Annotated in this window: 49 protein-coding genes; 23 read left to right on the top strand and 26 right to left on the bottom strand. The window is 51.2% G+C overall.

Annotated features, from left to right (window positions below; all coding sequences use genetic code 11):
• The first annotated feature begins 141 nt into the window (after window positions 1-141).
• From ACO0LL_RS27490 to ACO0LL_RS27475, 4 genes are all read left to right on the top strand, one after another.
• On the top strand, window positions 142-471 hold the full coding sequence (locus ACO0LL_RS27490) for a DHCW motif cupin fold protein (RefSeq protein ID WP_422954003.1): 330 nt from the start codon (window positions 142-144) through the stop codon (window positions 469-471).
• Between the two features lie 105 nt (window positions 472-576).
• Window positions 577-1,884 carry an amidohydrolase family protein gene (locus ACO0LL_RS27485; protein ID WP_422954002.1) on the top strand — a complete coding sequence of 436 codons (1,308 nt, stop codon included), beginning with the start codon at window positions 577-579 and terminating at the stop codon, window positions 1,882-1,884.
• Between the two features lie 115 nt (window positions 1,885-1,999).
• Window positions 2,000-2,377, top strand: coding sequence for a hypothetical protein (locus ACO0LL_RS27480; protein WP_422954001.1), 378 nt, complete (start codon window positions 2,000-2,002; stop codon window positions 2,375-2,377).
• Window positions 2,378-2,591: 214 nt separating this feature from the next.
• Entirely contained in the window at window positions 2,592-3,347 is a 756-nt protein-coding gene (locus ACO0LL_RS27475; RefSeq protein WP_422954000.1) for a hypothetical protein, read from the top strand.
• A 150-nt stretch (window positions 3,348-3,497) separates the two neighbouring features.
• On the opposite strand, the gene ACO0LL_RS27470 is transcribed toward ACO0LL_RS27475, so the two are convergent.
• From ACO0LL_RS27470 to ACO0LL_RS27460, 3 genes are all read right to left on the bottom strand, one after another.
• Window positions 3,498-4,238, bottom strand: a complete 741-nt coding sequence (locus ACO0LL_RS27470; RefSeq protein WP_422953999.1) for an alpha/beta hydrolase — start codon at window positions 4,236-4,238, stop codon at window positions 3,498-3,500.
• 161 nt (window positions 4,239-4,399) lie between these two features.
• Window positions 4,400-5,947, bottom strand: a complete 1,548-nt coding sequence (lnt, locus tag ACO0LL_RS27465) for an apolipoprotein N-acyltransferase (RefSeq protein ID WP_422953998.1) — start codon at window positions 5,945-5,947, stop codon at window positions 4,400-4,402.
• 16 nt (window positions 5,948-5,963) lie between these two features.
• The gene (locus ACO0LL_RS27460; RefSeq protein WP_422953997.1) at window positions 5,964-6,842 is read right to left on the bottom strand and encodes an HlyC/CorC family transporter; all 879 of its coding nucleotides are present in this window, start codon (window positions 6,840-6,842) and stop codon (window positions 5,964-5,966) included.
• 43 nt (window positions 6,843-6,885) lie between these two features.
• Here ACO0LL_RS27460 and ACO0LL_RS27455 point away from each other — a divergent pair, with 43 nt between their 5' ends.
• From ACO0LL_RS27455 to ACO0LL_RS27430, 6 genes are all read left to right on the top strand, one after another.
• Window positions 6,886-7,101 (top strand): hypothetical protein, encoded by a 216-nt coding sequence (locus ACO0LL_RS27455; RefSeq protein WP_422953996.1) that lies wholly within the window; start codon window positions 6,886-6,888, stop codon window positions 7,099-7,101.
• A 226-nt stretch (window positions 7,102-7,327) separates the two neighbouring features.
• On the top strand, window positions 7,328-9,010 hold the full coding sequence (locus tag ACO0LL_RS27450) for a hypothetical protein (RefSeq protein WP_422953995.1): 1,683 nt from the start codon (window positions 7,328-7,330) through the stop codon (window positions 9,008-9,010).
• Window positions 9,007-10,338, top strand: a complete 1,332-nt coding sequence (locus tag ACO0LL_RS27445; protein ID WP_422953994.1) for a radical SAM protein — start codon at window positions 9,007-9,009, stop codon at window positions 10,336-10,338. Before ACO0LL_RS27450 ends, ACO0LL_RS27445 begins: the two co-directional genes overlap by 4 nt.
• Before the next feature lie 31 nt (window positions 10,339-10,369).
• A complete protein-coding gene (locus tag ACO0LL_RS27440) occupies window positions 10,370-12,088 on the top strand; it encodes a ferritin-like domain-containing protein (RefSeq protein WP_422953993.1) in 1,719 nt (572 codons plus the stop codon).
• Entirely contained in the window at window positions 12,085-13,155 is a 1,071-nt protein-coding gene (locus ACO0LL_RS27435; RefSeq protein ID WP_422953992.1) for an FAD-dependent oxidoreductase, read from the top strand. The genes ACO0LL_RS27440 and ACO0LL_RS27435 overlap by 4 nt, the downstream gene beginning before the upstream one ends.
• A gap of 129 nt (window positions 13,156-13,284) precedes the next feature.
• A complete protein-coding gene (locus ACO0LL_RS27430; RefSeq protein WP_422953991.1) occupies window positions 13,285-13,641 on the top strand; it encodes a DUF1304 domain-containing protein in 357 nt (118 codons plus the stop codon).
• A 1-nt stretch (window position 13,642) separates the two neighbouring features.
• Here the strand turns inward: ACO0LL_RS27430 and ACO0LL_RS27425 are convergent, their stop codons facing one another.
• From ACO0LL_RS27425 to ACO0LL_RS27405, 5 genes are all read right to left on the bottom strand, one after another.
• Window positions 13,643-14,539 carry an ion channel gene (locus tag ACO0LL_RS27425; RefSeq protein ID WP_422953990.1) on the bottom strand — a complete coding sequence of 299 codons (897 nt, stop codon included), beginning with the start codon at window positions 14,537-14,539 and terminating at the stop codon, window positions 13,643-13,645.
• 408 nt (window positions 14,540-14,947) lie between these two features.
• Window positions 14,948-15,430 carry an rRNA maturation RNase YbeY gene (gene ybeY, locus ACO0LL_RS27420; protein WP_422953989.1) on the bottom strand — a complete coding sequence of 161 codons (483 nt, stop codon included), beginning with the start codon at window positions 15,428-15,430 and terminating at the stop codon, window positions 14,948-14,950.
• The gene (locus ACO0LL_RS27415) at window positions 15,414-16,526 is read right to left on the bottom strand and encodes a PhoH family protein (protein ID WP_422954004.1); all 1,113 of its coding nucleotides are present in this window, start codon (window positions 16,524-16,526) and stop codon (window positions 15,414-15,416) included. Before ACO0LL_RS27415 ends, ybeY begins: the two co-directional genes overlap by 17 nt.
• Window positions 16,523-17,863: a tRNA (N6-isopentenyl adenosine(37)-C2)-methylthiotransferase MiaB gene (miaB, locus tag ACO0LL_RS27410; protein ID WP_422953988.1), complete on the bottom strand. Its 1,341-nt coding sequence runs from the start codon at window positions 17,861-17,863 to the stop codon at window positions 16,523-16,525. The genes ACO0LL_RS27415 and miaB overlap by 4 nt, the downstream gene beginning before the upstream one ends.
• Before the next feature lie 80 nt (window positions 17,864-17,943).
• Window positions 17,944-18,327: a hypothetical protein gene (locus ACO0LL_RS27405; RefSeq protein ID WP_422953987.1), complete on the bottom strand. Its 384-nt coding sequence runs from the start codon at window positions 18,325-18,327 to the stop codon at window positions 17,944-17,946.
• A gap of 202 nt (window positions 18,328-18,529) precedes the next feature.
• Here ACO0LL_RS27405 and ACO0LL_RS27400 point away from each other — a divergent pair, with 202 nt between their 5' ends.
• The 4 genes from ACO0LL_RS27400 to ACO0LL_RS27385 all read left to right on the top strand — a co-directional run bounded on the left by ACO0LL_RS27400 (window position 18,530) and on the right by ACO0LL_RS27385 (window position 20,897).
• Entirely contained in the window at window positions 18,530-19,039 is a 510-nt protein-coding gene (locus ACO0LL_RS27400; RefSeq protein ID WP_162042452.1) for a flavin reductase family protein, read from the top strand.
• Window positions 19,040-19,047: 8 nt separating this feature from the next.
• On the top strand, window positions 19,048-19,311 hold the full coding sequence (locus ACO0LL_RS27395) for a SemiSWEET transporter (protein WP_422953986.1): 264 nt from the start codon (window positions 19,048-19,050) through the stop codon (window positions 19,309-19,311).
• A 54-nt stretch (window positions 19,312-19,365) separates the two neighbouring features.
• A complete protein-coding gene (locus ACO0LL_RS27390; protein ID WP_422953985.1) occupies window positions 19,366-20,445 on the top strand; it encodes a hypothetical protein in 1,080 nt (359 codons plus the stop codon).
• Window positions 20,446-20,531: 86 nt separating this feature from the next.
• Window positions 20,532-20,897, top strand: a complete 366-nt coding sequence (locus tag ACO0LL_RS27385; protein WP_422953984.1) for a DUF4124 domain-containing protein — start codon at window positions 20,532-20,534, stop codon at window positions 20,895-20,897.
• Window positions 20,898-21,000: 103 nt separating this feature from the next.
• On the opposite strand, the gene ACO0LL_RS27380 is transcribed toward ACO0LL_RS27385, so the two are convergent.
• The 8 genes from ACO0LL_RS27380 to ACO0LL_RS27345 form a co-directional block, all read right to left on the bottom strand.
• Window positions 21,001-21,318 carry a hypothetical protein gene (locus ACO0LL_RS27380; protein WP_422953983.1) on the bottom strand — a complete coding sequence of 106 codons (318 nt, stop codon included), beginning with the start codon at window positions 21,316-21,318 and terminating at the stop codon, window positions 21,001-21,003.
• Entirely contained in the window at window positions 21,308-21,970 is a 663-nt protein-coding gene (locus ACO0LL_RS27375; RefSeq protein WP_422953982.1) for a hypothetical protein, read from the bottom strand. The genes ACO0LL_RS27380 and ACO0LL_RS27375 overlap by 11 nt, the downstream gene beginning before the upstream one ends.
• Before the next feature lie 482 nt (window positions 21,971-22,452).
• The gene (locus ACO0LL_RS27370; RefSeq protein ID WP_422953981.1) at window positions 22,453-22,950 is read right to left on the bottom strand and encodes a hypothetical protein; all 498 of its coding nucleotides are present in this window, start codon (window positions 22,948-22,950) and stop codon (window positions 22,453-22,455) included.
• Window positions 22,951-22,954: 4 nt separating this feature from the next.
• On the bottom strand, window positions 22,955-23,365 hold the full coding sequence (locus ACO0LL_RS27365) for a DUF4259 domain-containing protein (protein ID WP_422953980.1): 411 nt from the start codon (window positions 23,363-23,365) through the stop codon (window positions 22,955-22,957).
• An 89-nt stretch (window positions 23,366-23,454) separates the two neighbouring features.
• Window positions 23,455-23,943 (bottom strand): hypothetical protein, encoded by a 489-nt coding sequence (locus ACO0LL_RS27360; RefSeq protein WP_422953979.1) that lies wholly within the window; start codon window positions 23,941-23,943, stop codon window positions 23,455-23,457.
• Window positions 23,944-24,103: 160 nt separating this feature from the next.
• Window positions 24,104-24,229, bottom strand: coding sequence for a toxin-antitoxin system, toxin component (locus ACO0LL_RS27355; protein WP_422953978.1), 126 nt, complete (start codon window positions 24,227-24,229; stop codon window positions 24,104-24,106).
• Window positions 24,220-24,546: an SRPBCC domain-containing protein gene (locus ACO0LL_RS27350; protein ID WP_422953977.1), complete on the bottom strand. Its 327-nt coding sequence runs from the start codon at window positions 24,544-24,546 to the stop codon at window positions 24,220-24,222. The genes ACO0LL_RS27355 and ACO0LL_RS27350 overlap by 10 nt, the downstream gene beginning before the upstream one ends.
• 2 nt (window positions 24,547-24,548) lie before the next feature.
• Window positions 24,549-24,866, bottom strand: coding sequence for an ArsR/SmtB family transcription factor (locus ACO0LL_RS27345; RefSeq protein WP_422953976.1), 318 nt, complete (start codon window positions 24,864-24,866; stop codon window positions 24,549-24,551).
• Window positions 24,867-25,325: 459 nt separating this feature from the next.
• Here ACO0LL_RS27345 and ACO0LL_RS27340 point away from each other — a divergent pair, with 459 nt between their 5' ends.
• On the top strand, window positions 25,326-28,055 hold the full coding sequence (locus ACO0LL_RS27340) for a TonB-dependent receptor (protein WP_422953975.1): 2,730 nt from the start codon (window positions 25,326-25,328) through the stop codon (window positions 28,053-28,055).
• A 70-nt stretch (window positions 28,056-28,125) separates the two neighbouring features.
• On the opposite strand, the gene ACO0LL_RS27335 is transcribed toward ACO0LL_RS27340, so the two are convergent.
• From ACO0LL_RS27335 to ACO0LL_RS27325, 3 genes are all read right to left on the bottom strand, one after another.
• The gene (locus tag ACO0LL_RS27335; RefSeq protein WP_422953974.1) at window positions 28,126-28,938 is read right to left on the bottom strand and encodes a transglycosylase SLT domain-containing protein; all 813 of its coding nucleotides are present in this window, start codon (window positions 28,936-28,938) and stop codon (window positions 28,126-28,128) included.
• Between the two features lies 1 nt (window position 28,939).
• Window positions 28,940-29,533 (bottom strand): hypothetical protein, encoded by a 594-nt coding sequence (locus ACO0LL_RS27330; protein WP_422953973.1) that lies wholly within the window; start codon window positions 29,531-29,533, stop codon window positions 28,940-28,942.
• Window positions 29,534-29,824: 291 nt separating this feature from the next.
• Window positions 29,825-30,715 carry a LysR family transcriptional regulator gene (locus tag ACO0LL_RS27325; protein ID WP_422953972.1) on the bottom strand — a complete coding sequence of 297 codons (891 nt, stop codon included), beginning with the start codon at window positions 30,713-30,715 and terminating at the stop codon, window positions 29,825-29,827.
• A gap of 138 nt (window positions 30,716-30,853) precedes the next feature.
• On the opposite strand from ACO0LL_RS27325, the gene ACO0LL_RS27320 reads away from it, so the two are divergent.
• Both ACO0LL_RS27320 and ACO0LL_RS27315 read left to right on the top strand, forming a co-directional pair.
• The gene (locus tag ACO0LL_RS27320; protein ID WP_422953971.1) at window positions 30,854-32,311 is read left to right on the top strand and encodes an MFS transporter; all 1,458 of its coding nucleotides are present in this window, start codon (window positions 30,854-30,856) and stop codon (window positions 32,309-32,311) included.
• A 216-nt stretch (window positions 32,312-32,527) separates the two neighbouring features.
• The gene (locus ACO0LL_RS27315; RefSeq protein WP_422953970.1) at window positions 32,528-34,693 is read left to right on the top strand and encodes a metallophosphoesterase; all 2,166 of its coding nucleotides are present in this window, start codon (window positions 32,528-32,530) and stop codon (window positions 34,691-34,693) included.
• Window positions 34,694-34,760: 67 nt separating this feature from the next.
• On the opposite strand, the gene ACO0LL_RS27310 is transcribed toward ACO0LL_RS27315, so the two are convergent.
• From ACO0LL_RS27310 to ACO0LL_RS27300, 3 genes are all read right to left on the bottom strand, one after another.
• Window positions 34,761-35,015 carry a hypothetical protein gene (locus ACO0LL_RS27310; RefSeq protein ID WP_422953969.1) on the bottom strand — a complete coding sequence of 85 codons (255 nt, stop codon included), beginning with the start codon at window positions 35,013-35,015 and terminating at the stop codon, window positions 34,761-34,763.
• A gap of 48 nt (window positions 35,016-35,063) precedes the next feature.
• The gene (locus ACO0LL_RS27305; RefSeq protein ID WP_422953968.1) at window positions 35,064-35,345 is read right to left on the bottom strand and encodes a colicin immunity domain-containing protein; all 282 of its coding nucleotides are present in this window, start codon (window positions 35,343-35,345) and stop codon (window positions 35,064-35,066) included.
• A gap of 82 nt (window positions 35,346-35,427) precedes the next feature.
• Complete coding sequence (locus tag ACO0LL_RS27300; protein WP_422953967.1) at window positions 35,428-36,093, bottom strand: hypothetical protein; 666 nt, start codon at window positions 36,091-36,093, stop codon at window positions 35,428-35,430.
• Between the two features lie 310 nt (window positions 36,094-36,403).
• Between ACO0LL_RS27300 and ACO0LL_RS27295 the strand changes: the two genes are divergently transcribed.
• The 5 genes from ACO0LL_RS27295 to ACO0LL_RS27275 all read left to right on the top strand — a co-directional run bounded on the left by ACO0LL_RS27295 (window position 36,404) and on the right by ACO0LL_RS27275 (window position 41,242).
• Complete coding sequence (locus ACO0LL_RS27295) at window positions 36,404-36,844, top strand: hypothetical protein (RefSeq protein ID WP_422953966.1); 441 nt, start codon at window positions 36,404-36,406, stop codon at window positions 36,842-36,844.
• A gap of 322 nt (window positions 36,845-37,166) precedes the next feature.
• The gene (locus ACO0LL_RS27290) at window positions 37,167-37,724 is read left to right on the top strand and encodes a DUF4365 domain-containing protein (RefSeq protein WP_422953965.1); all 558 of its coding nucleotides are present in this window, start codon (window positions 37,167-37,169) and stop codon (window positions 37,722-37,724) included.
• Window positions 37,721-38,872, top strand: a complete 1,152-nt coding sequence (locus ACO0LL_RS27285; protein ID WP_422953964.1) for a hypothetical protein — start codon at window positions 37,721-37,723, stop codon at window positions 38,870-38,872. The genes ACO0LL_RS27290 and ACO0LL_RS27285 overlap by 4 nt, the downstream gene beginning before the upstream one ends.
• Before the next feature lie 201 nt (window positions 38,873-39,073).
• Window positions 39,074-40,534 carry a dGTP triphosphohydrolase gene (gene dgt / locus ACO0LL_RS27280; RefSeq protein WP_422953963.1) on the top strand — a complete coding sequence of 487 codons (1,461 nt, stop codon included), beginning with the start codon at window positions 39,074-39,076 and terminating at the stop codon, window positions 40,532-40,534.
• Between the two features lie 3 nt (window positions 40,535-40,537).
• Window positions 40,538-41,242 (top strand): hypothetical protein, encoded by a 705-nt coding sequence (locus ACO0LL_RS27275; RefSeq protein ID WP_422953962.1) that lies wholly within the window; start codon window positions 40,538-40,540, stop codon window positions 41,240-41,242.
• A gap of 231 nt (window positions 41,243-41,473) precedes the next feature.
• Here the strand turns inward: ACO0LL_RS27275 and ACO0LL_RS27270 are convergent, their stop codons facing one another.
• Window positions 41,474-44,881 (bottom strand): NPCBM/NEW2 domain-containing protein, encoded by a 3,408-nt coding sequence (locus ACO0LL_RS27270; protein WP_422953961.1) that lies wholly within the window; start codon window positions 44,879-44,881, stop codon window positions 41,474-41,476.
• Between the two features lie 355 nt (window positions 44,882-45,236).
• On the opposite strand from ACO0LL_RS27270, the gene ACO0LL_RS27265 reads away from it, so the two are divergent.
• A complete protein-coding gene (locus ACO0LL_RS27265; protein WP_422953960.1) occupies window positions 45,237-46,097 on the top strand; it encodes a rhodanese-like domain-containing protein in 861 nt (286 codons plus the stop codon).
• Between the two features lie 102 nt (window positions 46,098-46,199).
• Here the strand turns inward: ACO0LL_RS27265 and ACO0LL_RS27260 are convergent, their stop codons facing one another.
• From ACO0LL_RS27260 to ACO0LL_RS27250, 3 genes are all read right to left on the bottom strand, one after another.
• Window positions 46,200-47,054: a C13 family peptidase gene (locus ACO0LL_RS27260; RefSeq protein ID WP_422953959.1), complete on the bottom strand. Its 855-nt coding sequence runs from the start codon at window positions 47,052-47,054 to the stop codon at window positions 46,200-46,202.
• Between the two features lie 93 nt (window positions 47,055-47,147).
• On the bottom strand, window positions 47,148-48,053 hold the full coding sequence (locus ACO0LL_RS27255; protein ID WP_422953958.1) for an NADAR family protein: 906 nt from the start codon (window positions 48,051-48,053) through the stop codon (window positions 47,148-47,150).
• Window positions 48,054-48,102: 49 nt separating this feature from the next.
• Window positions 48,103-48,615 (bottom strand): hypothetical protein, encoded by a 513-nt coding sequence (locus tag ACO0LL_RS27250; protein ID WP_422953957.1) that lies wholly within the window; start codon window positions 48,613-48,615, stop codon window positions 48,103-48,105.
• Window positions 48,616-49,001: the final 386 nt, after the last annotated feature.

Genomic DNA, 49,001 nt, shown 5'->3' with positions numbered 1-49,001 from the left:
AAACTTTGATACTCTTTCATCTTGAAACTCCTTCTTTTGGTAGAGATAGAAGTTTCAAACCGACCGCCGTATAGGTCAAACCTTGAGGAGTCCCCCGGCAGAGCCGGGGGATTACCTTATTTATTTACTTCTTATCCATACATGAAAATTACTGACATCCCTTTTGGCACGACAGACTGGTCTTCCATAGAAAAAACCGAACATCCCGGCATCACTGGCAAGGCCTATTGGCGTACCTGCAAGTTTGGCGATATCCGTGTACGCATGGTCGAATACACAGCCGGTTACCTGGCTGACCACTGGTGCAGCAAGGGACATATCCTGCTCTGCCTCGAAGGCGAAATGCAAACCGAACTAGACGATGGCCGTGTGCTGACCCTGAAGGCAGGCATGAGTTACCAGGTGGCTGACGGCGCAGAGGCACATCGCTCATCGACGGCAAGCGGGGCAAAGCTGTTCATCGTCGATTAAGCTCAGGGGTCTTGCGATGCGCTATCCAGCCTGCCCTGCATGTTCCGCATGGTATAGTCGCCAGCAGGATAAATTCCATCTATAAAAACACCATAGGGAACAATAATGAATAAAAACCTCGCCTCCACCTTGTTCAGCAGCATGCTGTGCAGCCTCATGCTGGCCAGCAGCCCGGTAGTACAGGCAGCAACAGCAGAGCAGGCCAAAGAGATCGTCGCCATCAAGGCAGGCCGCCTGCTTGATGTTGAGAGCGGCAAGGTCTTGCGTGACCAGCTCATCGTCATCGAAGGCGAGCGCATTATTGCCATCAGCCCTATCGCGGGCACACCTGTTCCTGCTTCTGCCAAACTCATCGACCTGTCCAAATCTACCGTCTTGCCTGGTCTCATCGATGCCCATACCCACCTGACCAGCAACCCGCACCTGCATGGCTACAGCTCTTTGGGGACATCGACAATACGCTCCGCCCTGTATGGCGTACGGGCAGCACGCGATACCCTGCGCGCCGGCTTCACCACCGTGCGCGACGTAGGCTCTGAAGGTTTTTCTGACGTTGCCCTGCGCGATGCCATCAATGACGGCGACTTTCCCGGCCCGCGCATCATGGCGGCTGGCTATGCGATAGGCATCAAGGGTGGCCATTGCGACAACAACCTGCTGCCGCCCGACTACAATGACACCGGCAAGGGCGTGGCCGATGGCCCCTGGGCAGCACGCACCAAGGTGCGTGAAATGGCCAAGTATGGTGCCGATGTCATCAAAATCTGCGCCACCGGCGGCGTATTATCCAAAGGCGACTCCCCCGGAGCCCAACAATACACGCTCGAAGAAATGCAGGCCATCGTGCAGGAAGCCCACAAGCTGGGCCGCAAGGTCGCCGCCCATGCCCATGGTGCCAGCGGTATTGCTGACGCCATCCGCGCAGGGGTTGATTCTGTCGAGCACAGCAGCCTGATTGATGAAGAAGGCATCAAACTCGCCAAAGAACATGGCACATGGCTGGTCATGGACATTTATAATGACGACTATATTCTTGGTGAAGGCGAAAAAGCAGGCTTTTTGCCAGAATCCCTCGCCAAGGAAAAAGAGATAGGCCAAAAGCAGCGCGATAACTTCCGCGCTGCCCTGCAAGGCGGTGCCCGCATGGCATTTGGTTCAGACGCTGGTGTCTATCCGCATGGTGACAATGGCAAGCAATTTTATTACATGGTCAAGTACGGCATGACACCCATGCAGGCCATACAGGCAGCCACCATCAATGCAGCAGATTTGCTGGGCCTGAAAGAAAAAGTCGGCAGCATCAAGGTTGGCAAGTTTGCCGACATCATCGCTGTTGATGCAGACCCGCTGGCAGATGTGACTAGCCTGACGAAAGTAAATTTCGTCATGAAGAGCGGCAAAGTTTACAAGTAATTTTTTTAAGTCAAGACCTCTCAACACCGAGGCACAGAGGTGCAGAAAAGATCAGAAGAAAAACACAAACTGTGATTCTTCATTTTAATTTGCATCTCTTTTTTAGAAAGCAGCAATGAATCAAAAACTCAGCATAGATGAATACGACGCACTGGAGCAATTAAGCAAGCTGCCGCGCAACACCAAACCAAATGCCTGCATCAGCCGCAACGCCAAGCGCCTGTGCGGCATCAAGTTCATGACTTACCGCAAAGACGGCACGCTGGAGCTGACCGATGCAGGCAGGCAAACCCTGTTCATCAAACAATGCATAGACGGCCTGCGCGCCATTGCCAATGACCCGGACACCACTCTCCCCGGGCCGGTAGCCACCTTCCTCGGCAAGAAAGCCCACGTAGCAGTCGATGCCGAAACCGGCAAAATGAGCATCACCCAGCGTGGTATTGAGTGCCTGGCAGATATTGATGCGCAGATGGTGCAGGGGAATAAGTAAGCGGCGAAATGAACGTCAGGCTTTGCAACGTATTTTAGGCAGATACACATGCTGGGCATTAACTATAAACTAATTGCGGAACTGGAATTATCGACAACTGGCTATGTGTGCGAACTATAGAAAATGGATAGTTGTTGTTGCTGTGTTTGTGACGTTTACTCAGCTGACTGCATGCCAAAAACAAATTGGGAATCAAAAAAAAAAAGAGACCTTAATGAACGAGAAAGTATTGAAACTTTCAGATATGCATTCAGGATATTCTGCTGATCCAGCTAAGTGGGAGAAATTTTTACGGTGCTGGTATGAGGCAAGCGTGGCGGCACATCTGGGAATGTTGAAGAAAACGCCGGATATTCCATTTTTTCCAATACTCAACAAATACGTAGTGTCTCCCTCGAACAGGGGAGTAACTGAGGATATAGCCCTTTCGATACGTAATTCAGAAAAGACCTTGGGGGTGACCTTGCCTAAGTCTTATAAAGATTTTCTGCTTGCGTATCAGCCACCACTACTTCGGGCTCAAAAAACGCATTGGGGCGAAGTGCTGATTGGCATGTATGCACCATCCCAGATTGGCCGGGTCGCAGACTTATTTCCACTAAAAATTGAGATTTCAAAAAAATATCCAATAGAAACTGAGGATAAAGAGTATTTCATTTACGGAATCGAGCAAGATGACGCTAGCAGCTTGGTTAGCAACCTTTCAGACGCAATAGTCGTAGGAAAGTACAGCGATCAGATGCATGCGTTAATTGTGCTTTATCCTCAAATAAGAAGTGCTGACGGCGAAATGGAAGCTGCACTGTACACGCATTCCGGTGAATTTCGAGCTCCTTCATTTGCTGAATTAATGCGTCAACTTAGTTTCATGGAAACGAATCCAGGCATACCGGGACCACCATTTCTCCAAACTAAACTCAAGGGAACGTGCGCAGATAAATTGTCGATGATCAATGTGTGGTGGAAGTAAAGAATTTGTTTGCTGCTGCACTGTCCGATGTTTGATTGACCTGAACCCTGACATGCGTACGATTACGCTTGCGCTAATCGCACCTACAGGCTACGGGCTCGCTCAGCTTTTAAGCTCTTCGGTTATCGCTGAATTTAGTCCAGGAATTTTTCACACTTCCGACAAACCACGCAAAGCCGATAACACCGCAGGCCAGGCATTACTTTGCGGATCAATCACAGCGAAATGCCCGGCGTCAGGCAACGATACCAATTGCGTTTTGGGGAAAGCCTTGCAGTAAGCTTCAGGCACAGCCGGGGGCACGACCTTATCAAGGGCACCCTGTATCACGGTCACCGGCACTGCAGGCGCAGATAATTGCATAGGATCGGCGTCCGGGCGTTCAGCCGGATTTTTGCCTAGAAACTTCAACACGGCACCATCACCCAGTTTCAAATCATAGGCCATGCGCAGGTCGGCGGCGGGTGCCAGGGCAAGTACACCGGCGAGTGCGGGCGTGGCACATTTGACGGCGGCCCACAACACGAGATGTCCGCCGGCAGAATGCCCGGCCAATATGATCTTGCCGTTGTGTCGCGCCACCTGGTGCGGCAGCATTTCTATCGCGCTGGCGATATCTTCGAGGCTGGCGTCAGGATTGCCGGGGATGCGGCGATATTCTGGTGTGACTACCGTCCAGCCTTCAGCGGCCAGTGCGCTGGACATCGCCTCGGTATGCTGCCTGTCATATTCTGGTTTCCAGAAACCACCGTGTATCAACATGAGCAGTGGACGTCGCGCACCGTCACTGCCATAACGTATGTCAGCTACCTGGTCGGCGTGACTGCCATAGATCAGGTTGTGGTCAGGTGGAGTACCTTTGCGGGTCAGGATGGAGAGGTCTTCTGTCATATTGTTTCCTGCAATGATTTACGGAGAACGGGAGATGTGTTGTGCGCTCATTGTACCTGCCACTGGCTGGCATTTTCTGTAGGAGCGGCTTCAGCCGCGAAAACTCTACGCACAGAGTTGTTCGCGACTGAAGTCGCTCCTACACGCAAGCTGCAAGCCGCCTATTTTCTTGCCCTGCGCCCCAACACAAACGCCAGCAAAATACCAAGTGCAGACAAGCCCAGAGCACCGAGGTTGCCGATGAAAATGTAAGGCGTCATGCCGGTATAGCCCTGCACGTTTGCAGCCAGCACGGCGCGGGTATTCTCGGGCAATAACTGCTCGACCACGCCACCCGGTACGATGACTGCGGTGGCCCCGGTGTTGGTCGCACGCAGCATGGGACGGCCGGTTTCGAGTACGCGCATTTGGGATATTTGCAAATGCTGAGGTATCGCAAAAGAATTGCCATACCAGGCAAGGTTGGATGCGTTCAGCAAGATGCTGGCAACCGGCTGGCCTGCAGCGTGCTGGGCTGACAGTTGCGCGGCAATTTCTTCACCGAACAAATCTTCATAACAGATATTTGGCATGACCCACTGGTCTGAGACTTTCATCGCTGGCTGTATCGGGCCAGAGGTGGAGAACTCGCCCATGGGGATGGACATCATGTTCACAAACCAGCGAAAACCCGGCGGGATGAATTCGCCAAAAGGTACGAGATGGTGTTTGTCGTAACGGTAGGGCTGGGCATACTGGCGTGACATGCCGAGCACGCTGTTTGAATACTTGTCGCCACCATCATGCACACCGACACCAAGGATAACGGTACTCGCACTGTCCTGGGCAAAGGTATTGAGAATGGGCAGATAGTCGGGCGGCAGTTGCGAAGTCAGCATGGGCAGCGCTGTCTCAGGCGTGACAATGAGATCCGCCGGGGTTTGCGTGATCATGTCGTGGTACAGCGCCAGTGAGTCGTTCAGGTGTTCCTGGCTGAACTTCATGTCTTGCGCGACATTGCCCTGCAACAGGCGCACCTGTATGGGCTGGCCTTGCGGCCTGGTCCAGCTGATTTGTTGCAGGCCAAAGCCAGTAGCAAATACCAGCACGATCAGGGCAGGCAAGGCTATTTTTTGCTGACGGCTGCCAGCATTTACCAATAACAGGGCGAACGCCCCGGCCAGCAGCGCATTGATCCAGCACAGGCCGAGCACGCCGATAACAGGTGCAAAACCGGCAAGCGGGCTATGGGTATGGGCATAGCCTGAGATAGTCCAGGGGAAACCCGTCAAAAAGCAGATGCGCAGCCATTCAGCCACGGTGAACAAAGCAGGCAAGACCAGCAGGCCAGCGACGCTGGCAGAAATCTTCCAGCGTTGTTGCAACCAGCGTGTGCCCCAGGCAGCCGCCGCCAGGTAAATGGACAGCGCGCCAGTCAAAAACATCAGCGCCAGCAGCGACAATACGCCTGGCAAGCCGCCAAACACCGTCATCGCATACACCAGCCAGCTGGTACTGGCCGTCAGCCAGCCAAGGCCATAAGCCCAGGCCAGCCAGCATGCGCGCTTGCGGCTGATGGCGGCATCGCCTTCACGCAAAACCTGGCTGAACAAGAGTGCCAGACTGAGTATCTGTACCGGCCAGAAATGGAAGGGAGCAAACGACAGTACATTCCCCCCCCCTGCTATCAGTGCCAGCAGGAAGGATGAACGTACAGAAAGGGAAGACAATAAAGACCGCACAGTCTTAATCATCGGACCGCACGGTAGGTCGCTGCTCTACCAGCAGCATCTGCACTTCACGCGCATCGGCGCGCAAGACTTCAAAGTAGAGGTTGCCTATGGAGAATTCATCACCCATATGCGGCAACTCGCCCATGTAATCAGCCACATAAGCACCTATGGTCTCGACATGGTCAGAGCCCAGCGTCGTCCCCAGGGTGTTATTAAACTGTTCGAGGTCGGTCAAGCCCTTGATACGCCAGCGCTTGCCATTACCCTTGCTTTCCAGCGCCAGAATATTGCCTTCTTCTTCTTCAAAGTCGTATTCGTCTTCGATGTCGCCAACGATTTGTTCGAGCACGTCTTCAATAGTAATGAGGCCGGAGACACCGCCGTATTCATCCACCACCATGGCAATATGATTGCGGTTGGCACGAAAATCTCGCAGCAAGATGTTCAGGCGCTTGGATTCAGGGATATAAATGACAGGACGCAGCATGTCACGCACATCAAAAGCGTCAGAGGCGTAGTAGCGCAGCAAATCCTTGGCGAGCAGGATACCAACCACCTTGTCACGGTCACCATCGACCGCAGGAAAGCGGGAATGCGCTGTCTCCAGCACTTCTGGCATCCATTCTTCTATGGGGTTGGAAATGTCGATGACGTCCATTTGCGCGCGCGGCACCATGATATCGCGTGCGCACAAGTCGGATACCTGGAACACGCCTTCTATCATTGCCAGTGCATCAGCATCGATGAGGTTGCGTTCTTGCGCATCGTGCAATACTTCAAGCAGCTCTGCGCGGTTTTCAGGTTCAGGAGAAATCAGGGCGGTCAATCGTTCAAACAATGACCTGTGGGGTTTAAGGTCAGATGGTCTGACCTTACTAGAGTGCTCTTGCATAATAGGCGTAACGCCGTTGTTTCAATCCTACAGAATACAACAAATGGCGGCTGTTTCCCAAATTTTGACATGGGCAGTTACAAAAACTATAGCAAAACATGCGCAAGCGCAGACCAAAACCCGCGAAAAACACCATTTGTCATCCGGCTGTCATATTGGCGGCCAGGCTGTGGATCAAGTTTCAGGGATACCGGGCGGCTGGCAAACTGGCTGCCGTGGTACAAAAACATCAATTAACCCAATGACAATAAAAGATTAAAAAAACAATTGCCTTTGGTTTTTCGACAACTTATGCTGGTGACTGACAAAGTGCAAGCTTAAGTGCAAGTACAAGCGCTACCGCCATCCACGCCTGCAAAAAATCAGCCCATCCTGCAAACATTGGCACTGGCGCTGGTAATTGCACTGACATTGAAATAACAGCAGTAATAGAAGCGGCAAAAGCAGTAGATGCGGCAACAGCCAATTACCAATGGAGAGTATCCATGTCAGCAATCATCCAGGCCATCTTTATCAATCCACCCATGGCAATTGCCCGCCTGGGTGGCAGCAGTACGCCGCAAGAAGCGTTCCAGTGGATACAAAATCCAGCACCGCGCGCCAATGCAGAAACCGTCATTGCCCCTGACTGGTCACTGCGCATCTTGCCTGACAGTTCAGTCGAGCCGTATATGCCAACAGAAATCAGCCTGCGTGATGGAGAACTGATCAGGCCTGTTGCGCCTTTCTTTGAAATCTGGGCAAGAATGGGAGAGCCCGGTTCGGCAGAAAGCAGCTGGACAGATGCACCGCTGACCCCAGCCCTGTTGAAGCGCTTCAAGATACCGCTTGCCAACTTGTCGCTGGAAGTGAATGCGCAAAACCACAAGGCGGCCCGGCGCGCCGCCAACCCGCTGTTACGCTTTGGTACCTATCCACCTGTAGTGGTAAGGGCAGACAATCATGCCAACACCCCTTTGCTGGCTGTCAGCCCACCCGCAACAGCCAACCCCATGATACCGGCGGGGCGCAATATCCCGCTGGGCAGCATACAGTTCTTGCTCAGCAAACCCCAACCCGCCATTGGGCCCAACAATGGCCCCAGTATTGGCCAGCCCTGGCTGGCAGCAGTCAATGTTGAGGTATTGCGCTTTCGCTTTACCCCGGCGCGGGGTCGCGTGTATGGCCCGCCAGATACCAGCCAGGATCACCAGCCACCCACGGGTGCTCCGGCACCACCGGTACTGGAGCCTTTCAACTTCCTAAACCCCAATGCTGGCTGGCGCGGTACCACGGGCACACAGGCATCTATCGTCAGCCCCTGGGACACCTATGATGGCGCAGATGATGGCAACGACAATGATGCCAATGACGAACTGTCGCTAGGTGTGGTTGATGATACCTGCGAAGCCAGGGTCAAAGTCACTTTGCGCTTCCCTGGTGCGGCTGGGCGAACCATCAGCACCACCGCCAATGTCTTTGTTGCCCCACCCGACTTTGCCCCGGACCGTAGGCCTTTCCTGTCCATGGCGGATGAAATCAATGACCGCAGTGCCGACATCGCCCAGCGTAATGCCGCCATGAGCACAGCCGAGCGCGAGCGCTGGGTAGAAGACCTGTTCGAGCGCGCTTATGAAACCCTGAGCCTGCTCAACATTGATTATTACCGCGAGCTGCGTGCCATGCGCTTGCCCGCCGGTGCACGGCGTCCCCAGCCCATACCCGGTGACAGCATGCGCCTGCCACTCAGGGCATTTGGTGCGAGTGACCCATTGCGTAATCCCGATTTCGCGCTATCCAATGGCAATACCGATGATCCCCTGCCACTGACCAGCCATGCTCGCTCGCGCCACCGCTACCTGTCTGACTTGCAGGCCCTGCATGATTTTGTACAGTTGCACCCCACCCGGCTGAAACAACTGATACGCCAGAGTTTTCACCTGAGATCACCAGAAACAGCCAATGCCACCAGCATGCAGATGCCGCCATTGATGCGCAACTCGAATGCCCTGCCGCTGACGCTGAGTACCTGGCAATATGATCTGTTGATGAGTTGGGTGGATGACATTGTTCAGACCCCCGTTACCTCACCGCTGGGTCGTTCTGCCCTTGTCGCCAGGCGCGCGGATGAAAGGCTGGATGAAATCCTCGCCGGCATGGGCACCGCTGCGCCTGGTGGCAAGCCATGAGTCTGTTACCGCTCCCGTCTGCGGCGCAGGCTCCTGGCAGTTACCGCTTCAGGTCCAGCCTGGGTCAGCATTTGCTGGTGGTTCAGCACAGCCAGATTTATGACCTGCCCGAACAGAAAACTGATGCTGATATCAGCCTCGATCACGCCCTCAGCCAGATGCTGGCGCGCACTCTGGACAATGAAGTCAGCCTCGACGCACTAAGCCTGCCTACCGTGCAAAGCCTGTCGCTGAATGTCAGTTCCAGTTGCAACCTCGGTTGCAGTTATTGCTATGCCAGCCAGGGTAATTTTGAGGGCAAGCAAAGCAAGGGCATGGACTGGGAACAGGCGCGCAGCAGCATAGACCGACTGCTGGCAGCCGCCAATCCACAAGCGCCGCTGACCCTGGGCTTCATAGGCGGCGAGCCCTTTGTCAACCGCGCCCTGATACACCAGTGCGTGCACTATAGTGCTGAGCTGGCACAACAGCGACAACTGGACTTGCGCTACTCCGTCACCACCAATGGCACCTTGTTGCGGCCTGAAGACCACGAACTATTGCGGCAACATCGCTTTGCAGTCACCGTCAGCATTGATGGCGGCAGTGTTGTCCAGAACCGCCAGCGCCCCATGCTCAATGGCAAGCGCGATTCCTTTGCTGCAGTCATCGAACACTGCCAGCCTTTGCTCGACCAACCCGGCATGTGCAAACTTGCGGCGCGCGCCACGGCCAACAGTCTCTCGCTTGACCTGGCCCAGCAGTTTGATGCCATTGCCGCACTGGGCTTTCAGGACATTGGTTTCTCACCCTTGCGCAGCGGTTCGGCACTGGCATTGCAGGAGCAAGACTGGCCAGTATATGAGCAAGCGATGATCAGCCTGGCCAGCAGTGAATTGCAACGCGCCTTACAGGGCCAGCAGATACGTCTGAGTAATTTCGCCACGGCCTTGAAGCAATTGCATGTCGGTGCCAGCAGCCCTTACCCATGCGGTGCAGGCGGTGGTTATTTTTCTGTTGCCAGCGATGGCGACTGGTATGCCTGCCACCGTGCGATTGGCAATCATGATTACAAACTCGGTGACAGGCACACGCTGGATGCCCCCAAACGCCTGCAATTTTTGCAGGAACGCCACGTCCATGCCCAGACCGATTGCCACACTTGCTGGGCACGCTACCTGTGTTCTGGCGGCTGTCATCAGGAAAAAGCCAGCCGCAGCCAGGCCTCTTGCGACTACATCCGTCAATGGCTGACTTTTTGCCTGCAGTCGTATTGTGAACTCAGTCAGGCCAGGCCGGATTACTTTACCCATTGCCTGCCGTCCTCACGTGCCAGCAAACCAGCATAGCCAGGAATATAAGGAACACAAGGAATATAAAATGAGCCTTCCCGACATCATCAAACTGGTCCCCCGCAATGCTGCTGCCCTGCGCCGCGCGCAGACTGCCGACAGCGCCATTAAACCTGTTGCTGGCAATCCCGTCTCTACCCGTCTGGAGTCTGGCGTCGGCAATTGCTACCCTGGTCTGGAAGCTGATTTGCGCAATCTGGAGAGACGTTTTTTCCCCTTCCTTGAAGTCGATATTGCCGATACAGAAATACGCATCGTGGCTATCGATAGCGCTGGGCTCACGGCAGCTACCCTACCAGATGCAGTTGCACAAAAATACCGCGACCTGGCGCTGGGCATCAGTCAGAATCAACCCTGCATCATTAGCAGGATCAACGGCAATTTCGGGCCATTTGGCAATCATGATCTGGCCATCGCCCAACTGAGCCCGCCAGGCGCAACTAGCACCAATGCAAGCGCCAGCACTGCGCCCCCGGACGCCTGGACCGCAATACGTCTGCTGCCAGAAAATACGCCCATCAGCCTGACGATACGGCTGGGTACCCGCAGCATCAGCCTGGAAGGCAGGCGCTCCGCCTACCTGAGTGGGACGGGTAGTCTGGCAGCCATGTTTGAACCCGGTGAACTCACGCAATCCCTGTGCAGCCCCTGGACCCATGATTTTCGCGATTGTGGCTGCTTTTACTGGGCCAGCAATCATCCCGACATTGCCCAGCCACCGACACCAGATACCAGTGAGCCCGGGGTACCATGGCTGGCGCCAGTGCCATGGGAAAGGCTGGACCGCAGCATAGGCAGCACGCCACCCTCACCGGCCAATACAAATACCCCCGAAGAACTGGGCCATTATGCAATCAACCATCAGTGGCAGAGCCTGAACTTTGTGCTGGAAGGCCGCGAAACCATACGCCCCTACAAGCCAGGCAAGTTCACCGCCGTCCCACTGGCATCAAGGGAAGAATTACAACTATACCTGCGTTATGCCGCCGGGCTGGAACTGGCAGCAATACAGGAATACCTGTCGGCAGCCTATTCGTTGCGAAGCCCGGCCAGCCTGCCAGCAGGCAGCTTGCGCAACCGGGTCACAGCCAGCTTTGCTGAACTCATGCGCATCGCCTATGGAGAAATGCGCCACCTGCGGGCTGTCAATAATGTGCTGCAAGCGCTGAACGGCCCGGCTTATACACCCGCCCTGCAAGTCGCCAAAACGATACCTGATGCCGCTGGCAATCAGCGCCCGCCACGTGCACGGATACTTGAGCCACAAGCCCTTCTGGATTTTCTGGCACTGGAGCAGGCCAACAGAGGTGCTGACGAATTATATGCACGCATCTATGCCACCCTGCACCAGCCAGGCTTTGGCAGCGATGCCGACTGCCAGAGCATACGTTACATCATGGCCGAGGGGCAGGACCACTTTGAAACCTTTGAGAACATGCAGGTTTGGCTAAGAGACTTCCAGCCGGGCCAGTATCTACACCAGCCCCTGGTGCAGGCACCGGCCAGCAACAGCAGCTACCAGGCACTGCAAAATGCCTACCGCAAACTACTGGAAAAACTGTACGCTGGTTACCAGGCAGGCATGCCGCAGGGCGCGGTGAATATCAACGCTGCCCGTGGTGACATGGTGGCTGCGAATGGTTTTGGCAGTGTTGCCAGAGCGGTCATCAATGCGGGTTTTTTGCTGTCTTTTGATACCATCAGTGATCCCCGCTTTACCCCTGTTGCACCGCCACCCGGCTTATGAAGCATTACCGTATTGCCGTGCTGGGCAATGGCCCGGTGGGCATACTGGCTGCCTTGCACGCAGTCAGGCAAGGCCATGGCCCGGTTTTGCTACTGGCGGCAGACCCACCTGTCAATGCTGACGCTGAAGGCGGCGACTACCGCATTGAGGCTGTCCCCGTCAGCCTGCTGGCATTGCTGCTCGAATATGGCATTCACCCCCACCTGATCGGGGCCGGTCAAACGCATGCTGTCAGGCAGATACAGTGGGATAGCAAAACCTGCATGTCCATGCCCACACCCAGGACCGTACATATCCACCGCCCGGCGCTGGAGCAGGCCCTTTGGCAAAAGCTGTTACAGGAGCCGCGTATCCACCTGCATCTGGGCGAACAAAGCCTGCAATTGCATGATGCCGGTGTTGATAGTATCAATGGCGACAATCCTAACAACTGGCACGCCGACCTGTTGGTTGATGCCAGTGGCCGCGCCGCCAGGACTGCCAGCAGCATAGACAAATCGCCGCAACCCTGGGTAGCCCGCCTGTTCACACTGGCTGGCAACACAAGGCCGTCCGGAAGTTTTCAATCTCATTTCCATTCTCACTTCAAGCTGGCAGCGCTGCCCGAGGGTTATGTGTATAGCCTGGCTACGCCCGAGGTACAAAATGTGGTTTTTGTAGGGCGCGGCAAGGCAGTCAAAGGCAGTGCAGAAGAATTGCAGCAACTCTTGCAGAGCACTCAGGCTGACTGGGTGCTGCAAAGCTTGCCTCAGTTGACAGAGTTTCATAGCGGCATGGCTCACCCAGTGTCGCTGCAATGGGCGGCATCTGAGCGTAGCGTGCTGATCGGTGATGCGGCGCTGGCGCGTGACATTCTGTCGTCCCAGGGCTTGTCCTGCGGCTTGTCAGAAGCACTGTGTGCAGCTGATCTGGGCACACCACAGGCCAGGGCAAATTTTCAGCAAAGGCAAACACAACAACGACAACTGCATGCGACGGCATTGCTGAACCAGATCAGGAGCTGCCTGTATGGCATGGAGACCGCCTGGCAAGACTATGCACAATTTATTATGCAGGCACGCACATAAACCGCCAAGACTGTCAGTTTCAACACTGTTTAAATCGCCGGGGATCAACTAGTATCAGGGCATGGAAAACAATCTCTACAATCTCTACAACCTCGACAACATCAATAACATAGACAAAAAGGAGTCCCCGTGTACCTCATCGCCAACATACTGACCGGCATCGTCGCCGCCCTGCATATCTACTTCCTGGTGCTGGAAATGTTCCTGTGGGATAAGCCCATGGGTTTGCGCACGTTCAAGAACACGCCCGAGAAGGCAGAGATCACCAAGGTGCTGGCCGCCAACCAGGGTTTATACAATGGCTTTTTGGCCGCTGGCCTGGTCTGGGGTTTGCTGATGGGTGGTCATGAAGGTTTTCATGTGAAGATTTTCTTCCTGACCTGCGTCATCGTGGCCGGTGCCTATGGTGCATATTCCGTCAGCCGCCGTATCCTCTACATACAGGCAGCACCAGCCTTGCTGGCTTTAGTGCTGCTGCACTTCTAAATCAGGCTTGCGGCACATCGACGATCTCTTCCGAATCATGAAAGCGGGTGTAGTGGATGTGCTGGACATTATCTGAATCGCGATTATTTTCAAACACATCGACATAGCGATGGTTCCAGTGTATCTGGCTGCAAGGGTAATAGTGGCGCGCCCTTTGCGGCTGGTTGGTGGTGTCATCGACCCCTTCTATGCTCAGTATCAGCGAAGCCCTGCATGCGTGCAGGGCTTCTTCATCCATGCCAAACAGCGGGCTGCTTTCATCAATGACGTGGATGACCGTCCAGCCCAGGATGAAGATGGGATGCTGCTCACGTTCCAGCTTCATGTCGGTGATCTTGCGAAAACTGCCCATATTGGCAGTGCTTTCATCCCGCATCAGACGTAGTTTGGCGGTCGCCTCACTGATGATATTCATGCGCGCATTAGCCAGGCGTATCAATAAGACCCGCTTGCCATCCATGATGTGACTGACAGGGTGATTCGCAAAAATAATGCTGGAACGCGGGCGCGAGAAACGCGCAAACATGACACCGGTAATCAGGGCCACACTGGCCATGCCGATAAAAATCTCCAGCGTGGCAATGCTGTGGCCATATATTGTCTGCGGGTGCATGTCGCCATAACCCACAGTCGCCAGCGTTTCCACACTAAAGAAAAACGCGCCAAGAAAACCATTCGGATGCAGGTTGCCTATCGGATTATCGCCCAGCATGAACAACGAGGCAAAGCACAGGTTCAGCACCAGGAACACCACCCCCACGCCCGCAAAAAACACTGGCCAGCTGGATGTCATCGCATAGTAGTAAATGTCTTGCCAGAACTGCGTGCGCAAACCATAGGCAACGACAGAACGACCACCCATGCTGATGCTGCGGCCATGTGGTTTTTGTTGGGTCATGTTGGGGGCTTTCGCTTGAAAATTTTTATCCTTGGAGAACCAGGAGGGTTCATGCTGGATATTTTTTTATTTGGCTTATATTGTCGTTTAAATTCGCTGGCATTGCGACGAATTATTGGTACACAGCGAACGCCGCTGGGTTCCTGCCTGCGCAGGAACGACGGAGTTTAGGTTTTCGGGAGAATACCGCAGCTTCTGTTCTACGAGTGAGGGATTAAGTTTGTATATAGTTAAACTCTGCCTGAATCCGCAATATGACCATCCTCAAATCCGTCGCTCCTGCGCAGGCAGGAGACCACCGGGCTGGCGCACCAGTGGCGTTTGTCGATCACTAAGAGATATATAGCGGGTTAGCATCAAAGCACTAAGATTTGCATACAGCCATTTAAATGACCTGATCAGGCTCAATTACTGATACGGATTCCCCAGCCCCATCTCCGCCAGTATCTCTATCTCCAGCGCTTCCATCTCCTCAGCTTCATCATCCTCTTCATGATCATAGCCCTGGGCATGCAAGACGCCGTGGACAATCAAATGCTGGGCATGTTCAAGCACGGTTTTCTTTTGCTCGGCCGCTTCCTTTTCCAGCACATCGGTACACAGGATAATGTCAGCCTGCGTTACCTCGGCATCTTCATCTTCGGTATAGGCAAAGGTCAGCACATTGGTGGCGTAGTCCTTGCCGCGATAATCATGGTTGAGTACCTTGCCTTCTTCAGCATCGACAAAGCGCAGGGTGATTTCTGCCGGGAAGAACAGCGCCGCCTGCACGGTCTTGCGTATTAGCGGACGGGTCAGCACATCTTGCAGGCGCTTGTCGGCATATTGCACTGACAGCGTCAGCTTGTGTTTGGAGACAGGTTTAACTTCGTTTTTACTTTTTGCGACCATGGTGAGCAGAGCTTAAAGGGGTTGCAGGTTTCAGCAAGCCGATGGCGGCGCTGTTGGCGGTGGCGTTGGCATTCGCGCTTTCGTAGGCATCGACAATGCGGGCGACCAGCGGGTGACGCACCACATCGACGCTGCCAAAATGGGTAAAGCCTATACCGCGTACACCATCGAGTACCTGGCAGGCATCGACGAGGCCGCTTTTCACATTACGCTGCAAGTCAACCTGGGTAGGGTCACCGGTAATCACGGCTTTGCTGCCAAAGCCTATGCGCGTCAGGAACATTTTCATTTGCTCTGGCGTGGTGTTTTGCGCTTCATCGAGAATGACGAAAGCATGGTTCAGGGTACGGCCACGCATATACGCAAGCGGGGCAATCTCGATGACCTGTTTTTCAAACATTTTTTGCGTGCGGTCAAAACCCAGCAAGTCATACAGGGCGTCATACAAGGGGCGCAGATAAGGATCGACCTTTTGCGCCAGGTCACCCGGCAAGAAACCCAGGCGTTCACCCGCTTCCACCGCCGGGCGGGTCAGCACGATGCGCTTGACGGCATCACGCTCCAGCGCATCCACGGCGCAAGCCACGGCAAGATAGGTTTTGCCCGTACCAGCCGGGCCTATGCCAAAGCTGATGTCATGTTCGAGTATGGTCTTGATGTAATGATTCTGATGCGGCGTGCGCCCGCGCAAATCGCTGCGGCGGGTTTTGAGCATCGGGCTTTCTATGTCGGCATCTTCTGGCAAGGGTGCGTCCACCGCGACGGCATAGGCAGGAATAACATCTTCCTGATCTTTGCCGGCCTTGCCTTTTTTGAGGCTCTTGCTGGCACGTTGCTCTACCAGGGCCAGTTGCACTTCATCGATGGTGATGATTTTTTTCGCCAGGCCATAGAAATGCTCAAGTATCTCTATCGCTTTTTCGGCATTGTGGCCACTGACGATAAATTTTTCACCACGGCGAAAGATCGTCACATCCAGTGCCGATGATATCTGCCGCAAGTTCTCATCCAGCGGCCCGCACAGATGTGCCAGGCGGGTATTGTCCAGTGGTTGAGGGATGAAATGTGCTACCGGCACGGGTGTTTTTGCCATTATGCTGTCACTGCCTCTTCGACGAGTTCGCCGCGTAAGGAATAATTATAGGATTCGGTAATGCGGGTATTCACCAGCGTACCGACCAGGTCTTTGGAACCCGCGAAATTGACGACGCGGTTATTCTCGGTGCGGCCCTGCAATTCATTCGGGTCTTTTACCGACGGGCCTTCTACCAGAATACGCTGCACCGTACCTATCATGGCATTGCTGTATTTCTTGGTATTGGCATCAATCACAGACTGCAAATGCTGCAAGCGGCGCAATTTGAGTTCTGCCGGTGTATCGTCAGCCAGATTCGCGGCTGGCGTGCCAGGGCGCGGGCTGAAGATAAAGCTGAAGCTGTTATCAAAACCGATGTCATTGATGAGCTTCATCAGCGCATCAAAATCTTCATCAGTTTCACCGGGGAAGCCGACGATAAAGTCAGACGACACAGAAATATCCGGGCGCACCAGTCGCAAACGACGCAGGACGGACTTGTATTCGATGGCCGTATAACCGCGCTTCATCGCCGACAAGATACGGTCAGAGCCATGCTGGGCAGGCAGGTACAGATGATTGACCAGCTTGGGCACCTTGGCATAACAGTCGATCAGGCGCTGGGTGAATTCTTTGGGATGGCTGGTGACAAAGCGTATGCGTTCTATCTGAGGGAATTCTGCTATATATTCGATCAATAGCGCAAAGTCAGCAATCTCGCCATCTTCCATAACGCCACGGTAGGCATTCACGTTTTGCCCCAGCAGGGAAATTTCCTTGACGCCCTGTTCAGCCAAGCCAGCCACTTCTGCCAGCACATCATCAAACGGGCGCGAGACTTCTTCACCGCGGGTATAGGGCACGACGCAGTAACTGCAATACTTGCTGCAACCTTCCATGATGGACACATAGGCACTCGCACCTTCAACGCGCGCTGGTGGCATGTGGTCAAACTTTTCAATTTCAGGGAAACTGATATCGACTTGCGAGCGGCCAGAACTACGGCGCGCATCTATCATCTGCGGCAAACGGTGCAGGGTTTGCGGGCCAAATACCACATCAACATAAGGCGCACGCTTGACAATGGCATCGCCTTCTTGCGAGGCAACGCAACCGCCAACGCCAATCAGCAGCTCTGGTTTTTTGCGTTTGAGTTCACGCAGGCGACCGAGGTCAGAAAATACTTTTTCAGATGCTTTTTCGCGCACGCTGCAGGTATTCAGCAAGATCACGTCAGCATCTTCGGGATTATCGGTCTTCACCATGCCGTCATTGGCATTGAGGATATCTGCCATCTTGTCCGAGTCATACTCGTTCATCTGGCAACCGAAGGTTTTAATAAATACTTTTTTTTGCATAATTTTCTACAAGCTCTACCTGCTCAAGGGACTGACATTGTCCATGCTGCCTTGCACTACTCCCCTGAGCCAGCGCTACATCACATGTTCGTATTTTTAAAAATTTGTGGCACCCATTCCTTGGCGGCGGGTAATACCCTTTTACGTTCAATCTCGGTCAATACCCAGATTTTGACAACGTCACCATAATTATCTTCCAGATAATTGATGATGACGTAATTGCCGGTAATTTGCGTAGGCGAGATAAACAGGTTCTGGTCATCATAAATACGCAAACCCGGTGCGGTGTTTTTGGCTTTACCATCAATCAGCACATCGGGATATTGCGACATATTCAATACGCCGCGCTTGGTATTCTCCGGAAAATTACGTTCATCCGGTATTTGTGCAAAACCTTGCAAACTCGTCATGGCCAGCAAGACTAGCATGAACATCATCATTACACGGCGTAAAGCCAGCAGCATAGGCATACCTCGGCACCTCTTGGTGGGGATTAAATTCAAAGGAATCAACTACTTAGGTCAAAACCTCGGGAAACCGGCAAGCCTGCAAGTTTAACACAGTCAGCGCCACACTTCCTATTGCAGCATAGCAGCACTTGCAGCCGCAACAAGCCAAAATGGCCCAAAATCTGTGATAATGGCAAAAAAAGAACGATGGAAACCCATGCACACCCGCTCACCCCGCTCTGAAAAGCGAGAATTTGATACCCGCCATTTCCGGGATGCCCTGTCGCAATTTGCCACTGGCGTCACTGTCATCACCACCCGTCTGGCAGATGGCCAGTTCCTGGGTTTGACCGCATCCTCCTTCAATTCTGTCTCGCTGGACCCACCTCTGATACTCTGGAGCCTGGGCACGGCCGCCAACAGCCTGCCCGTGTTCAGCGGCAATTCTCACTATGTAGTGAATATCCTGTCTGCCGAACAAGCCTGGCTGGCCGAGCAGTTTGCCAGCCGCAAGACTGACCGCTTTGCTGGTGTTGATTACACCCTCTCGCGCACTGGCCACCCCATCCTGACAGGCGCCTCTGCCTGGTTTGAATGCCATAACCGCAGCCGCTATCCTGAGGGCGATCATGTCATTTTCGTCGGCGAAGTCGAGCATTGTGAATTCACCAAACAGGCACCGCTGGTGTTTCATTCCGGCCAGTTCCTGCGTCCTACCAAAGAATAGATACATCCATGATCAGTATTTTGCCTGCCGACCTGGTCGGCTACTTTGCCGCCTGTCTGACGACGACCGCCTTTGTGCCCCAGGCCTGGCTGACCTGGCGGCGCAAACGCGCGGAAGGTGTCTCCCTGGGCATGTACATCATCCTCGTCCTTGGCATCACGTTGTGGCTGGTGTATGGCCTCATGCTCAGCGCCCTGCCCATCATCATCGCCACTATGATCACGCTCATGCTAGCCATGTTTATTCTCGTGATGAAGCTGGTCTATAAGTAGATTTCCGGCATCTAGCTTCGCACCCAGCCGCATATACACATCCAGGAAGACAGCATGTCTGATGACAACAATACGGGCGACAATACAGGTCACAATAAAAGTAATGATAAGGATATCTATAAAATCCCGGCTGCTGCCCGGCCCAAAATGCGCCTGTTTGCCGCCGTTGCGGCAGGTGTCATCTATGGCTTGCTGCTGCGCGTAGGCTTTGAACACAAGTCCCTGCATGCATGGTTGCAAATTGTTTCTACCGCCTTTTTGATCCTCGCTCCTTTCAGCGTCGGCGCAATTGCGGTCGTGCTGGCGGCGGGTAAATCCCATATTCATGTAGGCATGCAAGTCATGGTGTCCTTCATGTCGATGATGGCCTTTTTGCTGGCCATGTTCGTTTTCCTGCTGGAAGGTATGGTTTGCCTGGTACTGGTCTTCCCGGTCTTTGTGGTGGCGGCCATGATAGGCGGCCTGATTGCAGGTGCCATCCACAACCGCTTTCGCGCATCCAAAACCAGCCTGTATTCGTTTGCCCTGCTGCCACTCTTGCTTGGCCCGGTAGAAGCCAGCTTGCCGCCAGTACAAAGCGAGCAACTGGTCAGCTCTGTCATACAGATACAGGCCAGCCCTGAAGAAGTGTTTGACCAACTGGCCTCGGTGCAAAACATCCAGCCCGATGAACTCGGTTTTTCTTTCGTGCACCTGATAGGTTTGCCCAAACCCATCGCTGCCGACTTCACGGGCGCTGGTGTAGGCGCAGTAAGAACTTCGCGCTGGGAAAAAGATGTGCGCTTTGAAGAAATCATCACCACCTGGCAAAGACCCAGCACCATGCATTACCGCTTTCATATCCTGCCCGGTGGCATCCCCAAGCGTGCTCTCGACAGGCATGTGGAAATGGGTGGGGAATACTTTGATGTCATTGATGGAGGCTACGACCTGAAGGCAAAAGATGGTGGTACAGAACTGCGCCTGAGCACCCGTTTCATCAACAAGTCACAACTCAAGACCTACGGTGACCTGTGGGGCAAGATGGTGCTCAACGATTTTCACCAATCCATCCTCGGCCTAATGAAAAACCGGGCAGAGCAAAGCCATCATCAACAACAACTACAGCAGCAGCAGGCAAAAACAGCAGATTGATTGATATATTGGCGATTGCTTGAATCCCAGGCCAGGATGTGAGAAGCTTGGGCCTTGATTACGACCCGGACCCTGAGGCATCCTGCATGAAACTCTCACAGCTTTTATCTGCCGCCCTATTGTTGGCACTGGCAAATAGCGCATCTGCCCAAGTGCAAAGATGCGTCGATAGTGATGGTCGTGTGACTTTTACCGACAATGTCTGCCCTAAAACCAGCGTCAAGGAAAAGTCTGTCAAGGCCAACCAGAAATATGTAGGCTCAGAAAAAGTGCAGGAAACCAACTGGGCCGCAAAGAATGAAGCTTTTAATCAGCGCCATGCTGAGCGTGAGAGACGTGCTGACAATGAAAGACTGATCCATAATTTCATCACCACACCACTGCCACCTGGCGTGAAGTACCAAAGACTCACCACGTATTCTGACCGCCCATCGAAACTCGACAACAGATAAAACCTGGCTTGCCTGGTCAATGACTCAAACTTGATCAAGTCAAACCAAATTAAACTCAAACAAAAGCCCAGTTTGCAAACTGGGCTTTTTTGTATCTGCCGTGCTATTGCTTGCTACCTTCTTTCGCAGCCGGTTTTGCAGCCGGTTCTGCAGCCGATTCTGCAGCTGTTTTCGCAGTTGGTTTGACCACTACCTCTACGCCACGCGCACCATGCATGTCAGTATCGACCTTACCCGTTTGCAAGTCGTTCAAAGCCTGCTTCATGACTTTGCGCGGCGCGGTCTTGTCATCCGTGGTCTGATCACGTTCATGGGGTAGCAAAGCGTCATCGTCTTTAGCAGCATCGCTACGCTCTACCGCTTCAGCCGCATTGGTACGCTTGAGGTTTTTGTTATCGAGATTCACATGTCTAGTGTTCACGGCCATTCGCTCCCTGCTCTGCTGCTTGTTGAGCCACAGTAGGTGCAGAAGATACGCCAGACGCAGCAACCCCGTTTTCTGATGGCAAGCTGGCCGGGATCAGATTGGGCGGCATGCGTGGGTCAAAGTCTTTCCAGTCACCTTTACTGATAGTCCCCTCGCCCAGTTCTATCTGGTCTGCGCCAAGATCTTTGAGCATCGTGATGACGATTTGTTCAGTTTCAGGTTTGTTGACACTGACAGCCACAATCAGACCAGAACGGCGCACGCTTGCCGCATTTTCTGCATCATCATCGGAGGTTTCGCCCTTGTCCTTCATTTGCGACAGGCTGCCTATCAACGAGCCCACATGCGCCCCCACCATAGCACCCAAAGCAGTACTGACAGGGCCAGTGACTGGCGCACCTAGCAAACCCACAGCAGCACCAACCGCACCACCGGCAGCCGCACCACTGATTGCACCGCTACCCGCCTTGGTTGCTCCTGGCGATTCGTCACGGTCACCCCCGATAGGATACATGTCATGCTGCCCCGGAGGATTAAGATAAAAAGAACTGATCTGACCAGGCGCAAAACCCAGTGCCATCAACTGATAAATAGCCTTTTGCACCTGTTCCTGCTGCTCCAGCCGACCCGCGATAATATGTGTCATGATCATCTCCCATCCTGGTTGCAAAACCCTGCATCGGCCTTAGCCTATGAGGATGCTTGTTAACAGGATAGTGCGATACCGTAAAGCTTTCTGTACGCTGGCGTACGCAAGCATCTGTACCGGCAATGAGATATATGGCAACAGCTAAGTGATTCAGTCACTCTTTTATTAACTAAAAAACCTCTTCAGGGCATCAATCAAGGCACCAAAACCAGTATAGACTTCTGTACCCTTAGGGAAAGGTTTGGCCTGTTGAGACTGCGGCAATACCGGCGGTGCATCAATGAATACAAAAAAACAGGCCCAACAAATGGAATTGCAGCAATCAGCATGAGCAGGCACTTGTACCAGGCCAGCCCCGGCCTGCGCAAGACCATGCTCCAGATTTTGATGGTGGCGCAAAGCGATACAAACATTAAAACTGCAAATAAAACTGGATGGCTGCTCATTTTCTCACGACTTTTTTCTTGCTATCAATAACGTCAAGCACTCAGGATTGGTGCTATCTCAGCACGAAATTCAATTTTAGACTTTTCTGCTGCATCAATCAGGTAGCTACCGAGCGCAGTGCTTTGATCAGGAAGGCAACTCAATGAAAAGAAATCATGATGAAAATCTTCGATAGTCATATTCATATAAGCATTGTGTACACTGTAAGCATCCATGACATCGACTAGCTCAGCTTCAAACTCCGCTAAAGATATTTTCCCTTCCTGAACTCCCAGATACGAAAAGCCCAGTAAAAGTGACACATAGCGTTCGTTAAAAATGACATGCTGGTCCCTCATTTGTTCCCGTAAAATATTCTGCGCCTCATCTGCAGTTTGGCACGCAGCCAGTTCAGTGAGCCAAAATTCTGGCATTACTTCAAGCTCACTTGCCACGCTTGCGAGATTGTTGATCTCTGCAACAGAGACATACTTTGACTCGACGAGAGAAAAAATCAGCAACAAAAAATTCTTATTTTTATCTTCATCCATAACATCAAAAATTCACCCGCCCCGCCAGCTCCTGCACCGACGCCGTCCATTCATTCGACAGCTTGGAATCTTCCCAAAGTTCCTTGAGTTCAGATTCATCCCCCAGGATTCTGGCAATCACCTGATGGGCTTTCTCGACCAGTTCCTTGCCCGGTACCAGCTTAGATTTTCTGACCCATTTATCGACGCTTTCACTGTACGCATTACGCATGCCCCAGTTGCCCTGTAATCTGGCAATCACTTCGATAGCGGCAATCGCCTCTTCTGCATCAGAAGCATCAATATAGCCATCGCCTTCCTGCAATATCTTGTCCAGCGTTTCTTCTACCAGTGACAGATCATTACAGTCTTCAATGGCATAAGCCCAGTCACATGCAGTATCGTTTCCAAAAGAATCGGCAGCCCAGGCACCCATATCAGTTCTCCTAAATTTGAAATACTCACCGGAAGGCAAAACTACCCTTCTGTTAAAAAAATCAGGTTGCGCCAGGGGGGCTCAACACATCAATCCTCATCCGCCTTGCGCACATACACTCCTATCAAACCCAGCACACCAAAAAACACGCAGAGCAAATGCAGGTACATCAAAGGGATGATTTCATACAAGACATTCTCATCACTATAAGGGTACAAGGGCCGTATGTCTGCATGCATGATGCTGTCGAATACCACATGGGACAAAGCACCAAGCAAGGCGCCAATGCTGACCTGCAGCAGCGTCAGTTGCTGCCAGTGATAAAAATTTGGCAAATAAAATCGTCGTGCGCACCAGCGTGCCAGCAGGAAAAGCAAAACCGTAAAACCCGCCATCAAAGGCGCACCAAGATAGGTATGGAAAAAAGCATGCACAGGGAATCGCGCATGCATGAGGTTATATACAGACTCCACATCAATGAACACATTCACGGCAGCGAAAGACAAAAAACTGACGTGGCGCGGCGCTGCCGCCTTGAGGGCAGCACCGAGACCAAAATGAAATGGAGTAACCGGCATGAAAGATGTACGCTCCTGCGCAAAGATAATCAAGCAGCAGCATACGATGAGCAGGGATGATGGTCAACCAGACAATATCAGACAATATCAGACAATATCAGATACGATCAGGCTCTATCAAGCGATAAAGCCAATATTGCGCAGACCTGCAAAAACCAGCTCAGTAATCGATGCCGCGCCCGGTTTCGAGCAAGGATTTGAGACTGGACAATACCAGCGGCCAGCCAAAGCTGATGCCACGATGTACTTCAGGGCTAAGTTCTTCATGCGTCACCGTCAGGCGCACCAGTTCACCGACTTGGGATCGCCCTTGTCAATATCGATCGCCAGTTTTGAGTGTTTGGCCGGGTCTGCCACATTTGCAGGCCCCACCCAGGTCAGTGCCAGACGCTTGCCGGGTATGCATTCAAGCACAGTGCCCACATGCTCTACCGTGCCTTTGCCATCATCCTTAATATGCTGCCAGCTTGAACCTGGTGTCCAGTCAGAGACGATTTCGCTTTTCCAGAATTGCCGGGTCAGCTCACCGTCCATCAAGGCTTGCCAGACTTTCTCGGTTGTCGTGGCGATATAGGTCACATAGACAAACTTCTCTTGGTTCATGATCACTTCCTTTCCAGTTTGGTTTTGAGGTCGTGCATGGCCTCAAGATGTGGTCGTTCAAACTTGCGTATCCAGCGCTCATAAATCTCATGGATAGGGACAGGGTTGAAGTAATGCAGCTTCTCCCTCCCCTGCCGCTCGACAGAAATCAGATTTGCCTCTTCCAGCAAACCCAGATGCTGGGTCACCGACTGCCGCGCCATATCCAGCTCATTGCACAGCTCACCCAACGTCTGCCCATTTTTTGCATGCAAACTGTCGAGCAATTTGCGACGGCTGGGGTCAGCCAGTGCCTTGAAGACCTTGTCTATTTCTGTCATTGATGTATGGCACCCGAAAATTTTTAAAGACAGCCTGTATGCAGCCGGAACTCAATAAATGCAGGCAAATACCTGCATGAATTCATTATAGGCAGGCATTTACCTGCATGTCAATCATGGTCATGATAAATATCCTGGCCATGTCAATTTTGATTAATGGCTCCGCCTTGACGACGAAGTGCGCTTAATCCCTCTTGCTGATTCCCATAGTGGTCTGCCAACCATGCATTCCCCTCTGTCGATTTTTCAAAACAACCCCGTTGTTTTGCAACATCAGGCCGTTCTTGACTAATTTAAATGATAGCGGTACCATTTATTTGGTAGCGGTACCAATAATGATGACAATAATGCTGAAAATGCTGAGCACGAACTGCCAGTTTTTTTTACACATCAGGTAATCGCTAGAGGGTAGTCCGCCTTCAACAGGACACAATAAAAATATATTATCTGGAGACAACAATGCAACAACTCACCACCAGGAGGACACCGCTCAGTGTCGCCGTCGCCCGCGCATGCTTGGTTGCCGGTGTTACTGGGATGGTCGGCATGATCGCCGCGCCAGCCATGGCGCAGCAAGCTGAAGCTGCCACCGCGCCGGCGACGGTAACCGCGCCGCCCAAGAAGGAAGCCAAAGAAGAAATTCAGGAAGTAAAGGTCATGGCCACCCGCTACTCCACTTCCCTGCTAAAGACGCCGCTGGCAGTATCGGCCTTCACGCAAGATGCGCTGGATGCAAAAGGCATCACCAACCTGCAGCAGTTATCGAATGAAATGCCGAATGTGCAGTTCAACGACAACAATAACTCCAGCGCGGTGCAAGTGACGATACGCGGCATCAGCTCTGACAACTTCACCGAGATAGGCGATACCTCGGTAGGCCTGCATGTGGCTGGGCTATTCTCACCCAGGCCACAGGGTGCACAGGCACTGATGTTTGATGTTGAGCAAGTGGAGATATTGCGCGGCCCGCAAGGCACTTTGTTTGGCCGCAATTCTACCGGCGGCAGTATCAACATCATCCCCAGCAAACCAGAGTTCAATGCCTACTATGGCAAGACTGCGCTGGAACTTGGCAGTGCCAATTTGCGCAACCTCAGCATGGTACAAAACCTGGGCATCAGTGACCGCTTTGCCCTGCGTGCCGCTTATTCCAAACTCACACGCGACAGCTTCCTCACGCAATTACAAGACTTTACTGGCTACAAGAAAAACGGCTTTGATGGCACGCCCCTGGTTGATCAGCGCTACAACACCAAAGTAGATCCTGCCCATGCGTATAACAACCGCGACCAGTGGGCAGGCCGCCTGATGGCGCGCTGGCAGGTGCACAAGGATGTGGAGATTCAGCAAACCCTGGAACGCTACCAGAATTCAAATGCAGGCTTCACCAGCCAGCGCGATTGCGCCCAGGCTGCTGGCACCCGTTATGCATGCAAGTTGCCGGAGGACACTATCGTCATCAACGTGCCGGGCATGACCGACATGACGATAGATACCTACCGTACCAACGTCAAATGGAAGGTCAGCGACAACACGACGATCGATTACGGTTACGTGCGCTCAATACAAAGACGCCAGAATCTGCATGATGACGATGGCGGTTTCCACCCCGTTGATGTAGCCACCGGCACACCCATCATCACCTACCAGCTCCCCGTCACCAAGACTTCAGGCGACCCTGGCATTTATCCTGTCATCGATAATATGTCGTATATCCAGGCATCCAAATTTGTCTCTAATGTACATGAGCTGCAGCTCAAACAGCAGTTTGGCAATGTGAAGTATGTAGGCGGCCTGTTCTGGATGCATGAGACCAATAGCATAGGCGCAGGTTACGAGCGCAATACCAATGGCCCTTACGCCGCCCCTGCCGCCGTTTTTTATCAGCAGGATAAACGCGAGATAGATTCCAAGGCACTGTTCGGCCAGGCAGACTGGACCTTTAAGCCCACATGGACGGCAACCTTGGGCATGCGTTATACCAAAGACGTCAAGAGCGATACCGGCGGCAAGACCTATGGCGATTATTCAACTGCAGCATCGAACCAGAACTTCTTTTACCTAGGCCAGTACAACCCAGGCATTGCAGGTGTCACGCCTGGCTGGCGCCCACATAATGGCTACGACCTGACCCCGGCGATGGGCATCTTGAATGGCCCGGCTTCGTTGGCAGCCTGGGGTGCTGCAGCGAATAATGATCATAAAGAGAGCTGGAGCAAGATGACTTATCGCCTCGGCCTGTTGAAGCAGATTGATCCCAATAACATGGTCTATAGTGCGTTCTCCACTGGCTATAAATCGGGCGGTTTCCGCGACAAGACTGACTTGTGTGGCGGGCGTATCTGTACCGATGGCACCAGCCCGAATTATTCCTTCCTGCCCTATGGCCCTGAGAACGTCAGCAATCTGGAACTGGGTTACAAAGGCAATTTGCTCGACAACAAACTCAAATTCTCATCGACCCTGTTTTACCAGCGTTACACCGACATGCAATACACCGGCACGAATTATTACGCCAATGTCGCCTTGCCTGTGGGTGGCTGCCCTGCAACCAATATCAGTTGCAACATCATTACCGGCCAGCGCACCATCAATATAGGTCGCGTCAATATCAAGGGTCTGGAGCTGGAATGGGATTACCGCCCATGGAAAGGCGCACGCTGGAATGGCTTTGCCAGCTATATCGATGCAAGCATCCACGACTTTGACAACTGGAATGATCAGTACGCCTGCGCCGCCCGCCTGGAATTCAATTCCACCAGCAAATGCCCGGATACTTATCGCGGGCCAGTCGCACGCTGGGTAGGCATACGCCCGGTCAACCTGGAAGGCAAGACCCTGCCGCGTACACCGCGCCTGAGTTTTGGCTCAACTTTTTCACATGACTTTATGCTGGCGAATGGCTACAAAGTCACACCAAGGTTCAGCGTCAAATGGCAAGATAAAATCTATTTTGACATGTTGAATTTTGAAGACCCGCATGTGGGCACTTTCCAGAAAGCCTATGCCAAAGCGGACCTCGCCTTGCGCATTGCCTTGCCGGGTGATGACATCGCGTTTGAAGCTTATGTCCGCAACCTAACGGACACACGCGCCAAGACCGGCGGCTTTCAGGCCACGACGGGTGTCATGGCAGCCTCTTACATAGACCCACGGGTATTTGGCATGCGCGTCACGCTCAATTACTGATCGTGTACATATAATGAAATATGCCGGGCGCTGACACTCGCTGCTACTGTCGCCCGGCATGGTTTTCAAGCTATTGCGGTTTGACAGTCTCTTTCTTCACCGGCTCTGGCACCCGCATCATCATGCGGCTGGAGGGTGAATCCGTACCCATCAGCATGTTCCAGTTTTTGTCGGCATCCTGCCCCGCCTTGTTCAACAGCGGGATAGATGACAATACATCGCCAGATTTTTTTGGTGTTTCTGCTTCTGGTTTGGTGGATTTAGCTGGCTCTGCTGTTTCACCAGGCTTGGCGGGCGTTGCGGGTTTGACGGGTGCTGCTGGGCCCGGGCCGTCCCAGACTTTGTTGGTCAGGTCTTTGTCATACTGCGTTGCATGTTTGTCGAGGCGCGTCAGCAATTTATTGTATTCTGCCGGGTTGGTATTCCAGGCTTTGTAAATATCGCCGACATCATCAGAACCGGCGACCTTCTTTTTATCCAGATAGACCGCGATGCCAAAAGACACATTCGATGCCGTGTTGAATCTGTCGTATTTGTCGGCCACTTCATAGCCACCTATGCGCTTGGTGCCGCTCAGCCTTTCTGTTGCATCTTTGGCCGTGCTGTCGGTAATCGCAAACACGCCAGAGGCAGAAGACTTGCGCGAAGTCGTTGCGGCGTCAGGATTGAAGCCAGACTCCACCTCGGCCAGCGCCAGCAAATTGGCAGTGTCCTTTTGTGACAGATTGGCTTTGCCCGCCTGCTGCACAATTTCTTTTTGCACTTCAAACTTGACGTGATCATTGGCATCACCCCAGGTACGGCTGTCGCCCTGAGAGTCCGCCGTCAGTGGATCGCCGTTATGGCTGAAGTTCTTGGTTTTATGATGCTTTGCGCCTGTCATCTTATTTCCCCTCGCGCTGTATGCGCTTTACTGATACTTTTTCAATTTCAGTGAAACGTCCATTGTCATCCAGCACAAAACCGTGCTTTTGCAGAACATTGCCGGGTAAGGCCTTGGGTTTGAAATTCGTTGCACCAAATTTTTCGCGGCTGGAACCAAGGAAAACACCCGTCTCAGAAAAATAATCATCCCACTCGCAAGACTTGCAGTTACCGAGGTTGGTGGAACTCAACACGATCTTGCTTCGCCCCTTGTCTTCTTTACCTTTGTCCCCTTTACCTTTGACGCAAGCCAGTTGCGTAATCAGTGAACGGTCTTTCAGGTAATCTTCATACAGATAAAGTTTTTCAGAAAACTTGTCTGTACCAGACTGGCGCAGCTTCACCTTTTGCAGGAAGCATGCCCCATCCAGACGTTCATTCGGTTCGCAATAGGTTTCAACAGTGACATCGAGCCCATCACAATGCAGGCTGGCTTCAGTGATATAGGTAGTTGATTTGGCCGTCACTTGCGCATTGACAATAGCAGGCAACAAGACCGCCCCAAGGACAAGACTGCTCAACAAACGAAAACTGCCAGGAAAGTAGTTATTCATAGGCATCCACTTCTTGAAGTATGCGGCAAGGGGAAAAGCATCAGCAATACCTATTCTACAACAAAATATATTTTTACTTTCGTTTTTATATAAAACTAGAAGCGGCGGCCAAAATAGATTACAGGTGCCAGATAAATATAGCCTTTGACGTGCTCCTCAATGCCCGGCAGTCTCCACCACCAACCAGTGTCCCCTCACTCGTCATGCCAGACTCGATCTGGCATCCAGTGTCGTTAAGCCGTGAAGTACGTTTAAGCGCGTCCGCTGACAGAAGCCCCGCTTATCCACGCCCTACCCAGCACAAACCTCCCACAAACACTGCCGCAACCACCGGTGCCCAGGATCAGCATCCATACGCGGATGCCACAACATCGAAACAGTAATCTCCAGCGCAGGAAACGGCAGCTCAAAACTATGCATGCCCGCCCGCAAATTCCCGGTATGCCGTTCAGGCACAGTAGCGATCAGGTCAGACGCCCGCGCCAACGCCAACGCCGCAGAAAAACCACCCACGGTAGTCAGCACATCCCGCTCCAGTCCATAAGGTTTAAGCGCATCCGCCATCGGCCCCTTGCTCTGCGTGCGGCGTGCCACCAGCACATGCTGGCCGGATGCATACACAGCTGGTGTCATCTCAAGCTGACTCAAGGGATGCCCGATGCGCATGACGCCTATGAAACGGTCACGGAACAAGGCGCGGGTACGTACTTCAGGGCTGATGGAATCACCGACTACGCCGGTTTCCAGATCGACCGTGCCATCACGCAAGAGAGCGCTGTCCTTGTTCAATTTGGGCATGAAAGTCAGACGTACACCTGGCGCTTCTGCACTGATACGAGCAATCAGGGCTGGCCCAAAGTTCTCGACAAAGCCATCACTGGTACGCAGGGTAAAAGACTGTGTCAGTTTCGCAAGATCAAGCTGTGTAACCGGGCGCAATGCCGCCTGTGCACCCTGCACCAGTTGGCTCACTTGCTCACGCAACTCCAGCGCCCTCGGTGTGGGCACCAGGCCGCGCCCTGCCCTGACCAGCAAAGGGTCACCCGTGGTCTCGCGCAAGCGTGCCAGCGCCCGGCTCATGGCAGATGGACTCAACCGCAGCCTGGCAGCAGCACGCGCCACGCTGCCTTCGGCAAGTACGGCATCCAGGGTAATCAGCAGGTTAAGGTCGGGAATAGACATGCACTTATTCTAACTCGCTTTCGCCTGACACAGTTTATGGCATAGCGTCATACGCATGAATAAAGTGCAAACCGTGCGTCTTCCGCCTTATATCGCAAAAGCCTATGATCAGGCATCGTTACTCAAATCAGCCAAAAAATGAAAGCCACACCCATCCCAGAAGCTATTGCATCGCCCACAAGCACCAAGGCATCGCAACAGGTGCGCTGGATACTCGCCAGCCTGTCGCTGTCCATGTTGCTGTCCTCACTGGGCACCAGCATCGCCAATGTGGGGTTGCCAACCTTGACGCATGTATTCAATGCCTCATTCCAGCAAGTGCAATGGGTAGTCGTCGCCTACCTGCTCGCCATCAGCACTCTCATCGTCAGCGTAGGCCGCCTGGGGGATATGATGGGGCGCAAACGCCTGTTGCTGGCAGGTATTGCCCTGTTCACACTAGCGTCGGCCCTGTGCAGTGCAGCCCCCACGCTGAATATGCTGATCGCTGCCCGCGCTATGCAAGGCCTGGGAGCCGCCATCATGATGGCACTGACCATGGCCTTTGTCGGTGAAACCGTCAGCAAGGAGAAAACCGGTAGCGCCATGGGTTTGCTGGGTACCATGTCTGCCGTGGGCACGGCGCTTGGCCCATCACTGGGCGGTATACTGATTGCAGGTATCGACTGGCGCGCAATCTTCCTGATCAATGTCCCGCTGGGTATCATCAGCTTCATACTGGCACAACGCTACCTGCCACAAGACCAGCAAGCCAGCCACAAAGCCAATAATAAAGCCAGCGCGCGTTTTGATCACATCGGCACACTGTTGCTGGCCTTGACTCTGGCAGCCTATGCGCTAGCCATGACGCTGGGCCGCGGACATTTTGGCACACTCAACCTGGCATTGCTGCTTGCCGCCATCCTTGGCGCGGCCCTGTTCATGCTAGTAGAAACAAAAGTCGCATCGCCCCTGATACGCCCCGCCCTATTCCGCGACATCACCCTCAGCACCAGTCTGGCCATGAATACCCTGGTCGCCACCGTCATGATGGCCACGCTGGTGGTCGGCCCCTTCTACCTGTCACGCTCACTGGTACTCAGCGACGCCATGGTCGGCCTGCTCATGTCCATAGGCCCCGTCATCTCCGCCTGTAGCGGCGTCATCGCAGGCCGCATCGTAGATCGCATGGGCTCACCAGCCACCGTCACCAGCGGGCTCGTCGCCATGGTCACTGGCGCATTCACCCTCGCCCTGTTGCCATCCATCATAGGCATCTCTGGCTACGTCATCGCCATCGTCATACTCACACCCGGCTATCAGCTTTTCCAGGCCGCCAATAACACCGCCGTCATGCAAGACATCGCCCCGCATCAGCGCGGCCTGATCTCCGGCATGCTCAACCTCTCCCGCAACCTCGGTCTCATCACCGGTGCAACTTTGATGGGGGCAGTATTTGCCTATGCATCAGCCAGTACCGACATCAGAGCGGCTACGCCAGCAGCGATTGCAACTGGCATGCAGACCACGTTTATCGTGGCGGGAGTGATACTGGTGATGGCACTAGGCATTGCCGGGACAGGGAGATTGCTCGCAAAGTCGAATCACACAGTTTGATTAAGGCATTCAACTCCACAACTCATTTCAGGCAACACCGCATTTGCCGCAACACCTGAGAACATCGTCACCATCTTGTCATAAAGCAACTTTACAATGCGAGCCCATGCAGGCGGCTAATGCCTCTCATTTTACGTCCCTGCAACAGTCCCGCTATCCATCTTCGCCTGGTACGCATGTGCCAGGAGAGTCTCCGAACCTGTGACAGGAATGACCATGAATGTTCGTTTTTTAAATGAGCGCAAGGCCGCAAAGCAATTGCTCTCATTATGCTTGCCGCTGGCACTGATCGCTTGCGGCAACAGCAAAGATGCTGCAGCGCCCACGCCAGAACCCGTTGCTGAAACACCCGCCGTGGCCGTCATGTCTGACGTGCATTTTGAAAACGTCTATGGTGACCTGAAAAATGCCAAGTTCTCAGGCATACCAACTGGTGACGGCAAATTTGCCACCATACGTACCATGTATGCGCAACTGACTTCCACCCGCCTGTTCAATGAAAACTACTTCGCCTTCCGTGGTGCGCTGGATGACGCTTACGCACGCGGCATCAGGCTGGTGGCCTTGTCTGGTGATTATTCTGACGATGCACAACCCGTCAACATCGATGGCATTGCCGCCATCTTGAAAGAATATCAGGCCAAAGGCATGCGCTTCTTTATCGCGCCCGGCAATCACGATCCTAATGAGCCTTATGACGATGACGAAGCTGGTAAAAATGATTTTCTGACGGCAGAAGGCAAAGAACAAAAAGTTTATGCAGTCAATTATTCCGGCTGCAAATCACAGGACGCCACTGTTGCCTGTACCAACCAGCTCATGGAACTCGGCTACGAAAAGCTGATCGCCCAACTGGGTGAATTTGGCTACATGCCCAACAAGGCCGACGTGTATTGGGAAACCCCGTTTTCCAGCTACGCCAATGCCACCTACACCTATGATGCAGCTCTCAGCAGCGCCGATGTAAAAAACCGCCAGTTTGAAATTTGCGCAGAAGGTGAAGGCGGCAGCTACAAGGCAGAAGGTGAAAAAACCCTGGGCAAGGCATTTACCAAATGCACCAGCATTATCGATTCCAGCTATCTGGTAGAACCGGTCAAGGGTGTCTGGTTGCTCTCGATTGACGCCAATGTCCACATCCCCAACGGCGCATTTGACCCTGTCAATGCCAAGGCATTCAAAGGCTTTGATGGCGCAGGCAATGCGGGCTGGAACAAAGTACTGACGCATAAAAAACATTTGCTGGCATGGATCAAGACTGTCACTGCCCGCGCCAAGTCTCAGGGCAAACGCCTGATTGCGTTCTCGCATTATCCCACCATGGATTTTTACGCCAACCAGACTGATACCATGAAGGCCGTTTTCAAGTCAGGCGCCTTCCAGGTGGCACGTGTGCCTGAACAGGCAACCACCACCGCCCTCGCAGCCACAGGCATGCAATTGCACATGGGTGGCCACATGCATTTCAATGGCACAAATGATTACAAGGACGCATCCGGCAATTATTTCGTCAATGTACAGTCACCCTCACTGGCTGTATTTGGTGCAGCCTACAAGATCGTCAAATACAAGGACCAGGATACTGTCGATATCGAAACCGTGTCTCTCAACAACGTGGCACGCTACAACGAACTCTTCAAGTATTACCAGACCGAGTACGACTATCTGCAAAACAGCAGCCTTGCCGCTGATGTGAGCAAACGCTGGAGCAAAGACATACTCGCCACCAAATCCTATGGCGAATTTACCCGCTTCTATTTTGGTGAACTGTCACGCCTGCGCTTCATGGATGAATACTGGCCTTGCGAAATGAAAGAAGCCGCCACCAGCCTCGACGCCAAGCAGATGCTAATCCTGTCGCAATTGCAAACCCAGGTCACGTTCGCGCAATTGAAAGACATACCCGGCGTCTTGCCCCTGACTGCCGCCTGCATGTCCAAAGGCAGTGTCAGTGGCACGCCTGCCTCAGCCAGCCAATTGACCGCCGACTGGACAGTAGCCACCAACAAAGCCACACAACTCGCCACTGCTGCCGGTTATAAGCTGGATGATTTCGCCAAGATCAGCGCCTATGAATTTTATGGCGACTTCCACCGCACCGTCTATGCAGGCGAACTCGCCTTGCGCGACATGGGCACAGACAGGGTAAAGCAATACAAAGTCCTGATGAACGCCTTCCCGGCCAGCCCAGCTGCCATCAGCATGCTTGACGGCAAACCCTCAGACCAAAATGCGGTCAACGTGCTTTTCCAAAACCAGTTCAAACAAGTCTTCAGCATCCTCAAAGGATTGGGCTCAGGCAAACCCAGCGACCGTTTCACCGTCAATTTCAAAACCCAGACGTTGACGAATACTAATACCAGCTCTGCAAGTTTTAATTAAAGTTATCAAATCAGCTTATTCCCGTTTGCCTTTGGGTGGACGGGAATGATTTTTATGAATAATGAATTTACCATTCCTCTGAAATAAATTGATCAACTCTTTCATCTGAAAGCCCCATAGTCAACCAACCTGCTACAGGTTTCGCTGCCTTTAAAGACATGCCAAATGCGGCTCTGAAATATTTAATGAAATACAGTCCAGAAAGTTCTGGAAGTTCATTTTTCAAATACTTTAGCAAGGCAGACGGCGGTTGCCCCAGAGATTTTAGTCTTCGTAATTCGTCCACTATTCTTTCGTCTGGTATATATGGAGGTGTTTGCATAAGATTTTTTTCATAAAAGCTGAAGTATATTGACATGGCGTCTGTAGATCACGCATTGGATTTAAGCAAAATCCCGACAATCAATTTCCTTATTTTTGCCCTTAACTTGTGTTCGTCCAACTCATAGCTTTCACGATCTGCATCTGGATTGTACATATCAGCCAGACAAAAAGTGCTCGATAATACTTCGCTCAATTGCGGATTATCAGAAAGTGCGAGTCCACTGGCTCCCTCCTTTCTCCATCGTTTAATGAATTCATCAGCAAAAACTTCTGCATTCGACTCCGTCGCAAGGAATTCCTCAACAAACCTCAAAAGCTTCTCGCTCATGCGAGTGCCCCTTCTTTAAAAAAATCTCAAAATTATTGCGCCAGCGTGCACACGATAAGTGCAACAAATCGCAGTTGCTCGCTTATTGACTCCCAACCGCATCCTCCAGCAAGGTCATGCTTTTTGCGACCTTGCCTTTCTTGGAGCTGAGTATGACCTTACGATCGCGTTTCTCGTCATACTGATAGCTTTCACTGATTTGCTGGCCAGTCAGCAAGTTGGTGCTGACGGTAGAACCCTTGCCCACCATGCCATCTGCCTCCTCTTCATCTATCCCTATCATTTGCAAACGCTGGCTGGCAGCATCCAGGCGAAAGCGCCAGGTATAGACTGAGTATTCACGCGAACCGCTGTACTGGCTAACGACCAGTACGCCGTTTTTGACGGCGACGTTAACACCATCCTTGACGCCACCACAACCTTGGCATTGCAGCAGCTTGCTATTGCTGCCCAATACACTGTAGCCCTTGCCTGCATTCGCCTGCAGCACGATCAAGCCACGCTGTCTGTCGTCAGTAGCACCCTTGCCCTCTACCAGCACGGCGGCAATATCGGCCAGACCATCGCCATTAAGGTCACCGCTGACCTGGCTTTCCACCATCCAGCCAGGCGGCACAAAATCACGCAGTGCCGGTGCCGTGGCAGGCATTTTCTTGCCGAAAGGCAGGCTTTGCTGCGCCTGGCTGTTGCTGTGTAGCACCGCAGCCAGTAACAGGGCAGTGAATTGGATAGAGCTGGCAAGCTTCATGGATGTTGATCTTTCAAATACGAGGGATGCATCTGATATCGATGCGGCCCGGTAAGGTTTGATACATGGGTGGATATGGGTACGGACATGATACTTGATTTGTCATTCTACCCAGCCCATACACGCCCTCCTGGAAAACAAAGATTTCTTTGCAATGTGCGGTAGCACGCAGAATTAAAGAATGCTTTCGCCTACACTGATGTCAGTGACAAGATAAATTGCAGGCTTTTGACAGTGCACTTACACCTGTCATGCAGCCGCATATTCAGCATCTTTACTATCTTATTTACTATCTTAATGAGGTCATGCCATGAACCACGATCAAACAGCAATCAACAATACCCGTAACCAGCACGCCGCAAAAAAAACAGCAGGCCTGATTGCCGCCGTCATTTCATCCCTGCTGCTGGTCAATGTGAGCACGGCAGCCGATCGCCAGGATACCAATGCCAACGCCCGCGCACGCTACGAAAATGAGAAAAGTATCTGCAACAACGGACAATCCAATCAATCAAGAGAAACCTGCCTGCGCGAAGCCGGCGCAGCGAAACAGCAAGCCCAGTTAGGCACGCTGACCACAGCAAGCGAAGACCAGCTCCAGCGCAACCGCGAACTCCGCTGCAACGCCCTCCCACCAACAGACCGTGAATATTGCCTGCAACGCATGCGCGGTGAAGGCACCCAGTCCGGCAGCGCCCAAAGCGGCGGTATCTCGCGTGAACTGGTTGTGCCGGTTAAGCCAGGGCAATGAAGTTTTAATTAACTAAACTAAAAAGACAATATCTAACCACATCCGCCTACTCTTAGTAAGCGGATGTGGTTTTTATTTGATCATATATGTCCGCTCTTCATAATTCCTCGCTTTTTACTGCATGCATTCCTTGAAGTAACATTATTCACTCCCCCTCCCCCTTGAATCGACCTGATATTTCCTCGATGCATTTTCAGTGCTCAGCTTGATTTGAATCAATACGATGTGCAATCTACATAAGAAATTGCAAAATAGAATTGCAAAATAAATATTTATTATGTAGCATAAATCAATAAATATTGAAGCGTAAAATGAGTATTGAATGACTTCACAACTTTCTGACAATGATATTGAAGCGGAGTTGAGTTATGCTTATTTGCATGCTGTAGCTTCCATTGCGGGGGCTGATTGCAAATCAATGTCGCGCCTGTCTGACAACAGAGGTCTTGATGCTCAATTGACTGCTTGGGGTCCGTTCCCCGGAGGCGGTGATCGTCTTGAGGTTGATTTGAAAATTCAACTTAAAGCTACGGTGTCCGCGCCCAATGATATTGGGAGCCATTTTTCATATCACTTAAAGGATATCAAACGGTACAATGACTTGCGACAGAAAGCATATTCAGTACCGAGAGTATTAGTTGTGCTCTATCTGCCAAAGAAAAAAACAGATTGGCTTCTCGCTTCAGAAAATGATTTAAGCCTCAAAAAATGTGCCTATTGGGTCAGCTTAGTAGGAGCAAAAGAATCTTCAAATAAATCAGGGATAACTGTCTATTTGCCCAAAGAGCAAATATTGACCCCGGAAACACTTTCCTCCCTCTTCACCAGTTTGTCACACGGAATCTGCCCAGAATATATCGACCCAAGGCAAGAGCCATGAGAGTTGCACCCATTCAAGTTGTTTCATTTTTGCAGAAAAGAGGGTGGCAGACAGGGTCAATTGCTTCCCTTTCTAAAACATTAGTATTTACGCATCCCCTTTTTAAGGGGCGCCAACTTTTTTTACCAGAACATGAAGACGCTTTAGATTATGAAGATGCCTTAAATCTCCTAGTCGATAAATTAGCATCTATTGAACGCACAAATTTTTTTGCAATCCAAAATGAACTGGAATTAACAAGTTCTGATACTGAAATTAAGTCCTCTGACAGAATCTCATTACGGATTTTAAAAACAGTCGATCATTCCGAAACTATTCCATTATCCCTTGCAAATGCTGTAATCAATGGATCAGAGATAATGCTATTGTCCGGTAGCTGTACTGCCGAAAACCCGCAGCATTATTTCAGAAGAATTGACAATAAAATCTCAAATGAAATATATAACCGCACGGTATTTAACCATACACAGCGTGGAAGCTTCGTAATGTCAATCTCGTGCTCTTTGGCAGGAGTAGGAGAACAATTAGGGCTAGCTCTGGCAGAAGAACCCAATGAATGGACCAAAAGTAGAAAGGCATTTGTTGCCATTTACCGTGGTGTGCAAGAAATATCACATGCAATTAGTACGAATCAAGTTCAGAGCTTTGCGTACGAGCTATTAAATTCTGCTACTCCAACTGTGTCTTCAAATTTTTGCGAAGCATTAGCAAATATTGTCGAGAAAGATACTGGAAGCGGCATGAAATTTGATTTTAACTGGTCACCTTACGCTGCACTCCCTTCAGACATTCAAACAGGTAAATCTATATTTATCGATTCAAATATGTCTAACGACCTTTATACAATATCTGAAATACTAAAACCAAAGCCAGCCGAATTGACCGACATATTTATCGGAACCGTTGAAGCCCTAAGCGGAGATGTTACTAATACAGGAGAACGTGAAGGTGCCGTAGAGTTCTCCATCTTATTGAAAGATGGTCAAAAAATTCGGGCATCTGCCGATTTAACCACTGAACAATACAAAGTGGCTGATCAAGCTCATATTGGAGGAGCCCAGTACGTCTCAATCGAAGGGAAACTAATTTCTCGCCCGCGAGTCTGGCAATTTGAATTTATTAAATCATTCAAATTGGGATTGCCTTAAAAAGTAAATGCAACATCCCCTTCTAGTTATGGGCTTATGCATAAAATGTACAAAAACTCTCGGATTCCAACAAATAAAAAGTTTCAAATTTTTAAACGGAAACTCTTTGAGTGATGTTCTTTAGTTTTAAGCGGATACAAGTAAATGTCTAAATTCTGCCAGAAAATCTTACGTCTATTGAAATTAAAAAAGGAGAAACAATTGAACGCGAATACAAATCAATGGGATATTCTTCTCAACACAACGAGGAGAAAAAATCAAGCCGAAGGAAAGCCACGTACTCCTGTTCCTTCAGAGGCTAGAACTGAAATTGAGCGTGACTATGACAGAATTTTATTCTCAACCCCTGTAAGACGATTGGCAGACAAGACTCAAGTTTTTCCACTGGACAAAAATGACAGTGTTCGAACACGTCTAACGCATTCACATGAGGTCTCAAATTTAGCCAGAAGCATTGGGACAACACTCGCATTCGACAAGGAAATTGCTGGAAACCAAAAACATTTTTTTAGAAACATTCCTTCACTATTGGCGTCAATCGGCTTAGTTCATGATCTTGGCAATCCTCCATTTGGGCATCAGGGAGAAGCCGCAATTCAAAGTTGGTTCAAAGATAACGAGAACGCCGTATTAAATCGAGACTCTGACGGTCTATCATTACAACAAAAATTGGACTTCCTAAAATTTGAAGGAAATGCCCAAGGGTTCAGATTGGTTACACGGCTACAATTACTCAACGATAGTTATGGCCTGAATTTAACTTATGCAACGCTGTCAGCGATGATGAAATATCCTATTAGCTCAGATAAAACTGATAGCGATGGTGCCGCCGCATGCAAGAAGCATGGCTTCTTTTATTCTGAACAAAGTATCGCTGAAGAAGTGCAAAAAAGCACGGGCTTGGAAATTGGCAAGAGGCATCCGCTAGCGTACGTAATGGAAGCATGTGATGACATAGCCTATGTCGTACTAGATGCGGAAGACGCAATAAAAAAAGGGCTGGCTTCATTTTCAGACTTAATTTCCTATTTAAAGCATCATGCCAACGGCGATGAAATAGTACTTTCAGTAACTAGTGATAGCTTGGATAGACACGGGAAGTTCAGAGAACAACAACCCAATCTTTCTCCCTCGGAGTTAAACGACGTGTCAATGCAATTATTTCGAGTCTATTCAATTAGTAAAATGATTCAAGGTGCAACTACCGCATTCATAGAAAACAAGGATACTTTTATAAATGGCTCTCAAACAAAAACATTGATGAAGATGAGTAACGGTGAAACTTTAAGGAAGTTACTCAAAGATTTCAGCATTAAGCATGCATACAATCATCGAACGGTCCTAGAATTAGAACTAGAAGGTTACAATGTTATAAGGTTATTAATGGATATTTTTTGGTTAGCTATATCTGACATTGAAGACCCATCGAAACCAAGTTCAAAACGGCGCCATCCGTTCACAAGATATGTATATGGTAGAATTTCAGAAAACTATAGAAGAATTTATGAAGATACGACTACAGTTACATCTGATAGATACCGGGAATGCTTGTTATTAACTGACATGATCTCTGGGATGACGGATTCGTTTGCATTAAATCTATGCAAAGAACTTTCTCCACTCTACCGACAATTTAAATTAGATCGCACAGATCCAAGATAACTCGTGCAAAACTTAACAAAATTAAAAAACAATGTTTGTACCTATCTAGATTATCAATCTAGAGATCGCTTGCTGCTTTCCCAAACTTTGAATACCTTAGTGCATTGCATCCCAAATACAGTAATTTTCGGTGGTATGTTAAGAGAATTCGCTTTGGGTAATTGTAGGCATTTTTCATCGGATATTGATATTGTGTCACTCGCTAGTAGGAAAGAGCTTTATGACATCATTAAGCATTTCTCTCCGAAACAAAATAAATTCGGCGGGTATCGCTTCTTTTCTGGAAAACAATTATTTGACTTATGGGCATTTGAAGACACATGGGCTTTTCGTGAAGGTTTGATCCAAGCGACAGAGCTAGGTGATATTTTCAAGACTACCTTTTTTAATCTCGATGCGGCAGCCTTTCATTTGTCAGATAGAGAATTTTTACATTCTAAAGACTATAGTTCTGCGCTAAAAAATAGACTTCTTGACATAAATTTAGAAGAAAATCCTGCGCCAACTCAAATGGCACGAAGAGCCGTAAAAATGTCGATAGAAAATAACCTCCATATCACATCGCGCTTAGGTGTTTATATACTCAAAAATCACGATGGGATGGCTGCGAATCAATTTAGCAGGGCTTATATTTCATCTTTAAAAACTCACGTCGAGACAAATTATTTAGAAAATTTCCAATTTAATCCACAGCGCTGCCTACTTTAGTAGTGACAACTGCATGTAAAACCGATTTTCACGCCAGTCCTCTTTAAAACGCAAGCAGACACTTTTCATCCAATCGAAGTGCATAGTTCGTGATACAAAGGCGTGGCCGCTAAATCAATGTAAAAGTAATGACAGATGTGCGGCATAGATCTTTAGTCGTCTCCTCAAAATGGCGACTGGAAACATTTTTATCCGGCCAACTAAATTGCAAACAGAGTTTATCACTGCAATCTACCTCCCCACCCCATCCCCCACAAACCCAATCACAGAAGCATTCGCCCAGTTAGCACAAACCTCTGCCTTGCCCGTTGCTTTGACACCGGTTGTCTTCAATTTAAGTTTGCTGATACCACGTATGTCCAGTTCTGGTTTGACGACTGCTGGTGCGGTGATGAGGCCGCTGTCGAATAATAGTTTGTCGTCGCCCCATACCTGGAATTGCAGGCCGCCGTTGTTGCGGCAGCTGTCGTCTATGCCTACGTCGGCGCGGAAGGTTTGCCAGTCGCCTTTTAGCTGGTAATCGATTTCGCTGTTGCCAGCGACACCAAGTCCTTTGCGGAAGAGCAGGCCATTCATTTTCATATTACTTTGCATGCTGCTTTGTGCACCGACCGCGCCTTTGACTGGCTTGGCGCTTCCAGTGCTATAAGCCTGGTCTTTGGCGTAGTTGGCCTTGCTGCTTGTGCCAGCATTTGCGACAGCATCCGACAAATAAGTTTGCAGCCTGGCTTTGTCTGGTGCTGGTTTTTCGAGGATGCTGAATTCTGAAATCGTGATCGGGCTGACGACAACGGGGTTGAAAGCGTTGTAGGCTTTGGCTGGTTTGGCTTCACCTGTGCTGGTCAGTACCATGGGGTCTTGGGCGTCGCCGTCGTCGTTCTGGTCATGCGTGCTGAGTACGCGGAAGCGGAACAGGCGGCCTGCTTTGGCGGCAAATTCTACTTTTTGTTTGCCCTCTTGCTTCTTGAGCTGGCCGGTGTAGATGGGTTTGCCCCATTCGCCATTGGTGTCGGCTAGGTAGATTTCAAAGTCTTTGACCTGGCCGTATTGCCAGTTTTTTTCATTGCGTGGGGCGATTTCAAAACCGCTGATCATGCGGCGCTCGCCAAGGGCGAGGCTGAATTCGTGGGCGCCGGTTTTTTGCGACTGGTCTCGCACGGTGCGGAACCAGGTGCCGGGTTTGCCGTCGAAGGCGTTTTCCAGCGGGTGGCCGGGTTCTTCTGCCGGGCGGCTCAGGAAGATGAGGCTGTCTGCGGCGATGGCGTTACCGAGGTCTGGCGCTGACAGGTAGTCTGCTGTTGTCGCGAGTTGCCTGTTGGCGGTAACGGCCAGGTGGAACTGGTAAGCCTGGTCGATGGGAAGTTTGGCAGTCTTGATATGGACGGTGCCGTATTTTTCTGCGGCGTCAAAATACCAGCCGCTGCTGGCTTTGTCGTAATCTGCGCGCTTGCTGTATGTCTGCAGGTTTTGTTCGCCAAAGTGCACTGCATCTGGTTGTACACGGGTGTGCACTTGCAGTTGCAGGGTGCGCTGCTGTTCCATGCCTTCATAACTGCCTTTAACTGCGCCTACGCTGATGCTGATGTCACCCGCGCGGTTTTCTGGTGCATCAACAGTGAAAGTTTGCAGACTGGATTTACCGCTCTGGTACTGGCGGCTTTCGCCATCGTCTTCATACATGGTGAAGCTGGATTTGCCGTGCGGGTAAATGTCCAGCGTCAGCACGTCTTTGGGTATCTGGCCATCGTACAGGGCGACCGGGTACATGGGCAAAATCGCGCCAGCGCGTACCATGACGGGCAGTTTGTCCAACGTGACTTGCTGGTCTATGACTTTGCCTTTGGCGTCTGCTGTGACGACACGACCATCCCAATAATCTATCCACTGGCCTTGCGGCAGGTAGATACCTTTGCGCCAGCCCTTGCTGGCTGCCTGACTGCGATACACAGGTGCAACCAGAAAGTCTTTGCCGAGCATGAACTGGTATTTGTAGTTCTCGTTATTGGCATTGGTATCTTGCGGATAATCCCACATCAGGCCGCGCACAATGGGTGCGCCGCTTTGCTCTGCCTCATGCGCATAGGTGTACATATAGGGCATGAGGCGCATCTTGAGTTTGAGGTAATCGCGGTTGATGCTGCGGTAGGGTTCGTCAAACCACCAGGGGTGTTTGCGTTCTGATTTTGACCAGCCTGACATACCCATGAGTACGGGTGTAAAAGTCTTCCATTGCAGGTCACGTGTGAAGGTCTCGGGGCTGCCGCCAAAGATGCCATCGACATCGCCAGTGGCATAGGCCTGGCCGGACAAACCTGAGCCTATCAGCGTGGGGATGTGCCAGCGTATATAGTCCCAGCTACCGGACTGGTCACCTGTCCAGGTGACGGCATAGCGTTGCGTGCCTGCCCAGCCCATGACAGTCCAGACAAAGGGACGTGCGTTTGAATTATCGAGTATGCCTTGTGCTGCGGCCATATTGGCATCGAGTGAGAACTGGTAGCCCTTGCCTGTCCAGGCAACATCAAGCTTTTGCGCGCGCGTGCCTGCGGTGCCGACTTCCCATGCGATTTTATCGACGCCGTTTTCTGTCCACAGGCCAGTGCGGAAGCCATGTTTTTTTAATCCAGCGACGACCTCGGGCAAATTGGTATAGCCGCAGCCATAGCCGTCGTTAGGCAGTATCCAGCCGCCGGGCATGTCGTGTTCGCGGTATTTGGCGGCAACGCTTGCTACTACGTCCGGCGTCTTGCCTGCGGGGCCGTCACTCCAGCCTGCGGGCACGGTACCGGGCTTTTTGCTGTTGTCACCATCGTTGTAGCAATCGGCATCACCGTACTCATAGGCCCAGCGTGGCAAGAGTTTGGCGCGGCCTGTGAGTTCAGTGTAACTTGCCAGCACGTCCTTGATGCTGTCGCCGACGAAGTAATAGGCATCGAAGCGTTTTTCCTGGTGGCTGGTGCTGAGGTAATCATTCGAGCGAAAATCATAGCTGCCGTTGCTCCAGGTATTGCGCAAGACGCCATAGCCTTTGCTGCTCATGTAGAACGGTGCGGGGCTGGGTCTGTCGCCCTCCTCCCAACCACCTGAATAAGATACCTCAAGCTGCTTGCCCTTGAAGGCATAGCTGCCATTTTGCAGGCCACCGCCAAAGAAGGCTTCATCGGGTGTGCTGGAGAGTGTCTGGAAGCTGGCCTTGTCACCCAGTTCCAGCGGCTGTTTCTCTTCCCATAGCAGGGTTTTATTATCGGCCTTGTAGAGCGCCAGGCGCACAGGCGAGCGGTAGATGCGCAAGGCCATGGCAGATGTCTGCACCAGTTGATAACCATCGGGCGCAGTGACGCTGACCGGGAAATCCGCATAGTCTTTTTTGAGCACGATAGGCGCTGCCTTGTCACCGGCATCCAGCAACTGCCCCTTGCTACCCACCCAGACACGGAACATATCTGGCTTCAACAATCTGATACGGACGATGCTGCCTTCATCCGTCGTGAACTCTATCTGGCGTTGCGCACTGACAGACAGGTTGCGCATATTGCCCAGGGGTGCGGCATGGCTGGTCGATGGTGAAGATGCCAGCAGGCTGGAGATAAATGTGGAAACCAAGCCTGCGATAAGGATCTTGCGCAATGGTGGGTGCATGGTGGCGTCAGGGGTAAATTCGGTATCAGGTGAATGGCGATCCAGGGTAGGATCAAGGCAAACTGGCGTTAATATATTTAAAGTATTTTCCCACATGAGGCAGGCAGGGCTCAAGCCTTGTTTAAGCACCTGCTTGAAACATGCTCCCTGCATCTGCATCAAGCGACAAGTATTACGCAGCAACGCAGCACATGCAGTGCATACAGCAGTGACGAACAAGAGCAGTGCTCTGCTCAAAAGCCTGACTCACGCGAAAGTTAAATAATGTAAAATGGCAATCAGATTTGAATTCTCCCGCATGGATAGAGAAATGCGGGGGCATCAAGCAATGTCACCATACTTAATTATTCTGAACATGAAAATTTTCACTGTCCTGTCGTTTTCTTTTTGCGCACTTGGTGCCTTTGGTACCGCCCAGGCCCAGGATATCTGGCCGGGCCAGATTGAACTGAACAAGAGCGCCCAAACCGGATTTGAAAAATACAAGGGGGACAAAACCAAGAAAGCCTTTGCCGTGTCTGCTGACGGCTCCTGGGGAACAGGTTTTGGTTTTAATAACGACGTCCTGGCCATACGATCGGCGCTGTCAAAGTGTCAGCGCCATACTAAGCTCAACTGCAAACTCTATGACCTTGATGATGAGGCCTTCCAGGACAAGTATGCACTTTTTCTGACAGAGTCTGAGCGTGCGATAAAAAACCTCAAGGTCCAGAATGGTTATCAGGATTTTGAAAATGCCGATTGGTTTTTACCCCCGGTAAAGCATTTGCGCCCTGGCAGTGAAGGCTTCCACTATGCCACGCCCACCAGCATAGAAGGTATAAAGAACATCAGCACCCCAGAGCTGGCAGAAAAGCTGGCTAAAAAACAGATCAGCGTGATCGACGCGCTGGGTATAGACAATAGCGGCATGACCTTGCCGTTTGCCATCTCGCTTGACGGTGCTGCCAATCTTGCAGACGACCCTGAAGCTGCCTTCAATAAAAATCTGGATGCAGATTTGCGTGCGGTCATGAAGAAAAACTTTCCGCAAAAAGAAGCTGCCATCGCGGTATTTTGTGTTTCTGAAGAATGCTGGATGAGTGTCAATACCCTGGTGCGACTCAAAGACATGGGCTACTCCAACCTGTACTGGTATCGCGGCGGCATCGCTGCATGGCAAGCAGCAAAATTGCCAGTGGTGAAAGCCGTACCGCTATTGACAGTGATGCGCTAGACGTCAGCAACACCACAAAAAAGCCAGGTCCATCGGATGACGGCCCTGTTTATTTTACGGTAGCTGCGCAGTGATGGTGGCTGCGCAAGGAATACATCGCCCCTATTGCAACCAGGACTTCAAAGGTTGCTGCGCATAAGCCTGCATTTTCTCACCAACAAAAATCTGTGGTGATGAGGGATCAAATTTCGCTGCCTTCTCACGCTCTGTCACCAGCTCTTTGGTATGTTCAAACACTTGCATCAGGTTTTGCCCGGCGTCCAGTTTGCTACCAAACAGGGCATCAACGAAAAAGGTATTGTGCGCCAATGGCTGGCAGCCATAAGACACCTTGTCTTGTGCCGACGCAGTCACAATAATGCGGTTCGGTGCTTTCAATTGCGAGATCAGGGAACCGGAATAGCAGGAAGAAATGATCAGCACAGTCGGGAATTTTTCCAGAGGTGCCAGTGCCGTTTTGAGATAACGCGTCCAAATGGGCGCCGTGGGCTTATTGCCTATTTCAACCGCAACCAGATCGGTATAGCCATGGCTGCTGAGCAGAATAGTCACCACATCCCCTTCCCTGGCCTGGCTGGCAATATCCCTGGCAGTCTGGTCCAGACTGCCGAGATGAGCAAAGGGAGCGTCAAGTTTGTCCTGATGCGGGTCATTATTGAAGCTATAGCTAATCAGTTCAGGATTGATTTCTTCCAGCCTCTGTTTGGCCAGTTGCACATCCCCCAGAAAAGCCCTGGAACCTGAATGCAAACCAAATCCGGCGTACCAGACCCGGTGATGGTCTATGGTTTTCGCCTTCTCCTGATTACTGAGCCTTTGCAGCGCCATCAATTGATCACTCATCTCACGCGCCTTGTCCTGGCCGGGGTTCAGATAAGTAACAACTGGCTTGGTCGCGCAGGCAGACAAAAGCGCCAGCAAACCAGTCATCCACAGGGAAGAGGAAAGTTTCTTCATGTATTTCTGCACACTTCTTTAAGCGATAAAGCTGGCTATCATAACATTTGTTAAAAAATGTGTCATGATCAAGTGCGAGATTTCAAAAGTGCTTCATTCACGAATCTCAATTTGAATCAAAGCTTCGCCCAAAGTACGCAAGAATAAACTCGATATTTCTTTGCAATTTAGCTGTAAAAGAGATTTTGATTTTTGCCTTGCATTCACTGTCAAATCATTGTTGATCGGACTAATCAACACCATGATTTCAATCAGCTCACCATTGGGCAAGTTCACTTCACGCCAGCCAAATTTTTTTGCTTCAGAAATAGTGATCGTGCCCCAGTCGACGTCATAGGAACAAGCAATGGCAAAATCAAGGACAGGATCCATATCTTCTGTTACTGGATTGACGTAGCCTATATATACCCTTTGACGAGTGAGGCGCTTGTTGCTATTTTCTGCCTCGGCCCGCATCAAGTCCCTCACCTCCATCAAGGCAAACCCCAAGAGATTGAGCCCCTTCCAATGACGAGGATTGCTCAAGCCAGGATCATTTATCCCCAAGCCTATTCCCCAAATCCTGTCCTTGGCGCTTGCCTCAACCAGCACGAGCGCGTTGGTCGATAAGATGTATTCTTTTAGTTTTGCATTTTGTGCGAATTTTGCATAGTTTCCTGCTACAACCAGCGCATAACGATGCTGCACCCAGAGCTCATCATCGTAGGCTTTGACACGACGGCCAATTGACTTTGCCTCAGCAGGCGTGGCAGATTCAAGAATTTCTTGCAGCGCATCTGCATCACCAAATAAGCGCGCTTTTGCTGCCATCATGTAGTGCTCGGCAGTTTTATATAAGATACCTTCCACTTCAAAAGAAGATGCATACCATTGACTTAAACATGTCTCGCTGACTGCACTTCCCTTTTTTTGACGGTGTCCCATAAAAAAGAGGTATTCAATGGAGTCTCCTTGATTTATGCGTTCGATTAAATCAGCCAGTTTTTTTATTTTATTCATTTTCTATTGTATGAACGAGCACAGGATGGGCAGCAGCGTGGTGTAAAAATTATTGATATGACTCACGTTGAAGTCCAATAGCTATACCTTTTTTGATTTTAGCTCTTTCCTTTGCACCAGGTTGATAAGCACTTTTCTCCAGGTAAAACTGATATGTCTCTAATGAGACTATCTCGTTAAACCAGGGCACGGCATTCTCATCGACCAATTTGAGGATATTTTCAAGGCTTTGCGTAACTTCATCTTCAGTGGCAACATCAAAATTTACACCACTGCGCATAATTTCTGGAAATTCCTCGGACAAAGTTCCTCCAATTGAGCATGTTTTAAATGGGAACTCAACAAACTCGCCAGTGACAGGATCATCTATCCAGGGGCACATGACTGTGACAAAAATTCGGAGAGAGCTACCGCTACCAATTATCTCTCCCCAAAGCACATCAAAAAATGGCCCACGCTTTCGCCAGAAATAGAAGGTCTTTTCTATGGCAAACCCCCGCCTGCGCATTTTATTGTTGAACGACTGATTGGTTAATTTATCCAGTTGCGTAAGAGTAGTCATGGCCTGTCTGTAATTTGAAAGAATTTGTACATCAATTGCGAATACTCTACAAATTGGCCGGACGCAAGCGACATCTTAAGCATATCAATCAACGCCAGGCTAATCGTATGAAACGCTACCATCCCAGGCCCTACCAGGGATTCTTCTTCATCGCCTGACAATAATCACTGTTTCGCTGGCAGACCAAAACCATCAGGCAGGCGGGCAACGACCTGACCTGTCGCCGGGGAATAGAAAATCACACCCTCGATAGTTGTACTTAAGGAACATCTGATTAAGTTCTAATTTCCATCAATTACAAAATCATGTTCCAGTCAAAGCATAAAACGTGCTGCTGAACATGATTTTCATCAAGAATTGGGGAGTTGTATCCCCAACTTCTTCAG

Origin of the sequence: Undibacterium sp. TC4M20W (assembly GCF_049340245.1) — a bacterium.
Lineage (GTDB): Bacteria > Pseudomonadota > Gammaproteobacteria > Burkholderiales > Burkholderiaceae_D > Undibacterium.
This window is presented reverse-complemented; position numbering and strand designations above follow the sequence as displayed.

Excerpts from the sequence above, each read along its gene's own strand:
- ACO0LL_RS27490 (WP_422954003.1), top strand. The coding sequence starts at position 142 with ATGAAAATTACTGACATCCCTTTTGGCACGACAGACTGGTCTTCCATA.
- ACO0LL_RS27485 (WP_422954002.1), top strand. The coding sequence starts at position 577 with ATGAATAAAAACCTCGCCTCCACCTTGTTCAGCAGCATGCTGTGCAGC.
- ACO0LL_RS27480 (WP_422954001.1), top strand. The coding sequence starts at position 2,000 with ATGAATCAAAAACTCAGCATAGATGAATACGACGCACTGGAGCAATTA.
- ACO0LL_RS27475 (WP_422954000.1), top strand. The coding sequence starts at position 2,592 with ATGAACGAGAAAGTATTGAAACTTTCAGATATGCATTCAGGATATTCT.
- ACO0LL_RS27470 (WP_422953999.1), bottom strand. The coding sequence starts at position 4,238 with ATGACAGAAGACCTCTCCATCCTGACCCGCAAAGGTACTCCACCTGAC.
- ACO0LL_RS27460 (WP_422953997.1), bottom strand. The coding sequence starts at position 6,842 with ATGCAAGAGCACTCTAGTAAGGTCAGACCATCTGACCTTAAACCCCAC.
- ACO0LL_RS27455 (WP_422953996.1), top strand. The coding sequence starts at position 6,886 with ATGGCGGCTGTTTCCCAAATTTTGACATGGGCAGTTACAAAAACTATA.
- ACO0LL_RS27450 (WP_422953995.1), top strand. The coding sequence starts at position 7,328 with ATGTCAGCAATCATCCAGGCCATCTTTATCAATCCACCCATGGCAATT.
- ACO0LL_RS27445 (WP_422953994.1), top strand. The coding sequence starts at position 9,007 with ATGAGTCTGTTACCGCTCCCGTCTGCGGCGCAGGCTCCTGGCAGTTAC.
- ACO0LL_RS27440 (WP_422953993.1), top strand. The coding sequence starts at position 10,370 with ATGAGCCTTCCCGACATCATCAAACTGGTCCCCCGCAATGCTGCTGCC.
- ACO0LL_RS27435 (WP_422953992.1), top strand. The coding sequence starts at position 12,085 with ATGAAGCATTACCGTATTGCCGTGCTGGGCAATGGCCCGGTGGGCATA.
- ACO0LL_RS27425 (WP_422953990.1), bottom strand. The coding sequence starts at position 14,539 with ATGACCCAACAAAAACCACATGGCCGCAGCATCAGCATGGGTGGTCGT.
- ybeY (WP_422953989.1), bottom strand. The coding sequence starts at position 15,430 with ATGGTCGCAAAAAGTAAAAACGAAGTTAAACCTGTCTCCAAACACAAG.
- miaB (WP_422953988.1), bottom strand. The coding sequence starts at position 17,863 with ATGCAAAAAAAAGTATTTATTAAAACCTTCGGTTGCCAGATGAACGAG.
- ACO0LL_RS27405 (WP_422953987.1), bottom strand. The coding sequence starts at position 18,327 with ATGCTGCTGGCTTTACGCCGTGTAATGATGATGTTCATGCTAGTCTTG.
- ACO0LL_RS27400 (WP_162042452.1), top strand. The coding sequence starts at position 18,530 with ATGCACACCCGCTCACCCCGCTCTGAAAAGCGAGAATTTGATACCCGC.
- ACO0LL_RS27395 (WP_422953986.1), top strand. The coding sequence starts at position 19,048 with ATGATCAGTATTTTGCCTGCCGACCTGGTCGGCTACTTTGCCGCCTGT.
- ACO0LL_RS27390 (WP_422953985.1), top strand. The coding sequence starts at position 19,366 with ATGTCTGATGACAACAATACGGGCGACAATACAGGTCACAATAAAAGT.
- ACO0LL_RS27385 (WP_422953984.1), top strand. The coding sequence starts at position 20,532 with ATGAAACTCTCACAGCTTTTATCTGCCGCCCTATTGTTGGCACTGGCA.
- ACO0LL_RS27375 (WP_422953982.1), bottom strand. The coding sequence starts at position 21,970 with ATGACACATATTATCGCGGGTCGGCTGGAGCAGCAGGAACAGGTGCAA.
- ACO0LL_RS27370 (WP_422953981.1), bottom strand. The coding sequence starts at position 22,950 with ATGGATGAAGATAAAAATAAGAATTTTTTGTTGCTGATTTTTTCTCTC.
- ACO0LL_RS27365 (WP_422953980.1), bottom strand. The coding sequence starts at position 23,365 with ATGGGTGCCTGGGCTGCCGATTCTTTTGGAAACGATACTGCATGTGAC.
- ACO0LL_RS27360 (WP_422953979.1), bottom strand. The coding sequence starts at position 23,943 with ATGCCGGTTACTCCATTTCATTTTGGTCTCGGTGCTGCCCTCAAGGCG.
- ACO0LL_RS27350 (WP_422953977.1), bottom strand. The coding sequence starts at position 24,546 with ATGAACCAAGAGAAGTTTGTCTATGTGACCTATATCGCCACGACAACC.
- ACO0LL_RS27345 (WP_422953976.1), bottom strand. The coding sequence starts at position 24,866 with ATGACAGAAATAGACAAGGTCTTCAAGGCACTGGCTGACCCCAGCCGT.
- ACO0LL_RS27340 (WP_422953975.1), top strand. The coding sequence starts at position 25,326 with ATGCAACAACTCACCACCAGGAGGACACCGCTCAGTGTCGCCGTCGCC.
- ACO0LL_RS27335 (WP_422953974.1), bottom strand. The coding sequence starts at position 28,938 with ATGACAGGCGCAAAGCATCATAAAACCAAGAACTTCAGCCATAACGGC.
- ACO0LL_RS27330 (WP_422953973.1), bottom strand. The coding sequence starts at position 29,533 with ATGAATAACTACTTTCCTGGCAGTTTTCGTTTGTTGAGCAGTCTTGTC.
- ACO0LL_RS27325 (WP_422953972.1), bottom strand. The coding sequence starts at position 30,715 with ATGTCTATTCCCGACCTTAACCTGCTGATTACCCTGGATGCCGTACTT.
- ACO0LL_RS27320 (WP_422953971.1), top strand. The coding sequence starts at position 30,854 with ATGAAAGCCACACCCATCCCAGAAGCTATTGCATCGCCCACAAGCACC.
- ACO0LL_RS27315 (WP_422953970.1), top strand. The coding sequence starts at position 32,528 with ATGAATGTTCGTTTTTTAAATGAGCGCAAGGCCGCAAAGCAATTGCTC.
- ACO0LL_RS27310 (WP_422953969.1), bottom strand. The coding sequence starts at position 35,015 with ATGCAAACACCTCCATATATACCAGACGAAAGAATAGTGGACGAATTA.
- ACO0LL_RS27305 (WP_422953968.1), bottom strand. The coding sequence starts at position 35,345 with ATGAGCGAGAAGCTTTTGAGGTTTGTTGAGGAATTCCTTGCGACGGAG.
- ACO0LL_RS27300 (WP_422953967.1), bottom strand. The coding sequence starts at position 36,093 with ATGAAGCTTGCCAGCTCTATCCAATTCACTGCCCTGTTACTGGCTGCG.
- ACO0LL_RS27295 (WP_422953966.1), top strand. The coding sequence starts at position 36,404 with ATGAACCACGATCAAACAGCAATCAACAATACCCGTAACCAGCACGCC.
- ACO0LL_RS27290 (WP_422953965.1), top strand. The coding sequence starts at position 37,167 with ATGACTTCACAACTTTCTGACAATGATATTGAAGCGGAGTTGAGTTAT.
- ACO0LL_RS27285 (WP_422953964.1), top strand. The coding sequence starts at position 37,721 with ATGAGAGTTGCACCCATTCAAGTTGTTTCATTTTTGCAGAAAAGAGGG.
- ACO0LL_RS27270 (WP_422953961.1), bottom strand. The coding sequence starts at position 44,881 with ATGCACCCACCATTGCGCAAGATCCTTATCGCAGGCTTGGTTTCCACA.
- ACO0LL_RS27265 (WP_422953960.1), top strand. The coding sequence starts at position 45,237 with ATGAAAATTTTCACTGTCCTGTCGTTTTCTTTTTGCGCACTTGGTGCC.
- ACO0LL_RS27260 (WP_422953959.1), bottom strand. The coding sequence starts at position 47,054 with ATGAAGAAACTTTCCTCTTCCCTGTGGATGACTGGTTTGCTGGCGCTT.
- ACO0LL_RS27255 (WP_422953958.1), bottom strand. The coding sequence starts at position 48,053 with ATGAATAAAATAAAAAAACTGGCTGATTTAATCGAACGCATAAATCAA.
- ACO0LL_RS27250 (WP_422953957.1), bottom strand. The coding sequence starts at position 48,615 with ATGACTACTCTTACGCAACTGGATAAATTAACCAATCAGTCGTTCAAC.